Below are 55934 nucleotides of genomic sequence, written 5' to 3' on the forward strand. Positions count from 1 at the left end.
CGCCTCAAGGTGGCGCTGCTCCTGCTCAAACTCCACCAGATGGCGCCACTTGGTCGCCAGATCGCAGTAACCGAGCCGCAAGTCACAGTCGATACCAAAGCGGGCGATGCGATCCTTGACCAGCTGCACCGCCTCGATCCCCATCAGATCGAGCGCCCTAACCCCTTCCGCGCCGAGGTAGCGGGAAAACTGGCGGGTGTCGTGACCGATGCCGCGAATGAGCTGGCCCCCGTTGCGCCCGGATGCCCCCCAGCCGATGCGCCGCCCCTCCAGCAGCACCACGGAGTAACCGAGCTCGGCTAAGTTGATGGCCGTGTTGAGGCCGGTAAACCCACCGCCGACGACACACACGTCGGCGGTTAGCTCCCCTTCCAGCTCGGGCCAGGTGGCGTCATCGTTGCGAGTGGCGGCGTAATAGGAGTGGGTATGCTCGAGGGAGCCTGGCGTCATCATCAGCATCCTGCCTATGAGTGGGTGCTTACCAAGCTAAACGAAAAGGGGGAGGCTGCCCACCTCTGTGGCCGTGATGGCCTTCAAACAAAAACAAAGGGCGCCCCGAAGGGCGCCCTGTTTCACTCGATGAGCTGGATTACAGCACGTCGATGGCGTTCAGGTCGGAGAAAGCCCCTTCCAGACGCTTGATCATGGTCACTTGACCGGCACGCAGCCATACGCGCGGATCGTAGAACTTCTTGTTCGGCTTGTCGGCGCCTTCCGGGTTGCCCAGCTGGCCTTGCAGGTAGGCTTCGTTGGTCTTGTAGAAGTCCAGCACGCCTTCCCAGGTTGCCCACTGGGTGTCGGTGTCGATGTTCATCTTCACCACGCCGTAGGAGATGGATTCGCGGATCTCTTCCAGGGTAGAGCCGGAGCCACCGTGGAACACGAAGTCCAGGCTCTTGGCCGGGATACCGAACTTCTCGGAAACGAACTTCTGGGAAGCATCCAGGATGGACGGGGTCAGCTTGACGTTACCCGGCTTGTAAACACCGTGTACGTTGCCGAAGGAGGCAGCGATGGTGAAACGCGGGCTGATCTTGGACAGACGCTCGTAAGCGTAGGCCACGTCTTCCGGCTGGGTGTACAGGGCGGATTGATCCATGTGGCTGTTGTCCACACCGTCTTCCTCGCCACCGGTGCAACCCAGTTCCAGCTCCAGAGTCATGCCCATCTTGGCCATGCGCTCGAGGTACTTGCAGCAGATGTCGATGTTCTCTTCCAGGGTCTCTTCGGAGAGATCCAGCATGTGGGAGGAGAACAGCGGCTTGCCGGTTTCGGCGAAGTGCTTCTCACCGGCGTCCAGCAGACCGTCGATCCACGGCAGCAGCTTCTTGGCAGCGTGGTCGGTGTGCAGGATCACCGGAACACCGTAGGCTTCAGCCACGGCGTGAACGTGCTTAGCACCCGCGATGGCGCCCAGGACAGCAGCCTGTTGGCCTTCCAGCTTCAGACCCTTACCGGCGAAGAACACGGCGCCGCCGTTGGAGAACTGAACGATGACCGGAGCCTTCACCTTAGCGGCAGCTTCCAGTACGGCGTTGACGGAGTCGGTACCAACGCAGTTGACGGCCGGCAGGGCAAAGCCGTTTTCCTTGGCGACTGCGAATACCTTCTGTACGTCATCACCAGTCAGTACACCGGGTTTAACGAAGTCGAAAATCTTCTTAGACATGTTTCTCGTCCTATTCTCGTATGCCGAAAAAAATGGGGGGTTCATCATGAACCGGCAAGGCGGCCACATGATAAACGAAACGGGAGGCTTTTGCCCCCCGTTTCGGGTCACGAATTACGCTTTAGCACGCTCTTCCAGGATGGCAACAGCCGGCAGCTTCTTGCCTTCTACGAACTCCAGGAAGGCGCCGCCGCCAGTGGAGATGTAGGAGACCTTGTCGGCGATGCCGAACTTGTCGATAGCAGCCAGGGTGTCACCACCGCCAGCGATGGAGAAGGCCGGGGATTCGGCGATCGCACGGGCGATCACTTCGGTACCCTTGGCGAACTGGTCGAACTCGAACACACCGACCGGGCCGTTCCACAGGATGGTCTTGGCGTTCATGATGATGTCAGCCAGCGCCTTGGCAGAATCCGGGCCGATATCGAAGATCATGTCGTCGTCAGCCACGTCAGAAACCGACTTGGTGGTGGCCGGAGTGGACTCGGAGAACTCTTTACCAACCACGACGTCGGTGGTAGCCGGAATGGAGGTCTCGGCAGCCAGCTTCTTGGCGGTATCGAGCAGGTCGTGTTCGCACAGGGACTTACCGACGTTGTGACCGGCAGCAGCGATGAAGGTGTTGGCGATGCCACCACCGACCACCAGCTGGTCAGCAATCTTGGAGAGGGACTCCAGTACGGTCAGCTTGGTGGAAACCTTGGAACCACCAACGATGGCCACCATCGGGCGAGCCGGGTTGTCCATGGCCTTGCCGAGGGCTTCCAGTTCACCAGCCAGCAGAGGACCGGCGCAGGCGATCGGAGCAAACTGGGCCACACCGTAGGTGGAACCTTCGGCGCGGTGAGCGGTACCGAATGCGTCCATTACAAACACGTCGCACAGCGCGGCGTACTTACGGGCCAGCTCTTCGGCGTTCTTCTTCTCGCCCTTGTTGAAGCGGCAGTTTTCCAGTACGACCAGCTCACCGGCGGCGACATCAACGCCATCCAGGTAATCCTTGGCCAGGGTCACCTTGCAGGACAGCGCGTCTTTCAGATAGTTAACAACCGGAGCCAGGGAGAACTCTTCGTTGTACTCGCCTTCGGTCGGACGACCCAGGTGGGAGGTGATCATCAGCTTGGCGCCCTTTTCCAGAGCCAGCTTGATGGTCGGCAGGGTGGCGACAATACGTGCATCGGAAGTGACCTTGCCGTCTTTTACCGGCACGTTCAGGTCAGCACGGATCAGAACGCGTTTGCCCGCCAGATCCAGGTCGGTCATCTTGATAACAGACATATACAGTCCTCTATATTTTCCAGGTAATGTTCAAAACAGTAACCTTGCGCCCGGTGCAGGCTCAGCCTGCGGCCATCATGGCCCGGGTGGTATCCAGCATGCGGTTGGCGAAGCCCCATTCGTTATCACACCACATCAACATCTTGACGAGGTTGGCATCGCTCACCCGGGTCTGGGTACCGTCAATGATGCACGAGTGGGCATCATGATTGAAATCGACGGAGACCAGTGGCTCTTCGGTATAGTCCAGAATGCCCGCTAATGTACCTCTGGATGCCCGCTTGAGGGCTTGATTTACGTCAGAAACCGACACTTTTTTTCGTACCGTGATGCTCAAATCCATCGCGGTGACGTTGATGGTGGGCACCCTTACCGCGATCGCCTCGAACTTGCCCGCGAAGTGGGGCAGGATACGCTCCAACCCCTTGGCCAGCTTGGTATCCACCGGGATGATGGACTGGCTGGCAGCACGGGTACGGCGCAGATCGCTGTGGTAGGCGTCGATCACCTGCTGGTCATGCATGGCCGAATGAATTGTCGTAATAGTACCACAATTTATCTCAAATTCTCGATGCAATGTTTCGATGACAGGCACCACGCAATTGGTGGTACAGGAGGCGTTCGAGACGATCCGTTCCCCTCCGGTCAGGGTGTGATGGTTGACCCCGTAGACCACGGTGGCATCCACGTCCGCATCGGCCGGATGGGAGAACAGCACCTTGCCCGCCCCTGCCGCCAGATGCTTTTCGGCATCGGCGCGCGAGCCGAATACCCCGGTACAATCGAGCACCACATCCACCTTGAGGGCGCGCCAGGGCAGGTTCGCCGGATCTCGCTCGGCAAACAGGGAGATGAGATCCTCCCCCACCAGCATGCTGCTGCCCGCCAGTTGTACCGGATGGTGGAAGCGGCCGTGACTGGTGTCATAGCGGGTCAGGTGCACCATGGCCTCGGGGGCCGCCAGCTCGTTGATGGCGACAATCTTGATGTTCTTGTCGCGCCCGCTCTCGTAGAGCGCGCGCAGCACGTTGCGGCCAATGCGGCCATAGCCATTGATGGCGATGCGGATCATCCGAGCAGGGCCTCCTTGAAAGTACCGCGGGCCAGCAGGGCGGCGCCGAACACACCGGCGCTGTCGCCCAGTGCGGGCCTGATGATGGGGGTAGTGAAACGGGGATTGAACAGGTAGGGAAGCACGCTCTCGCGGCCCGCCGTATAGAGGCTGTCGATATTGCCGACCCCACCGCCGATGACAATGACGTCAGGATCGAGGATGTTAACCACGTTAGCGATGGCCTGACCAAACAGCCGATGCAGGCGATCGAGGGTCTGGCGCGCCGTGTGATCGTGCGCTGCGGCGGCGGCAATCTGGGGCAGGCTGAGCCGGCGTTTGGTCTTGTCTCGGTACCAGGCCTCCAGCGCCGGGCCTGAGATGAAGGTCTCGACACAGCCGCGCTTGCCACAGTAGCACTCGGGGCCATCGGGAGAGAGCACATTGTGGCCCCACTCCCCGGCGATGCCGTGGTGACCCGCCAGAACCCGGCCATCGACGACGATGCCTGACCCCACCCCGGTGCCCATGATGATGCCAAACACCACCCGCGCCTCGGGGTAGCGCGCCCGCACCGCGCCGAGATGGGTCTCGGCCAGAGCGAAGCAGTTGGCATCGTTGGCGATGAGGACGGGAATGCCGAGGCGCGCCTCGAGATCCTCTTTGAGGGGGCGGCCGTTGAGTTCGGTGGTGTTGCAGTTTTTCATCACCCCGGTCTGTGGGTCGCGGGCGCCCGGCGTCCCCATGCCGAGCCGCTCGGGGCGACGGCCCAGCGCGATGGCGCAGCGCTCAACCAGCGCGATGATGGCATCGACAATGCCCTGATAACCGGTGTCACGCGGTGTCAGCTGACGTTCACGCAGCACCACGGTGTCACCGTCCAGCACCACGCACTCCATCTTGGTGCCGCCCAGATCGATCCCCCAATCCCAGCTCATCCTGTCTCCTTGCTACGGCGGAGCGAAGAGCGGCAGTGTAGCACCCCTTGCCCCAAACAAAACAGGGCCCGAAGGCCCTGTCTTAATTAGGAAAACTCGCGCCAATGCTTACTTCTTGGCGGGTTCCTTGGCCTCTTCGGCGGCCGGCTTCTCGATAGAGAGCAGCTCGACGTCGAACACCAGTACGGAGTTGGCCGGAATGGAGCCCGCACCGTGCTCACCGTAGGCCAGTTTGGACGGCAGGAAGAACTTGAACTTGGAGCCGACCGGCATCAGCTGCACGCCTTCGGTCCAACCCGGGATCACCTGGTTGAGCGGGAAGGTGGCCGGCTCGCCACGATCGACGGAGCTGTCGAACTTGGTGCCGTCGAGCAGGGTACCGGTGTAGTGAACCTTGACGATGTCAGTGGCCTTGGGCTTGGCGCCCTCGCCCATCTTCTCGACCTGGTATTGCAGGCCAGATTCGGTGCTCTTCACCCCTTCCTTCTTGGCGTTGTCGGCCAGGAAGGCTTCACCCTTCTTCAGGTTTTCGGCGGAGTCTTTCTCAGCCTTGGCCTTGGAGAGCTCATTGATCTTGGCGTCATAAGCCTGCAAGGACTTCTGGATATCCTCATCGCTCATGTCGGCCTTCTTGGTCAGGCCATCGGTCACGCCCTTGAGGATAACGTCGTTGCTCAGCTGGATCCCCAGCTCCTGCTGACGCTCCAGGGTGTTGGCGATGTAGCGCCCCATGGAGAGGCCGATGGCGTAGCCGGACTGCTCTTCAAAGCTCTTGGCTGCGCCCTTGGTGCCTTCTGCCGGCTTGGCGGCTTCGGTCTTGGTTTCGGCAGCGGCGGCCGGCTTCTCGTCCTTCTGGCATGCGGTCAGACCAACGGATACGGCTGCAGCCAGCAGGGACACCTTCAGAAATTTGTTCATCAGTTTCTCCAAAACGTAAAACCCGCTCTCGATTCCTTCTTGAAATGAGAGGTTTATGTTCACAAACGCCTTATACTAACCCCCGAATTCGGGCGAACAAAAGCATGAGACAGGAAAAATGCGAAAAAGTGCCCTTCCCTTTTTGCTACTGCTCCTGCTGTTATCAGGATGCAGCGAAAATGGCTCGCCAGTTCTGCACTCCGTGCGTCTCTCCGAAGAGGGCACGCTCACCGCCGATATCACGGCAGATGCCTCCACGGCACTGCTCTCCGGTGTGAGTCAGGGGGTGACGGTATGGGATTTGCAAAACAATCGCCAGCGCTATCGCTGGCAACTGGCGCAAAACGAGGATGAGTCCACATTTGTCGGACGCTTTTCGCCATCCGGCGCACAAGCGGTCACCGCCACAGCGACCACCTTCGGCCTCTGGAGCCTGGCCAATGGCCGTTCCCTCGGCTTTTACTCCCTGCCCGAGTCGCGCCTGCGCGACATCGCCGTCAGCGACGGCGCCCGCGCCGTGCTGATCGGCCGCGAGGATGGCAAGGCCGAGTTCGTCGATTTACACAGCGGACGCCGGCTGCAATTTCTCGGCCACACCGAGCAAGTCAATTCGGTGGATCTCTCCGCCAATGGCCGCTATGCGCTGACCGGTGGCAACGACTACAGCGCCTACCTGTGGGACACCCAAACCGGCCAGGTCATCCACCGCTTCAACCACGCTAGCCGGGTCACCATGGTGCGTCTCGATCCGTCCGGGCGTGCCGCCTTCACCGCCAGCAGCATGGGCCAGGCCATCCTCTGGGATCTGACCAGCGGCAAAGAGATAAGCCGCCTGCAAATGGAGCATCGCCAAGAGATCTACAGCGCGGCGCGTTTTGCCAACCAAGGGCAGTGGCTGCTGACCGGCTCTCCCTCGCGCCAGGCGGCGCTGTGGCGGGTCAGCGATGGCGCACAGTTGCAGCAGTGGCGGGTAGCCCCCCGCCCCTCGGCGCGCCCCTCCAGCTCGGTGGTCTATGGCATCGCTTTGCGCGACAATAGCCGGGTTATCACGCTCAGCTCCAGCGGCTACGCCGAAACCTGGAGCATCAAGTAAAGGAAGGTTATGGAAAAGCAGCAGTTGCTCGAACGCATCGAAACCCTGGAAACCCGTCTGGCCTATGCCGAATACACGGTGGAGCAGCTCAACGAGGAGGTGACGCTACAGGGGCGCGAACTGGACAAGGTTCGCCAGCAGATCCTGCTACTGGCCGATAAATTTAAGGCGATGCAACCGACCCAGGTCGCCAGCATGGCCGAAGAGACCCCGCCGCCCCACTACTGAAACGGCCACAAAAAAGCCCGCATGATGCGGGCTTTTTTATGCCATAAGCGGCAATCAGTGGTGGTGGCCCTTGCCACCGCAACCGCCGCCGCCACAGCAACCACCGTTGCCGGCGTCGTCGTCGTGATGGTGATGACCACCGCCACAGCAGCCGCCGTGGTCATGATCGTGGTCGTGATCGTGGTCGTGATGACCACCACAGCCACCGGCACCGTGCACATGGCCATGGGCCAGCTCTTCGGCGGTCGCCGGACGCACGTCCTTGATCTCGACCTTGAAGCCCAGGGTCACCCCCGCCAGCGGATGGTTGCCATCCACCTTGACGGTGCTCTCGGTCACTTCCACCACGGTCACCGGACGGTGGCCGTCGTCAGTCTCGGCCACGAAGGTGTCACCTTCAGCCACTTCCATACCGTCAAACAGCTCACCGGGCACTTCCTGCACCAGCGCCTCGTCGTACTCGCCATAGGCCTGCTGCGGGGCCAGGGTCACCTCGAAGGCATCACCCACGGCGCGCCCTTCCAGTGCAGCCTCCAGACCGGAGACCAGATAACGGGTGCCGTGCATGTAGACCAGCGGCTCTTTGCCGACGGTGCTATCGATCACTTCACCGTGCTCGTCGGTGACGGTGTATTCCAGCGTAACCACGCTCAGGGGAGCAACTTTCATGTCAGGGATCCTGCAGAGTTAAAAAACGGCCCAAGGATAACCCAAATCCCCGGCCACGCCTACGGAATGTCAGGGACGGAAGACGCCGATCACCTGTTCAGCCTCACGGGTTGCCTGGGTCACCTCGTCGGTCGGGCGCACCTGAGTGTCGCCACACTCGATGCAGGTCACCTTCTCGACTCCATGCTCCAGATACAGCATCATGGTGTCCTGCCGGCTACAGGCGGGACACACCGCCCCGGCGATGAAGCGTTTTTTACGTTTCGTTTCCATATCGATTACCTCCCGGCAGCATCATATCAGGGTTTGTCCATGCATTACGCCATCGAATTTCATGCTCATCACGCCGCCGCTCTGCGTTTCGGCAAACGCCAGCGCCTGCCGCAGGGGCGCCTGCTGCAGATCACCCATGGCATGGCACTGCTGCGCCTTGGCAGCCACGAACAACTACTCTCGCCGGGCGCCCTCTTCTGGCTGCCGGCCGACTGCTTGGCCACCTTCATTCCCCTGCGTGACTGTCGCTGGCAGGAGCTCCTGCTCTCTTTGCGCCACCCCCAGCCCAGCCAATCCGGCTGGTTGCATGCAACGCCACTGCTCAAGGCCCTGCTGGATGCGCTGACCGACTGGACGCGCGAGCCCGAATGGCAAGGCGCCTACGGCGACCGGCTGCGGGTGCTGGCCGACGAATTGCAGCAGCATGAGCTGAGCACGCAGCCCCCCTACAGCGCGCTGCAACAGGAGTGGCAAGCGCTGCGACAAGGTGTCGCGCCGCAGGAGGTGAGCGAAGAGCTGGCCGCACTGGCGGCGCAGTGGCGGCTGATCCGCGCCGATCGCCTGCTCAAGGGGGGCAATCCGCTGACGCAGGTGGTGGCCCAGCTCGGCTATGGCGATGAGTCGGCCTGGCAGGACGAACTTAATTTCTGGTGCACCTGCTAACCTCTCTAGCAAATTAAAAAACGGCCGATAATCAAGCGGGTGGTCGGTCGTCAATCTCATCCGGCCATGACTTCTCCCTCTTCCACGACTCAACGGGGTATCGACTATGAAAAGCAAGGCTAACCAGTCGCAAGGGATGCTGCTTTTCCGCCTAACCCAGCAACAGCGGTTTGCCATCGGTACGCTCAAGGTGAAGGAGATTGTGCCCTTCACCCCACTGACCGCCATTCCCCAATCGCACCATACCGTGCTGGGCGCCGTCAGCCTGCGCGGCCAGACCCTGCCGATCATCGACATGGCGCGGGCCATCGGCTACCGCCCCATCACTCCCGATGAGTATTCACGCTGCTTCATCATCATCACCGACTGCCGCCGCACCTTGGTGGGCTTTCTGGTGCGCGGCATCGATCGCATCTGCGAGTGCAACTGGCGCGACATCGTCTCGCCGCCCCCCAGCCTCGGTCACAACATCTTCGTGACCGGCGTCACCCGCATTGGCGAACAGCTGGTCCAGCTGCTCGATGTTGAGCTGATCCTCTCGCGCGTCTTCCCCGACGATCCCGAGCACCTCTACCCCCTGCTGACCGATGTGCAGCGCGAGATTTTGAAACCCATGCAGATCCTGCTGGTCGATGACTCGGCGGTGGCCCGCAAGCAGCTAACGGCGGCGTTGGATTACATCAACATCCCCTATCAGGTGTGCAGCAACGGCAATGACGCGTTTGAGCGCATGAAGCAGGCCGCCGAACGAGGCAACCCCATCGATATTCTGGTCAGCGACATCGAGATGCCGGGGCTCGACGGCTACGAGCTGGCCTTTGAGGTACAAAGCGACGCCAAGCTGGCCGGCGCCTACATCATCTTGCACACCTCCCTTTCGAGCGAGATCAGCGTCGAGCGTGCCCACCAGGTCGGAGCCCACGAGGCGCTCACCAAGTTTGCCGCCAACGAGCTGGTGCAGGCGATGCTGCGCGGTGCTGAGCACCACAAGAATCTGCGGGGAACCCCGTGATCATCGAGAGCGATTTCCGGGCCCCATGGTGGGCCCGCAACGCCCACTTGCAGACCATATTGCCGAAGTGGCTGCGACGCGCACCGGCCTGCTTTGAGGCTGAGCGTCTCGAGCTACCGGATGGGGATTTTATCGATCTGGCCTGGAACCGCCGACCCAGCGAGGGGGGCATGACTCCGCTGGTCGTCCTGTTTCACGGGCTGGAGGGAAACGTCCACTCCCACTACGCCAAGGGGATGCTGGCGCATCTGGCCCGCCAAGATCAGGATGCCGTGCTGATGCACTTTCGCGGCTGTAGCGGTGAACCCAACCGCCAGTTGCAGGCCTACCACTCGGGCGCCACTGAAGACGCCGTCTTCTTGCTGCGCACCCTGCATCAGCGCTACCCCGCCCGCCCCTTGCTGGCCATCGGCTGGTCCCTCGGCGGTAACATGCTGATCAATGTGCTGGCCCGCCACCCCGATTTACCGCTGCGCGGCGCCATGGTGATCTCTGCCCCGCTGCAACTGGCGGCTTGCAGTGAACGGGTGGGCCGCGGTTTCTCACGGGTCTATCAGGAGTACCTGCTACGCAGCCTGCGCGGCAACCTGCTGGCCAAACGCGAGGCCCTTGCCCATGCCCGCGACCACTGGAGCCGCGAACAGATCCGCGCTATCTGCACCTTGCGGGAATTCGACGAGCAGGTCACGGCCCCCCTGCACGGCTTTCGCAATGCCGACGACTACTACCGCCGCTGCTCCGGGCTGCCACTGCTGCGCCACATCGCCGTCCCAACCCTGCTGATCCATGCTGCCGACGACCCCTTTATGGATCAGAGCGTCATCCCGCAGCCGGGGGAGCTCTCCCCACGGGTTCGCCTCGAACTGAGCCGCCACGGGGGCCACGTCGGTTTTCTACATGGCGCCCCGTGGCGGCCTCGCTACTGGCTGGAAGAGCGGGTCACTCGCTGGTTGGCAGAGCGGCCAGCCGATAGCCATCGCGCCCCGTTGCCTTGATGGCATAGAGGGCCTCATCGGCCCGCTGCAAAAACGTATCCACCTCCTCGCCGAGCTGGTACTCGGCGACCCCCTGGCTCAGGGTCACCACGGGGGCCACCAGTGAGCCCACGTGCTCAAGCGCCAGGCAAGCCAATCCTTCGCGGATCCGGCGGGCAATCTCGCACGCCTCACGGCCAGACATGCCCGGCAACAGGATGACAAACTCCTCCCCACCGTAGCGGGCCACCAGATCCTCACCCTTGCGCACCGAATCGAGCAACTGTTGCGCCACCTCCTTGAGACAGGCATCACCCGCCTGGTGGCCATAGTGGTCGTTGTAGCGCTTGAAGTAATCCACATCGCTCAAAATGACGCTTAGCGGCACGTGCTGATGCCGGCTATGGACGATCGCCTTGCTCAATTCATGATTGAAGTGGCGGCGATTGGCGACCCGGGTCAACTCATCCATGTTCGCCAGCGTCTCAAGACGTCGGGCTAGGCGCAGATTTTCGACCTCGTTGCGTACCGCCAGCCGAAACCAGTTGTGCAGCAAGCGGCGCCCGGCCTCGAGCACGATCAGCACTAAACCGACCGCCAGCAGATGCAGCCAGACGAAATCGAAGGAGTGAAACAGGTGCTCGCTGAGCAAAAACAACAGCAGGGGGGTGACAAAGGCATAGAAGAGACGGCTATCGGGATAGAAAGCGATGAGCGCCATCACCAAAATGACATTGATATAGCTGTTGGTGAGGCTGGCGCCACCACGCAGCTCAAGCACACCGATGGAGTAGCCAATCCCGACCCACCCCAGACTCCACAGCACGCTCAGCAGCAATATGCAGACTCGCCAGCGCCGGTGGGTCAGGCCCAGCATCACAAACCAGCCGATGGGCATGGCGAGTTGCAACAGCAGGGTCAGGCCCAGTTGCCGGGGAAAAGACCACGGCAAGCGCTCGGTCAGCATCATTCCGGCCTCTAAATAGGCCTGGTAACGGCAAGCCAGAAACAAGATGGCCAGCAGGCTGATGCACCACAACCAGATAAGACCGCGGTTCAGCGCCTGACGCTGCGCCTGTTCAAGATGATAAGAAAAGTACAATGGGGCGCGTCGTTTCTCGGGAGAGAGCATGAACTAAAGCCTTGATATGGAGAAAAACAGGTTGCACTTCATTGACTAACACCAACAATAGCCAACGCATTATCAGCTCACCACGATAGGAGCCCCCATGATAGTCCCCTGGCAGTCACTTGATCCACAGACGCTGAACAATCTCATCGAAGCGTTTGTCCTGCGCGAAGGCACCGACTATGGCGAGCAGGAGATCAGCCTGGACGAAAAGGTGGCGGCCGTGCGCAACCAGTTGCAAAGCGGTAGCGCCGTGATTGTCTACAGCGAATTGCATGAGACGGTCGACATAGTGCCGAGCGATCGCTTTCCCAGGGAAGCTTGACCATTTTCCGGCCGACCCCGTATAACGGTGGGGTCAAGGAAGAGGATCCCCCATGTCGGCCAAACATCCCATCATTGCCGTGACCGGTTCCTCCGGCGCAGGCACCAGCACCACGACCACCGCCTTTCGCTCCATGTTCCACCAGCTCGGTTATCAGGCCGCCGTGGTGGAAGGGGACAGCTTTCACCGCTACACCCGTCCCGAGATGGACGTGGCCATTCGCAAGGCGCGCGAGCAGGGGCGCCACATCAGTTACTTCGGCCCCGAGGCCAACGACTTCGCGCTGCTCGAGCAGTTTTTCCAGGAGTACGGCCAAAGTGGCAGCGGCCAGTATCGCCGCTACCTGCACAGCTTCGATGAGGCGGTGCCGTTCAACCAGATGCCGGGCACCTTCACCCCCTGGCAGAGCCTGCCTGAGCCGACCGATCTGCTGTTTTATGAAGGGCTGCATGGCGCCGTCGTCACCGAGGAGCACAACGTGGCGCGCCACGTGGACTTTCTTATCGGCGTGGTGCCCATCGTCAACCTGGAGTGGATCCAAAAGCTCATCCGCGACACCTCGGAGCGCGGCCACTCGCGTGAGGCGGTGACCGACTCCATCGTCCGCTCCATGGATGACTACATCAACTTCATCACCCCCCAGTTCTCGCGCACCCACATCAACTTCCAGCGCGTGCCGACGGTCGACACCTCCAACCCGTTTAGCGCCAAGGTGATCCCGAGCCTCGACGAGAGCATGCTGGTGATCCGCTTTCGTGGCATCAAGAACGTCGACTTCCCCTATCTGCTGTCGATGATTGACGGCAGCTTCATGTCGCGCCTCAATACCATAGTGGTGCCGGGCGGCAAGATGGGCTTTGCGATGGAGCTGATCCTGCGCCCGCTGATCCAGCAACTACTTGAAACAGGCAAGATCACCTGATCCAGGAGCCCCCATGCGCCGCTTCGCCCTGTTGTTATTTCCCCTGCCGCTCACGGCGTGCAGCAGCCCTGCGCTCCCTCCCCCCACCAGCGGCAGCATGGTGGTCAGGCCGGCGCCGTCATGGCCCTATGCCACTCCCGTGCGCTATGCCATGGCCGAGCAGTTCCAATACGCCGGCCCCCGCACCGAGGGGTGGCTGCTGCCTGTGCAGCAGGCGGTCGAGCAGAGTTTGCAAGGCAAGGGGTGGCAAGCGACCCCCATCGCCGAGGCGGATCTCTGGGTGGCCATCGGCGTGGCCGATGCCACTGAGGTACAAAACGGGGAACTCTTTCGGCGCCTCGGCATGGCGCCCGGTCTTGCGGCGCCGGCCGGGCACAAGATGGGCTCATTGGCCGTCGTGCTGCTCGACAGGCAATCGGGCGCCGCGGTATGGAGCGCCTCGCTCCAGCTCGAAACCGCCCGCGCCGTCCCTGAAGATGAGCGCGGCGCCCTCAGCCAGCGCTGGATCGCATCGCTGCTGCAAAGCCTGCCACGCTAACAACACAACGGCCCGCATTGGCGGGCCGTTGTGTCTGGAGCATCGAGTCTATGTGCTCTTGCCGGAGTGACAGGTGAGCAGGGTGGTGTTGTTATTGGCCACGATCGTCTGATCGCCATGTTGCCAGAAGCTGGTCAGGCCGAAGGCGTACTTGCGCCCCTCTTTCGACTCCACTCTCAGCAGCTTGTACCAGATACCGTCTAGCTCAAATTGCACCGTATCGGCCTGGGAGTCCTCGGTCACACTGAGCTCCCTGTCACCACACTGATACAGGCTATGCGTGTATTGGGTCGGCTGGGGGCCGCTACAGGCGGCCAGCCCCACCACGGATAACACCACCATCACCTTGTTCATCATGCACTCCCTTCGCTCGGTTATCTCTGCGCTGACGCAGCCAATCAGGCCGCGATGACCCGATAACCGTGGCTGATCTCCACCGCTTTTTCCAGCATCAGCGAGACCGAGCAGTACTTCTCCATGGAGAGGTCAACCGCCCGAGCCACCTGCTTCTCGGCAAGGTTGTCGCCGGTGACGATAAACTCCAGATGAATCTTCTTAAACACTCGGGGGGCGGTCTCGGCACGTTCTGTGGTCAGCTCGACCCGGCAGCCGGTCACCGCCTGGCGCCCCTTCTCGAGGATGGAGACCACGTCGATGGAGCTGCAACCGCCGATGGCCATCAGCACCATCTCCATCGGGCTCGGGCCTTCGCCCGGATTGGCGCCATCGAGCACAATTTTATGCCCAGAGTCGCTCTGCCCAACGAATTTCATGCCGTCAACCCAGGTCACTTCCGCTTTCATGCACTTCTCCACTCATTGCGTATCAATCGGGGGCATAGCATACCACTCATGCTCTTCCGAGCCTCTTTCCGAAAGGGATTAGATCAAAATCAACATGCATTCAGGAACAACAGGTTAGAATGGTGCCCGCGTATTCGCCCCGCCCGACCGTCCGCGACAGGGGCGAGCCTTGTCAGCACAGGGAAAGGCTCTTATCCTACTGCGACTGACACACAGGGAATGGCAGGCGGGAAGCTTGCCGGGACCAGGATGTACAAAACATCAACAGAGGAAGATTCATGGCTATTGGCAAACCGCAAAGCGACCCGACTCTCGAATGGTTCCTGTCGCATTGCCATATTCACAAGTACCCGGCCAAGAGTACCCTGATCCATGCAGGCGAGAAGGCGGAGACCCTTTACTACATCGTCAAGGGCACAGTGGCCGTGCTGATCAAGGACGACGAAGGCAAGGAGATGATCCTCTCCTATCTCAACCAGGGGGACTTCATCGGCGAGATGGGTCTTTTCGAGGAGAACGAGAGCCCGGAGCGTACCGCTTGGGTCCGTGCCAAGGGTGCATGTGAAGTCGCCGAGATCTCCTACAAAAAGTTCCGTCAGCTGATCCAGGTTAACCCCGATATCCTGCTGCGCCTCTCCGGCCAGATGGCCAAGCGTCTGCAACATACCAGCCAGAAGGTCGGCAACTTGGCCTTCCTCGACGTGACCGGCCGTATTGCCCAGACCCTGCTCAACCTGGCTCACCAGCCGGATGCCATGACCCACCCGGATGGCATGCAGATCAAGATCACCCGCCAGGAGATCGGCCAGATCGTCGGCTGCTCCCGCGAGACCGTCGGTCGCATCCTGAAGATGCTGGAAGAGCAGGAGCTCATCTCCGCTCACGGCAAGACCATCGTCGTTTTCGGTACCCGCTGACCGTCACTGATTGCTCAAGGCTGCCCACAGGCAGCCTTTTTTGTCGGAATTCCCATGCAACTGCAATGCCCCCTATGCCGCGCTCCGCTGCACCGTCATGCCGCCTCTGGCGGTGCCTATTGCGATAACAAGCACCACTTCGACAAGGCCCCCGAGGGCTACCTCGATCTCATCCCCGGCAAGCACTCGCCGAAGGAGGGAGAGAGCCGAGCCCTGATGCGCGCCCGTCGCCACTGGCTCGAAAGCGGCGCGCTTGCACCGCTGACCGAGGCCATTGCCGATCAGTTGCCCGCCGGTGGCGGTGAACTGATCCTGCTGGGGTGTGGCGAGGGCTACCTCAGCCGCGCCCTGGCGGGCCGCCGTCCCGACTGGACCACCATCGGCATCGAGCGCGCCAAGAACGCCGTGTTTGCCGCCGCCAAGGCGCAGCCTGGTGCCGAGTTTGTGCTGGCCGATCCGGGCAAGCCGCCCCTGCTGCCCGGCAGCGCAACCGCCCTGCTGCTCGAGGCCACCCCCAAGACTCGGCTCAACGCACTGCCGCCCCTGCTGGCACCGGGTGGCTGGCTGCTGCTCTTTAGCCAAGGGCCACGTCATCACTGGCAGCTGCGCAGCCATATCAACCCTGATGCCAGGGAGCATCCCGCCGCCTGGCCCTGCGTGCCCGGCCTGCGTGAAGCGGCCCGCAGCCGTTGCCACTTTGAGGTGGGCATGGATCAGGAGAGCCGGGCGCTGATGCTGGCCACCAGCCCCCTGGCCTGGCGCACCAACAATGCCCAGCGCCATGACTATCAGCAGCACGGCGGTGACCATCTGGAGCACGACTACCTGCTGACTCTGTGGCAGGCACCCTGAACGAAAAACGCCTCCCGAGGGAGGCGTTTTTTATCATGAGAGGACGGCATCAATCGTTGCGGCCGATGAAGAGATCGGTCACGTGGCAGCTCTCCCGCGAGGCCAGCGCATCGAGCATATAGGCGGCCGCATCGTCCGGCGTCATGAAGCGGCTCGGATCGACATGGTTACTGCTGTCCCAAAATTCGCTGCGGATGCCGCTCGGATAGAGGTTGACCAGCCGTAGCGGGCTCCCCTTAAGCTCGGCACGCAAGGATTCGAGAAAGCCGCGCATCCCCCACTTGGAGGCGCAATAGAGGCTCTCGTTGGCCTTGCCGACCTGCGCCGCCGAAGAGAGCACGCTGGCCAGCACGCCCCCCTTCTGCCCCAGCAGGCGCACCGTCTGCTGGGCCACCAGTATGGTCGAGACCAGGTTGTTCTCCACCACGGAGCGGATCTGCTCGGCGGTATAGACCCCGACCGGGCCAAACTCACCGACCCCGGCGCAGTGGATCACCAGCTCAGGCACCCCGCCCCACTCGACGGCGGCCGAGAAGGCCATCTCCACCTCCTCGAGGTGGGAGAGATCGGCCGCGATGCCGATCACCTGCTCCCCGAAGCGCAGCTCTTGCTCCTGCAACTTCTCGTGACGGCGCCCCATCATGGCCACCCGATGCCCACGGGCCACCAGACCTGCGGTCAGTGCCCGTCCGAGCCCGGAGCCGGCCCCCGTTACTACGGTGCTCGCCATCGCGGCCCTGCCTCTGCTTAGAAGGAGAACTCGGCGCCGACGAACCAGCCGTCCACACCCTGATCGACCTTCTTCACGTCGACCTGGGCATCACGCCAGCCGGCGCGAACCTTAACTGGCACGGAGGAGAACTGATAGGCGCCCCCGAGGCGGTAATCGTAGTGATCACTGTCGTGTACGCGGGCATCACCGAACAGGGAGGCACCAGTTCCCGGCAGGCGCACTTCGGTGCCGGCATAGGCCATCAGCACTTCGTCGCTGTAGGAGCTGTGGGTAGTGTTGAAATCCCCGTCGTAACGGCGGCCGGTCAGACCGAGATCGATCTGGAACAGCGGGTTGTTAAACAGGCGGTAGTAGAGGCTCAGATCGTAGGCGGTCAGCTCGTTGTCGAAGGCGCCGCCCGAGGTGCTGAGATCGGTCACTTCAAACTTGGCATTCGGCAGCAGGATGATGCCGTGCTCCAGTTGCAGGTAACCGCTCCAGTTGTAGTTGTGGTCATAGTCGGCACTCTGGCGCTGGACATGACCATCCCCTTGGGCGCGCCAGAGATCGGCACCGGCGGCAAAGCGCCAAGTATCGGCCATGGCCGAGGTGCTGCAAAGGGCCAGGACACAGCCCGCAATCAGCGTCTTTTTCATTATTATGTTCACTCCACGTGGACTGGAAAGGCCTCTATTCTACTCACCTTACCGGCAATACCCAGCAGGAAAAACCAAACAGACGACGATTAATGTCCGCGTGACGGAGCGCTGTGCCCCATCACCTCCCGCACGGGTAAAGAGAGGCGCAAAGAGTGGCCGTCATCGAAGGTCAGGGTCAGTGGAACGCGGGCATCAGCGCTCAGCGGCGTCACGTCAAACAGCATCACATGCAGCCCTCCCGGTTGCAGCTGTACATGGCCGCCTGCCGGCACCTCGATATGGGCGACCTGGCGCATCCGCATGACCCCGTTGTCGTTGAGATGGGTATGCAGCTCGACGCGCGCCGCCGCCGAAGAGGCGGCCGCCACCAGCCGCACCGGCTTGTCCGCCTCATTGTTGAGGGTCATGAAGGCCGCCGTGTTCGGCGTGCCCGGCGGCAGCAGGCGTACATACCCCTGCTCAACCGACACCTTGGCCTGCGCCGGCAAGGCGAGCAGCAATGCGAGCAGAATGTAAAACAATTGTTTGAACATAGTTGACGACCTTTTATGATGGTGTGATTTCAACCAGCCAAGCTTACCCCTGCTGGAATCTTGAATCAGCCCCCTACAACAAGGAGTGAGAGATGGAGCAAGCAATCCGCCAGCAGTGCCAGGATGGCGTACTGACCCTGACCCTGGATCGCGCAGCCAAGCGCAACGCCCTCAACAGCGCCATGTATCAGACGCTGGCCGAGGCTCTGGCGGCCGCGGCCCATGATGACGCGGTGCGGGTCGTCCTGCTGCAAGGGAGCGAGGAGTGCTTCACCGCCGGCAACGATCTGGGGGATTTCATCGGCAAGCAGAGCCTGAGCGAGGATGACCCCGTCCTGCGCTTCCTGCACACCCTGGCGGGCTTTCCCAAGCCGGTGGTGGCCGCCGCCGCGGGGGCGGCCGTCGGCATCGGCACCACCCTGCTGCTGCACTGCGATCTGGTCTGTCTGGCCGACAACACCCGCCTCTGCCTGCCCTTCATCGATCTGGGCCTGGTGCCTGAATTTGCCTCCAGCCTGTTGCTGCCACGGGCAGTGGGGCACCTGCGAGCCAGCGAGCTGCTGCTGCTCGGCGAGCCCTTCGATGCCCAACAGGCGCTGGCGATGGGGCTGGCCAACCGGGTCGTGCCGGCCCAAGCCCTGCTCCAGGAGGCCGCCACCCTCGCCGCCAAGCTCGCCGCCAAGCCGCCGCGCGCCCTGCAACAGAGCAAGGCGCTGCTCAAGCAGGAGCTGCGCCAGGCGGTACACTTCACCATCGACACCGAGGCCAGGGCCTTTGCCATCTCGCTGCAAGGGGACGAGGCGCAGACCCGCATCGCCGCCAAGCTGGGACGCCGCTAGTTCAGCCGGAAGCGGCCGATCAGCTCGCAGCCCTGCACCCGATCCTGGGTCTGGATGAGGCGGGCAATCTCGGGATTGGGGTGGCGTTTGAGAAAGGCGAGCAGGGCGGCGCGGCAGCAGCCCAGCTCGTCGATCAGCGCCTCGCACTGTGGGTTCGGACACTGGGGCACCAGCGCGGTGACCAGCTCGGAGGCCAGCTTGAGGTAGCGCAGCTCAAAGGCGGGCTCTGCCATCTCACGCCAAAAGCCCGCCAGGCGGTGACAGGTGGCCACCTGCATGGTGGCCTGCTCCGCCAGCTCGAGCCGCTCATCGGGCTCAAGCGCCACCTCAAGGGCGCGCTGATACAGGCTCACTGCCGTGCCGAACGCCCCCTTTTCATAAGCTGACTGGGCCTCCAGCATGTACTCCTGCCAGTGCAGATGGTTCATGGTCGTCTCTCCCTGGATAATGGCGTTATTGATCCCTAAATGAGAACAGATATCAACAACACCATTTGCACGGGAATTACAATGTGATCGCCTGCCGCCTTTGCTCGCCGCTCCCTTGGGCGCTGGGCTTTTCCCGCGCGCAAGCGGTGCGCTATCATGCCAGCCGACCCCATTTCCCCGACCCGAAAGGCTGACTCCATGAAAGGATGGCTCCCCCTCTTGCTGCTCTGCACCCTGCCCCTGGCCAAGGCGGCTGACGTGCCCGCCGGCACCCCACTCGCGGCCCAGCAGGAGGTAGTGCGCCACCTCAAGGACGAGCCAGCCACCCTGGATCCGCTCAAGCTGGTCGGGCTGCCCGAGATCCAGGTGGTGCGCGATCTGTTCGAGGGGCTCGTGACCCAAAATGCCGCCGGGGAGCCCGAGCCCGCCGTGGCGCTGCGCTGGCAGCAGGACGATCCGCTGCACTACACCTTCTTCCTGCGCCCCGAGGCGCGCTGGTCGACGGGGGAGCCGGTCACCGCCCAGGATTTCGTCTATGCTTGGCGCCGCTTGGTCGACCCCAAGGAAGCGGCCACCTTCGCCTGGTTTGCTAAGCTGGCGGCCTTCGCCAACGCCGACGCCATCCTGGCCGGGGAGCTGCCACCCGAGCAGCTCGGCGTCAGCGCCGTGAATGAACACACCCTGCGCCTCACCCTGGCGCGCCCGGTGCCCTATCTGCTCAACCTGCTCACCCACCCCAGCCTGTTTCCGCTGCACCGCGCCAGCATCACGCGCCATGGCAATCAGTGGACCCAGCCCGGCAAGCTGGTCGGCAACGGCGCCTTCGTGCTGAGCAATCGGGTGGTCAACGAGCGCATCGAGCTCAGCGCCAATCCTCATTATTGGGATCGGGCCCATACGGTGCTGACGAAGGTCAGCTTCGTGCCCATCAACCAAGAGAGCGCCGCCACCGCCCGCTACCTGGCCGGCGATCTGCACATCACCGAGTCGTTTCCCAAAGAGCAGTACGGCAAGCTGCTGCGCCAGCTGCCGGGTGAGGTGTTCACTCCGCCCCAGCTGGGCACCTACTACTACGCCTTCAACACCAAGCGGGCCCCGCTCAATGATGTTCGGGTGCGCCGTGCCCTCTCCTATGCCATCGATCGCCAGCTGATCGCCGACAAAGTGCTCGGCAGTGGCGAGCGCCCTGCCTATCGCTTTACCCCCGACGTGACCCGTGGCTTCGTGCCGGCCGGCAACCACCTGAGCGAGACGGCGCAGGCCAGCCTGGATGCCGAGGCCAAGGCGCTGCTCAAAGAGGCCGGTTACGGCCCGGAGCGACCGCTCACCCTGTCGCTGCTCTACAACACCGCCGAGGTTCACAAGAAGATGGCGCTGGCGGTGGCCAGCATGTGGAAGCAAAAACTCGGGGTGAAGGTTCAGCTCACCAATCAGGAGTGGAAGAGCTACCTCGACAGCCGCAGCAGCGGTGACTTCGAGGTGATCCGCTCCTCCTGGGTGGCGGACTATAACGACCCTTCCGCCTTCCTCGGCCTGTGGCAGAGCGGCCACAGTGGCAACATGACCGGCTTCTCCGATGCCGCCTACGACGCCCTGCTGGCCCGGGCCGAGCAGAGCCACGGCGCCGCCCGCTCGGCCCTGTTTAACCAGGCCGAGGAGCAGCTGAGCGAACAGATGCCGATCGCCCCCATCTACCAGTACACCAATGCGCGCCTCATCAAACCCTGGCTGCGCGGCTATCCCATCGACAATCCGGAAGATGTCGCCTACAGCCGCCAGCTCTATCTGGTCGCCCACTGATGAGGGGGGTCTCCATACTGGTCGCGCCCTGGCTGCTGTGGTCGGTGAACGCCCAGGCCGACGCGCCAAGTGAGCAGCAGTGCCAGCAACAGTTTGCCGCCTGGACGCTGGAGCGGCAGCAACAGTTCAGCAACCGGGCGCTCAACAAGATAGAGCGTCGCCGGGCCGAGCGGGCCATCGACCTTGCCCGAGAGCAACTCGAACAGGGCGAAGGATTCTGCGCGCTGGTCGCCCAGCTCGCCACGCTCGATGACAGCGATCCCCGCTTTAATGCTCGCAAGGGCGAGATCCACGACTTCAGCGACAGCGACGCCCCCTGAAAACAAACGGCGCGCCCGAAGGCGCGCCGCTCATGCTCACTCCACCGCCTCACGCGGCTGCCAGTGCTCCGGCACCTTGGCCATGGCATCGAGCAACACCTGAATGCCGGCCCCCGGCTTGGTGGCATTCTCGCTCAGGTGGCGGCGCCAGCCGCGCGCCCCCGGCAGATTCTGGAACAACCCCAGCATGTGACGGGTGACGTGGGAGAGGTAGTTCCCCTTGGCCAGCTCCTGCTCTATGTAGGGCAGCATGCGCCGGACTATCTCGTGACGGCTCAGTGGCGCGGCCTCTTCACCAAAGATGAGGCTATCGACCTGGCTCAGGATGTAGGGATTCTGGTAGGCCTCGCGCCCCACCATGACCCCATCCACCTCGGCAAGATGTGCCTGGGCCTGCTCTAGCGAGGTGATCCCCCCGTTGATGGCGATGGTGAGCGCCGGGTAGTCGCGCTTGAGGCGATAGACGCGCGGATAATCGAGCGGTGGCACCTCGCGGTTCTCTTTCGGACTCAGGCCGCTCAGCCATGCCTTACGGGCATGCACGATGAAGGTATCGCAACCGGCGTCACGCACCTGCTCGATGAAGGCTTGCAGGAATTCGTAGGAGTCGTGATCGTCGATGCCGATACGGGTCTTCACCGTCACCGGAATGCTCACCACATCGCGCATAGCCTTGACGCAGTCGGCCACCAGCGCCGGCTCGCCCATCAGGCAGGCCCCGAAGCGACCGTTCTGCACCCGATCCGAGGGGCAACCCACGTTGAGATTCACCTCATCGTAGCCGCGCTCTTGGGCCAACTTGGCGCAGCGGGCCAGATCGGTCGGGTTGCTGCCACCGAGTTGCAGCGCCAGCGGATGCTCTTCGTCGTTGTAGCCGAGGTAGTCCCCCTTGCCGTGGATGATGGCCCCCGTGGTCACCATCTCGGTATAGAGCAGGATGTTTTTGCTCATCAGGCGGTGAAAATAGCGGCAATGGCGATCAGTCCAATCCAGCATGGGGGCAATCGAGAATGTCTGGCGGTGGGCAGGCTGGCCAGAGATGGCCTCAGCGCCTGATTTCACGGGGTTTTCACTGATTTGTTTCTGCGTCATTTGCGGGTGTTTCCAGACATTTGTTGATTGAACCTGCCCCATACAGCCCCACCATCTCATGGAGCAGGAGTCCTCCACGAGGTATCGATGGCCGGCGACACAATAGAAAAACGTAAGGCCAGCAAAGGCGAGTTACGCTATCGCTGTACCATCAGGGAACATAAAGGCGAGGCGGTAGTATACCGAGAATCCCACACCTTGGGCAGGCAGTCCGATGCCAAGGGTTGGGGGATGCCGATGGTAGCGATGAGCGAGCGAGAGGGGTTGCCCAACCCGCCCTCACCATCCACGAACTCATCGCGCGCTACCGTGCCCATCCTGCCATCAGCCCAACCCTAGGCAGAACCAAGGCTGAGTGCCTCGACCTAAATGGCCGATTGCGACACCGCCAAGGTCAATGCAGGGGATCGCATCTCCCCCAGCGAGTGCTATCTAAGTTGCCGTGATGTGGGAAATAACGCCGAGCAATAGACTAAACAGCCTTAGCCATTTAGCCGTCCATCATTTTTAAATAAAATAGGCATTGCTTTTCATTAGACAACCACGTACCTTAGCCAGACCCTTCAGCCATGAAGGTAATTAGTAACAAGTTGCAGTCCCTCCCTGAACTCACGCATCCCAGTGAGTCCTTCTGAGCATCTCCCACCTGTTATTTTTAGCTGCATCAGCAGCGCTCCCCCTATTATTCAAGGTTTTTATATGTCTAAGATTACTGGCTCTGTTAAATGGTTTAATGCCGATAAAGGCTATGGCTTCATTACTCCCGATCAGGGAGGCAAAGATCTGTTTGTCCATTTCAGCGCACTTCAAGGCGACGGACACCGCAGCCTCTATGATGGCCAACGTGTAAGCTTCTCCATCGAGAACACCCAAAAGGGTGAGAACGCCGTCAGCGTCAGCGCCATTGATTAATGATAAATAGGGTAAGCATCACGTCTTACCCTCTTTCCACATTTTACTCCCCCCTCGTCCACCATTACCCTTCATATTATTTCCATATAGGTACAATGCATGCTTTTTAATATCGACCCCGAACTCTGTGTATCCAAACATACCACGCCCAATAGCGATAAGTGGATTTGCTATTCCACTGCCCCTAACACCGAGAACCATAAACGTACCACCTGGAAAAATGTCACCGGTCTTTTGAGCACCGAAGGCATGTATCAGTGGCTATTGAGCAATTACACCCTAAATAATGCTGCCTCCAATTTCTCCGATCTCTCCCTGCGGACTCATCACTAATACGCATTTCACCGCACAACATGACGTTCGTCTTCGATAACGCACTCATCACCCCACTGACCACCATATAACCCGTATAGCCATGCTTGCCTGCTGCATCAACATAGGCATCCATCAGGCTCGATGCATCCCTGATCCAGATCTCCCTCCCCTTGAACACGCCTTCTGACTTTCCAACCTCGCGGTAACCTAGCCATCCTGCACCGAGGCTCGCTTGTTCCGGATAGAGACAGTCCGGCAGAGCCGCCTCATTGGTAAAAAGAGGGCTCGGCGTCACCGCTGCCATCCCCGACGTCTTGCCCCCATCTCTGGCTTGCGGTAGTTGCGCTGCTCGGCCAAGATACCTCCCCACACTATGGGGAGGAGACGATGAACTATCCACGGGTGGGTGTCGGAGTGATACTCGAAAACGCCAGCGGGGAGATCCTGGTGGGCAAACGCAAAGGGAGTCATGCTCCCTACTGGTCAATCGCCGGCGGGCACCTGGAGCTTGGCGAAACCTTCGAGAGTGCGGCCATCCGCGAAGTGGAGGAAGAGACCGGCCTTTGCATCAACAGGCCGAGGGTCGTGGCCATCACCAACAACCTAGAGACGTGGCAAGAGAGTGGATTGCACTATGTTTCAGTCATTCTGCATGCGCGCGTCACTGGTGAGCCCCGCTTATGCGAACCGGAAAAGTGTGAGGGGTGGTACTGGGTCAGCCCACATGCTCTTCCTGAGCCCCATTTCGATGCCAGCCGTCAAGGCATTGCCGCCTGGCTCGCCGGAGCATGTTACCTCCCTTCATCATGAGAAGTATCCCTCTAACGGATATACCACCGAGTGACATCACTTATTTTATTTAATGACTGACCGGGATATTTCCTACAGCGCGACCTGGATCAACACTATGTTTTTTATGATGGTGAACATAACAGAAGGGAAATATCCTACAAACCCAATCACGACGTTACAATATGTAAATAAAATGTGCTCCTTTTCCCTCAAGATTATCGTGCAATGGACGATAAGACTTATGCATTACAACAAAAACGGAGCCCTACATCATGTTAACTATGCTGCTGCTCGGCGCCACGTTGCAGGCCATGCCTGCCACCCCGATTCCCGCGACAGCCACTGTACGTTTTGTTGGCAGAGTACCACTACCCAGCTGCAAACCGGATAGCTATACCGCCAAGCAGCTTGCCCAGGCCAAGACACTCCATTGCCCAGATCAGCAGACCATTGATATTCAGCGTCACCCCATTACCACCCCATCAGGCCAGCAGTTGACTGCGTTGGTGCTCACCTATGACAACGCCAAGTCATAAGTGGCGCCCCCTGTTGTTGCTGGGATACCTGAGTATGCCGGCCGTGGCGCTGGAGCCTATCGCAGGCTCGCACCCCGTGGCGGATGCAGAGGGCAACCTTTATCTGTGGCTGGGGAATGAAACCAGCAACACAGCCAGGATCGAGGCCTGGCTCAGCGCCAGCAGCGGTGAGATGGTGCCACTGAGGCTGCCAACGACCCAGCTACGCGGCAAAGAGCGTCTGCTCCTTACGATCCCCAAGGCGCAGCGTCAAGGCGCCGAGCGGCTGAACCTGTTATCACTACAGGCCAATCACGATAACCGCCTGCTGGTGCTTCCCCTGCCCGCTCTCACTCCCCCCACCAACCGCTAGGGTGGCCGTTAAAAAAAATCCCCGTCCAATGGACGGGGATTTTTTTACTTTTCCCTGACTTACTCTTCCCTGGCATAAATATCGATGCCATTGATCGCCGTGTTGGTGTGGTTGGAGTAGGCATTGAACGACATGATCTTCAAGGTTCTACCACTTCCTGCCGCTATTGATTCTTTTACTTCATAAAAATTTTTACAGTCTTTTGATTTACCAGAGACATAATATTCACCGTTCTTTTTTAAGATCTCGATCCTATTGATCACCGTGGATGGATTATTATTGGTAATATCCCACCACCAATGTAACTCACAAGAGCTCACCACAATCGATCTAATATTGTCGAGCAGCACATACCCTTTCTTATAAGAACTCCAGAAAGATTCTCCCCCACCGAGACGCTCAGCTTCAGACACGCCGATAGTCTCAATAAACGTCGGGGTTGGTGCATCTTCATTTATCCCATTATGACTACCTAGCGTCCCCCCCGTCATATAGATCTTGTCAGACGGTTTAAAATACTGCTTACGCAGCGGGACACTCGAATAGTTGTAGGTTTTAACCCCATTTATCAAAGAGAGTTCATGATAGATATCAAGATATTGCACTATCTCAAAACCATACAGCTCAGATGTTGTCTCCGTCAGGGTGATCCTGATGCTCCCTTCTCCAGCCTTAGCACCCGCTTTAAGCATAAAGCGACCATTGGCAGGCGAATCAGAGCTGGTGACATATGCCGCCAGATCGCCATTCACCACCACAGAGGCAACACTCCCTGTGTAGGCTTCGCTGGGGCGGCTGCTCTCCCAGTCACGCCAGCGATACTTGATATCGAAATAGAAGGAGCCATCGACCGGCTGCTCGCTAAGCCAGTTAATCTCGTAGATCAGATCTTCTGCCGTGCGGCCCGCTTCCTTGAGGCAGGTGACATAGTAGTGGCCATTCTCAACTTCAGTGGAAGACAACGTGTTTACCCCCCCCGTACTCCAATCGTACTGGGATACCCCTTCAGTACCGGAGAAGGGAGTCTTGGGCGCCGTCAGGTAGCCATAGCGCTGTGGCCACGAGCCATAATCTACCGACCCTCTGTTGATAAACAGAGTCGTAAACTCATCAATCGAGGGCAACCGCCCGCCACGGGCATGGCAGAGCCGTTCGGCCTGGGCATAGTTGAATCGGGCGACGCAATAGTCATTGCCATCCTTGCCCTCATAGGCACCGCCATCCTTGTCGCAATCCTGATAGAGAAACCCGCTCTCCTCGACCTGTTTCACCGTCAGTGGCGGCAGGAAGGTGAGTCCTCGCTCCCCCAGCGTCAGCGAAAGGGTATCGTAGTAGTTGCTGACCTTGACCCGGATCACGGCCGAAGAAAACCCGTAATGGTGATCGGTGACGGTATAGGCGATGTCATACTCCCCTGGCGCCGCTGCCGAGAAGCTCAGTTGGGTATGGCTGAGACCATCCTCAGCCGGCACGACCGAGACCTTGCCCTGATTGCTGTTGACGTTGACATCATGCAGATGCACCCCATCCAACCATTGCACAGGGTTCCCGCCCATCACATTGATCACCACAGTCTCACCCGGATAGATGGACGATTTTTTCTCACCTTGCTCGTCATGGGCATACTCGTTGCCCAGGAAGTTGCGTGCCCCCAGGCTCGAGAGCATAGATTCACCGGAAATGGCGATATTGACCGAGCCCAATTTAACCTTGGTTGCGCAGGCGTTAGTCTCGTCCGGTTCGCATCCTGCCTCGGGTTGCTGCACCGCCTGATAGAGAACCTGAGCGACTCCGATGACGCCTCCTTTGTAGTGGATTTTGCCATCCGCCACATGGGCAAGCCCCGATCCCAACACCACCAGCAAGTCATCGAGTTCATAACCATCGGGCAGTGCAGGGGCGATCTCAATACTCTCCCCCTTTGTCACAGAGACGGTGATCGGCGCTAGCTGGTAGCTCTCCATATCCGCCTCCCCTTTGAGCACCACGCGGGCCACCGCCGACTCGCGGGTACCGTCACGGGCCTGCACCGTGTATTGGTAGACGCAGCTTCCCGCCTGGCTCTCGTCGCTCAACAGGATCTCGAGCCCGGCAAAGGAGCTCGACCCGCAACCCGGCTGATCGGCCAGCCCCTGCAAGGCCACCAGGCGCAGCGCCGAGCCATCGCTGGCCTGCACCGCATCGGCCAGCGAGATGCTCACGGCCTGACCGGCCAGCGCCGCATGCTGGGCCTCGGTGGCATGGATGGCCACCTTGTGCGCGGGAGGTGTGTCATCCGAACCTCCATCACCGCCCCCCCCGCAGGAGGCCATGAACATGGCCGACACCAGGATCCAAGCCAGATGAATCTTCTGCATGTGTAACTCCTTAAACTTGCGCTGCGGGCGCCACCTCGGTTAGCTGGCGGCCGCCAAGACCATGCATGGCGGGTCTTACTCAAAGGGAAATAAAACAAGGTGCCCTGTAAGACGGCGCAGCACGCTGCACCGTCCTGTATCGGGATTAGGGTTCAAAGGTACGGGTGATGATCTCGACGCCATTCAGGTAGTCGTTGCCATCGTTACTGAAGCCGCGGATGCCGATCAGCTCTTTGCCTCTCAAATCAACCGATCTTTGGCTAACGCTCATGATACGGTGATCCTCCGAGCCATGGAGACAGAAATAGACATAGCCTTGACCGGAAGGGCGACTCCCCTCTTTCCAGCAGGTGTCAAAATCCTCATTCCCCACAGGATACGATTTTTGATGGCAGCCATCGGCGACCGGGATAGGAGCACGATCCATATAGTTAAAGGTCATGTTGTAGATAACCCGGTTGGGATCCCCACCCCACGGGCTATCAGTGCGTCCATAATCAGTAAATGTGCAGCTGTTGATCTCGATGGAAGAGAGCTTTGCAATATCGGTGATCACCCGCGATGCACCGCCACCAGATTTGGAGTCACCACCGATACGCTCCTCCCTAGAGACACCGAGTGAGTCGACGATGGAGCCGTGATAGAGCATGATCTGCTGGCTATCTTCAATCGAGAAATACTGCTGGCGGATTTCCTGGTTCCACTTGTCCTTGTTGGTGCCAAAGATGCGGCTCTTATCGATGCGATAGACACTGAGCGGCCGATACACCTGCATGCCATCGAGATCCCCCCCTTCGAAATAGAGGTACATGGTGCCATGACCCGGGGTGTTGCCCGCATTCAGGGTAAAACCGCCCGCCCCCTTATCAACACTGGCCGCGATGCCGCCCAGCGGCGTGGCAATGATGGTGCCGTCGTACACCTGCTTGGTGCTCGAGTCACCGGTGACCCAGTAAGTCACCTTGAAAGGAAACGTCTCACCGGTCTCCATGCTCTCTTTCCACTGGATCTCCAGCTCGTAATCGGGCTGAGGAGCCAACGGTTTGTCGACACAGGCCGAATAAAGCGACTCCTGCAATGCCTTTTCGGTACGCAGAGCGATTGCACCACTACGGAGATCTATGCTGCCGCCCGCCTGAACGCCGGGCTTGGTCACGTCGCTGAAAAAATACTCGTGTTGTACCGGCCACTTGCCACGCTTTTGCACCACATCGCTCTCGGTGCTGTTAATCAACGCCTGCATCTCGGCCAAGCTGGCCACTCGACCACCGCGCAGTGCACAGACCGAGGCTGAGGTGGGGTAATCGAGCAATGCCGCCTGATAGGTGATGCGGCCATACGACTCTGCGTCACTGGCCTTCCCCTTCACACCAGCCTGCTCGGCCTGCGCCCAAGTTAGGGGCGGCAAGAAGGTAAGAGGCGCATCGCTACCACTGTTCAAGGTGATAGGGCCGTAATAGTGACCCACCTTGACGGTAATCACCCCCTGGGCGTAGCCATAGTCGTCATTGAGGACAACATAGGTGATGTAGTGCAACCCAGGCCGAGCCGCATGGAAGGCGATCTTGTTGTCACTTTCCTTGACAGGGATGGCCTCATCGCTGCTGTAACTCTCCCCTGAGGCCTTATCGATCAGGCCATCGAAGCTATAGAAATAGAGGTTGCCTTGGGTCAGCGGCATCGAACAACGGCCGTCAGCCTCAGGTTGCACCGCACACAGGGCCTCATCGAGATTAATGACGATGGGCTGCCCCGGCAGACAGCTACTCTGGCTCTGTTCCTTCCCCCCGACCTTCACCTGGCAAGCGGTCTCACCCACCACAAAAGAGCGGGCATAAGGAGCTTGCGTAGCCGGGCTGGACACGGTGACATCAATCACGCCGATCCGCAGATCCTGCGTTTCCATCTCATCGACCGTCTCTTCTTTAACCATCTCATAGAAGAGGCGGGTGATACCGGGGTCGCCGTAACCGGAGACAGTGATGCAGTTCGGTCTGGCCGCCAGCGCTGCGTTAGCGCTCCCCAATGCCATCACACTATTGAGCGTATACCCCTCCGTTTCCGGCAGAAGCAAGAGGCGATCCGGAGCTGGCTCAGCCACATCGCCCTCCTGCGCCGCAATACAGATCAACGCGCTCGCATCGGGAGCCGCCATGAGCGCGACCCCTTGCGGCGGCAGGCTGGGACTGTCCAGCGTCAACTGCTCAGCCGGAACCACCCAGCTCAGCGCAGAGGCGCTCTCCCCGTCACCGCTGCGCGCCGTATAGCGATAAAGGCAGCTGGTTCCCGCCTGTAATCCTTCAACGGAGAAGCCGAGGTCATTGACACGGATATTGGCGCAGCTGGCGGCAGTGCTCAGCGGCTCGACCCGGCTCAGGGTCAGGGCCGCGCCGTCAGTAGCGTGCACCGCCGATGAGAGATCCAGGGTCAACGACGCCTCCAGCGTCCGATGCAGGGTATCGCTGGCCGAGACCACGGTTTTACGCGCCGGGGGGGTGTACTCCTCATCGCTGCCGCCATCACCGCCGCCGCCGCAAGCCACATTGAATAACGCCAGCATGGCGACCAGAGCTAATTTGTTATGGTGCATACGCTGCTCCTTGTTACTGCCTGTCAAAGTGCTGGCTCAAAAATTAAAACTACGTGATCCTGATATTCCCCTTCGGGAAGGGTATCGCTGGGACCATCAATCTTGATCTCTTGATAAGATGAGAGCAGAGAGAACTTTAATTCAGGCCACTTGCTACCACTGGCCGGCACCACCCGCACCCCCCCACTCTTTGTCTTTTTGCTAAATTTTTTCTTTAAGTCGCCATCTTGGACTAACAGGGCACCATCGTCAGCACAATCAGTGCCCTCTCCACAGATGAGCTTGATGGAGTAAGGAATGGAATAGGTAGGGCTATCAACATGGTGTAAGTGAAATTTATGTTTTTCGTCTTGGAAACGCATGATCATTCCACCATCAAATCCCTTGGCGATAACACGATGAATGGTCTTGCCACTAATCTCCCTCTTAGCCCTGTCAATTTTCATCGGCATCAAGGACTGCCCATACAAGATAACGGAGGTGACCTGGTTTTTCTTATAGGTCAGGCGAACCATCAAAGAGCGAGATATATTCTGGTAGGTATATACCCCGGTATCACTCAGATAGGCATAGCGGATCTGAAACGGCAACACCCCTTGATAAACACCTTCCGGTTTTCCTGAGAATTTCTCAAGCAGTTCTTTCTCCCACGAAATAATCGGACGCACAAACCGAAATGGCGTCTGACGAGACGATAATGTAAATTTTCCGGGATAAAAGCACGGCTTATACTTATCATTATTATCCAGCACCAACCGAACAATATCACCTGTGCGTTGATGGGAGCCGCATTCAGCCAGTCCCCCCACATCCTGATAACTCGCCACATTATCGGTTTGGTACTCCAGACCTACCACCTTGATCGGCACAATTACAGAGGTGTTACTGACGGTAGCATGAGTCAGCATAACCGCAGATGCTGAGTTATCTCCGAGTCCCGGTGTCCACTCGGTCGTCGCGACGGCGCCATGCACCGCACCCCAGGTGGAGATCAACGCTTGGTTACTGCCAATATTGGCGGCATTACTCCAGCGAACGCCGGTTCGCTCCCCCACCAGACCATTGGCTGTAAATGCCGCCGCAGGAAGGCTGGTCAGCATGAACAGACTGCACGCGAGAATAATGCCTCTAGTCATGACTTGAACTCCGGGGTTAACAACAGCTCGCGCTTATAGGAGCCATCGTGGTTGTAGATTTTGGCTTTCACCGTCTTGTCGGCATATTTTTCAGGCAGTTTGATGCTGCGCAGGCGGCCATTGATCACATGCTCCTGCATACGGCACTGCACCTTGTCGGTCTCGCTGCATTCATCGATAACCAGACTCAGCATGGTATTTCCCTGGTTAAAGACCTCCAGCATATTTTTATTTCTGGAGATACGATAAGCCATCTTCCCTTGCTTGGTTGGAATGACATAAACGACCGAGTAACCGTAATTAATTTGTACTGCCTGTTCATCTTTTTGCTCCCCTTTCTTCAGATAAGGGGAGGGGGCAAAGGTGACCGAAAACACCATGTCATGGTCACTCTCGCATTGGGTGCGATTACACATGGAACGCACCCCGACCTCTTTTTCGCGGCCCGGTTCAAGAATCAGCTTGGGGTGGGTGGTCATAATACGCCACTGACTCAAATTATCCTTGGTATACGCAGTTCTGATGAGTCCACCCTTGGCATCGGTTTTTATCTCATCAATGCTGGTCTTGATAAAACTGGGTTTATCCAGATCGTTGGTCAATGTAACGATGCCGTTACCATTTTTATCCGCCACAAGAAATATCGTGTCTACGGTCAGGCCATAAGCAAGACCACTAAACAATGCGGCTGCGGCAAACAATGAGTTTCTAACCATGTTGATCATCCCTTACTGCTTTACGATGGGCTGCGAAATCTTCTGCAAGACTTCCATTTCCTTGGCATACAGGCCAATATTTTGCAGCAGAGCCTCATCCTGTCTGGATAAAGTCGTACCCTCTTGAATCTCAAGATACAGGGCCAGATATCGACCAATGCTGCGTTGATGAACCACGCCAATACCCTTTATTTTATTAACCAGTTCATGGACTGAGGCTGAACCATCAAAAGTCCCCAGATAATAAAGCGAGGTGAGCGTTTTATTATCGGGATGAGCCACCTTCACGAAGGTTTTTGGCTTCGCTTGAGGCAGGCAATAGTTTTGGCCAAAGTTCAGTTGCTCCGCCTCTTCATAGTCACGAGGCACCAAGCAACGGGCTTGACCTGCAAACAAGGAGAAGTCGCTGCCCTCGATCAACGAGACGCGGAACACGCCGTCCACCACCTTGGCCACATCGATGCACCCAATCCCCTGGCACTCCAGTTCATCGACCGGTTGATCGAACAGATCGGAGAAGGCGCTGACAAAGGTAACCACAGGCCGCAGTGATGGCTTGAGTTGGATCACCGAGCCCGGATAGGCGAAGGCGTCCACCCCGTGATCCCCGGTGTTGAACATGGAGACACTCTCGCTATCGATGGCGACGCTGTACTCATCAAACGGGCGCAGGGCGATGATCTCCTTGGCGCCATACATGTAGCGCTTCCCCTCAAGCCGCTTGTTACGGCGAGTGGAGATAAAACCGAGCGGATTATCCTCACCGGGCTGGATCTGCTGATCCTGGATATCCGCATTCACGACCGCATAGCTGTCAGCCTTCTGACCGACCCACTCCACCCCGGATCCCGTCACCAGTTGTGAAGAAGAGAGCGATGCCGAGAGGCCGCGCGAGCCGTTGCTGTTGGCATGGGTATTCAACGAGCCCTGATAGGCTGGCTGATTGGTCGAAAGACCGGCATAGACTTCGCCTTCGGTGATCCGCTCGTAGGTGCGCACGCCACCTGCGTCGATGAAGCCGTTGGTGCTCTGATCCTCACTGGTGAAATCACGCATCACACTGGCCCGGATCTCCTTGCCCTGCTGATTGTGCCGTCCCCAGGAGTACCTGGCGCTCCACGCCCCACCCAGCGGGATCTGCCAGGTGAGGAAGATGCTGCGATCCCGGCTGTCCAGATCCTGGTCATAACTGACATCGAGCCGTGAGGCCCCCGGCAGTGGCATGCCGAGCCCGACCGAGAGCAGTTCGTAGTCGTAGTTGCCCCGCTCGAAACGCTCCTCATATTGGCCACGGGAGTAGTTGCCAAACAGGGTGATGCCATAGGGCAGGGAGTGATAAAGATTCACGTAGCGGCGCGTGTAATCCCGATAGCCCATCAGGTAACCAAGCAGGGTGTCATGCCTGTTGCTATCGCCATGCTTGATCTGCTCGTAGCCCAGCGAAAAACCCGGGCCGGAAAATGACGTATCCGAGGCCTTGCCACCATGTTGGTAGTAATCGATATGACCGGACAGCTCGCTGCTAAACGGCAGTTGCAGCGCCCCTCCCAGGGTCACCATGCTCTCGTCGCGGCTGGCCAATGCCCCGGCCGCCAGCAGCGCACCGCCACTGATCCGATAGCTGGCCAACGCACTGGCAAAGCCACTGTCGTTGTAACGGGAGTGAAGTGGCCGAAATTCCCCTTCATCTTCCCACTCCAACGTCAGCGATCCACGCGGCGCCTCAAACACCCCGGCGGAGAGCGCCAGATCCATCTCCCCCACGTCAGGGAAGTCATGGCGTTGGTTGTAGATGGTACGCAACTCGGAAGAGACCACCTGGCCACCGACCAGCAGCTCCAGTGTCACGTCGTAACGGCCGCTCGGCAGATCGGCATAGGTGATGTAACCCTGCCCTTCTGTCACGCTGAAGTTCTTGATGATGCGCCCATCCCGAACCACCCGCAGCTCACCGCGCGCCGGCGAGAAGAAATAGAGTCGCTCCGTACTACCGGCTTGTCCCAGCCGCAGTGCCCGCGATGTGGCGAGGTTGACTGAGCTCTGCTCGACATAACGGGTCGGGTTGAGCAAGTCCGTCGAGTTGAGCTTTACCCCCTGGTTGAAGCGCCCCATGTAGGCACGATAACGGTTCCAGGCCACGTCATAGGAGAGTTCATAGAGGGATTCGTTACCGTTATCGGTCACGGAGAAATCACCGGTCAGGTGACCATAGGGCAACCCCACGATGGCCGTGTCGTTCCAGGTCAGGCTACTGTTGCCGCCGTCGTAGTGGTTGGTATAGAGATCGGCGTGGTTGATGAGACCGTTGTGGCGATCATGGCCGGAGGCATACTCCACCTCGGTGCTGGGACGGTCCAGATAGGCGCCATTGATGAACAGGTGCAACAGGGCGCTGTCGTAGTCGTAATAAAAGGCGTACTCCTCGGGCAGCACGACGCACTCATCGACCCGCCCCTTGCACTGATCGGTGTTGCTGACCCCACTCCCCAGCTCGGCCAGGATTTTTTGCGCCAACGGCTCACTCACTTGGTTGCGCTGGAAATACTGTGCCAACACCGCCTTCGACTCCTCACTGTGAGCCGGCAGGCGTACGCTGTCATAGTTGACCTCAAGACGAACTGAGACCTTATCCTGACCATTGAGATCGCGCAGGGACACCACGCGATCCTTGTAATCGAACAGTTCGAGAAAATCGTCCGGAACATCGCTAGCCTGTGCGCTCAAGCAGGGAAGCGCACAGGCAAACAAGATCACTTTGTGATAACAGCGGGGTCTTTTCATATCGCAAGCTCTAATCTGACGGAGATGTAACCGGAGCACTTGGCATAGGCCCCAACTTTGGTCGGAAAATGCAATCTGACGGGATAATCCCCCGCCATATTTTTCTTTTCATCTACCCGGTTAAACTCCCCAAGAGAATGGGCAGTTTCTATTTCAAGTTGTGCACCAGAATCATTGATGTAGATCTCGGGATGCAGTTTATCGCTCTCGTCAGCCCCATCGATCCACCCGATATCATCACTGGATACGGAAACATCTTTCGAACAGCGTCCACTGTTTTTTGTCAGAAAAAGGTTAAGCGAATTATCTTTGTATTTGGCTTCAGGAATAGAGCTCTCAACCAGCAAACGGGTATGAGCATCCTGAAATGTTTGATTGCTTGAGTTGTAATTCAGCAGTAGTTGATCAGGGGAGAAACGAACAGAGGTAATAGCGCCATCGATATCATCAAGACGGATAATGGTCGCCAAGTGTAAGACTCTCGATACCGTATTAGCCCAAGCTGTTGCAGTCAACCCTCCTAATATGATTACCAGCAAACAACGCTGTAACATAATGACTCCAAAGTAAATATATGTAGGGGGAGAAAGCCCCCCCCCCCTGAACATACTTAATAATTAAATCACGGTCGCTACGACGGTGACCTGTGCCTGGACGGCAGTACCAGGGGTTACACCAACAACAGCAGCCTTGTTACGGATCTGCACATCGACAACAGGGCGAACCGTATAAGTAGAGATAGGGTCACGATTGACCATATCAGTACCGTCAAAGGAGACGACGACATTGCTTTCAATATCCTCATCGCTCAGGGTACCCACGCCACTATAGAGCACCTGAATGCCATCGACAGTCCAAGACGCATTAGTAACCAGGTCTCCAACGCCGTCTACAGCATCATAATCACGAGCCTCAAGGCGTACCGGGGTAGAGGTAAAACTACCGTCTTCCAGCACCAGCAGAGTACCATCCAGAATTTGGCCTCCATCACGACCGGTGATAGTAATCGCGGAGTCAGTGACGACCCCTGGTACAAAGCCGGTCCATACGGCACTGGCAGAAGCTTTGTCGTCGGCAGCCATTACGGTAGCGGCGGTGGCGGCCAGGGCCATGGCGAGCATAGTTTTCTTCAGCATATGAATCTCCTTATTTAATTGATAGCAGCCAATCTCTGTTGACTGTTTCTCGCTGCAGTTTTACTATGCCCGAGCCCGCCTCGGACGCGCTATAAGCAGTGAATGACTCTCCTGTGTGAATATTCCTATTGCGACCCAAGCCATATCAGAAATCACCTGATCGACTTCCTGCATAAATTAAACCATGAGCAATATCTCAAATACATAAAAAACATGACTGAAATTTCCCGCTTTAATACCAGGACATTTCAACCGCTCACGTCAGCGGCGCCTCATCAATTAATCATCCCGCATAGTGCCAATGTTATCGATCAGCGCATCGAGCCGACTAATGCTCGCCTGCGTCAAGGGGTCGGTCTCCTCCATCTCTTCACACAGCTCGGCTAACGCCGTCACCCCCAGCATCCGCGCCGCTCCCTTGATGCGGTGGATAGTGGATCTGACCACCGCCTTATCCCCTTGTTGGAAAGCCTCCCACAGCAAGGCCATATCTTCGGCATTGCTGCTGTGGTATTCACTCCAGATCTCCTGGCGCCAATCCGGTTCCGTCACCTCATCAGGCTCCGGCAGACACGCCTGTGGGCAATGAGCCGACATGGAAGCCATCAGTTGCTCAATCTTGATCGGCTTGAACAGACAATCATCCATGCCGGCCGCTTTGGCTCCCTGCACATCCGCCGCCACTCCGCTGGCCGTCAGCCCCATGATAACCAGGGAGCGACCGTTGGCCTGTTGTAATTCACGCAGACGTTGGGTCAGCTCGAAGCCATGCATGCCGGGCATCTGGCAATCGGTGATCACCAGCACATGCTGCTTGCGCTCATACAGATCCAGCGCCTCTGCCCCACCGTGAGCAATATCCACATCGATACCCAACTCCAGGAATTGGCGCTGCATCAGCATGGTGTTGACCTTGTGATCATCGACGATCAGGATCCGGCCGCTGATCCTCTGCAAAGTATCCGCTTCCCACTGCTCGTCACTCTTATCCAGCGCCTTGGCCTGGCAGGGGGCGACTACCCGTTCGAGGGGCAGATCGATGCGTACCGACATCGACCTCACTGTGCAAGGTGATCTCCCCCCCCATCAGCTCGCACAGCTTCTTGACAATGGTCAGGCCCAGGCCACTGCCCACCGTGCCTTCACTCTGATTGTCTTGCGCCTGGCAAAACGGCTCGAAGATGTGCGGCAGCTTCTCTGCTGGGATGCCGATACCGTCATCACTCACCTCAATGCTCACGACATCGTGAGTCAGGCTCACGCGAATGGTGACTGTGCCATAGCGGGTGAACTTGATGGCATTGCCCGCTAGGTTGTAGATGATCTGCTTGAGCCGAACCGGATCGACCCGAATGGCATATTCGTCATCCACTTGAGTGACATAGACCACCTGGTTATGGTGCTTGGCGGAGATCCCCTCCAGCAGCTTAACCAGCGGTCTGAGCAGGGCGTTGAGCGACACGACCTCCTCGTGCAGCTCAATCTTGGCGTTCTCGGCACCGGTCAGATCCAGCACGTTGTTAATCAGCTCCAACAGGCTGTCAGCCGCGGTCGAGGCCTGCACCAGAGCATCGAGCTCCACCTCTCCCTTACGCGCCTTGCCCATGGCAACGTCGATAAATCCAAGAATGATGTGCAGCGGCGTTCTTAGTTCATGGCTCACCATGGCCATGAAGCTGCTCTTGGTCTTGCTGGCAGCCTCGGCACGGCACTTCTCCGCATCCAACAACGCCAGCAGACGCTCCCGCTCCTTGAGCTTGTTTTCGAGATAGTAGGTGTTCAGCACATGCAGCAGCAGCAGACCGAGCGAGATGCACAGGAGCACCGCTAGCGTTGTACCATAGCGTTCCCATATGGTGAGCTGTGGTAGCGGATTGGTGCGCCACTGATAACCAATACGTGCCAGCTCGTTGGAAGGAATACTCAGGAGCGCCTGATTCAGGGTGTCACGCAGCGCCAGATTCTCTTCAGCCACACCAAATGCAATCTCAAGCGGCTGCTCGCTGACGCGCTTTAGCACGGTGTAACGTTCGGCATCCGGCCGATTGAACAGGTCAAACTTGACCTGAAACAGGGAGGTGACAGCCCCATCCACTTCGCCGGCGAAGAGGGCGGCTAACGCCTCACTGCTGTTTTTCTTGAGCACAAAATGGCGGTTCGGGAAGCGCGCTTTCACCTCTTTAGCCATGCCGTACTCTTCACTGACGGCAATCTTGTGGCCAACGAAACGCTGCTGCTCATCGATGCTGTTTCGCCCTGCGGTCAGGACAAAAATATCGTCGCGGTTGTAATCGAAGGTGGTAACCAACCCCTCTTTCACATGCCCACGCACCACCTTGGCGAGGACATCGGCCTCGCGCTTTAACACGGCGTCCTGTGCCTCCTCGTAAGAGGCATATTCCAGCACTTCCAGCCGCTGCCGGGAGTGTTTGGTCAGCTCACGCAACACATCGGCGGCAATACCGACAAACTTGCCCTCGTGACCGATAAAGGAGTAGGGCACCGCATTCACATTGACGGCGACGCGCAATACCTCATGGCGCCGAACCTGATCAAATAAGTGCGCGTCACGCGTCGAAATAATCTCGCTGAGCGCCCCCTGCCAGCGATTCAAGATGGGTCCCCGCCCATAATCTTTCAGGCTGTCGATCACCTTGTTGACGATCCCCTGCAACTCCGGCTTCTTGTCGGTGACATGAAAACCGAATTCACTGAAGAGGCTGTGGGCATTGCCGAGAAAGACAATCTCGCCAAAGCGCTCGCCGGCCAGGTAATGCACCGAATAGATATCGCTCAGCAGCAGCTCAGCCTCACCAAAATAGACCGCATCCATGGCGGAGAGCGGGGAGGCATAGGCCATGAACTGGAGATTGGGGTAGAGCTTATGCAGCTTGTCAAAGTCCACCACATTCTTTGACACCGCCACCTTCATGGGCTGTGAAAGATCGCGGTAACGCTCCACATTCTTCGACAAGGTCGAAAAGACCATTTTGCTGCGCAAAAAAGCGTGACTGCTTTTCGCCTGATGCGTCATTCCCTCTGCATGGATACTGCTGCCCATGTTGATGAGATCGAGCCGTCCCTGCTCCAGGGCCAGCCAGGCATCATGTTCATTTTCAAACGCCTGGACTCGGATTTTGAGCCCGGTCTCCTGCGCTATGATCCGCAGGACATCAGCCGAGATGCCCTCCAGGGTGCCACCCGATGAGATCACCTCGAAAGGTTCATAGGCTGGCAGGATCACCCCGACACTGAGCGCTCGTTCATGAGCAATCCATGCCCGCTCTTCGGCAGAGAACAGCACCTTGTCTTTCAACGGCAGTGCTCTTCCCACCAAAGAGAGCTCACCGGCCATGATAATGGCCGGCGACAGCAGCAGCAGGATGGAAAAAATAAATCTCATGACTGTTTCATGCTCTGTGCAATTTCGATCAGCTCAGCAATATTTGATACCCCCAGCTTGGTAAATATCCTGGTCTTATAGGTACTTATGGTTTTATTGCTGAGAAACAACTCATTGGCGATTTCAAGATTAGAGCGTCCTTTCACAAGACCATTAAAAACAGTCATTTCACGATCGCTCAACGTCTTGGTAACCCACTCATGTTCATCATCCATTGCTTGTGGGTCGACCTGGCCATTCGCCATGGTTGGGAAATATGAAAATCCTTTCATGATGTTACCGACAATAACCGGCAACCCTTCAATTTCCTCACTCTTCTCCATAAATCCATTGGCGCCAGCCATATAGCAACGCAATATATAAAAATCCGTCACCATGGCCGATAGCATCAGAATTTTGGTCTTCAGATTCTGCGCCCTGATCTTCTTGGTAATAGCCAGGCCATCCACCATCGGCAGATCGATATCAAGGATCACCAAATCGTAGTGTTTCTGCCTAATTTTGAGCAGTGCATCCTGGCCATTACTGGCTTGATCGATGTTCTTATACCCTTGCTTAGCAAGGATAATTCTTATCGCCATACGAACTGCAGGATGGTCATCAACCACAAGAATATTAGTTTCGCCTTCCATGTTTCTATTCATAATTACCCCCACCTATTTAAAACTATATATAAATGTGTCATACACACACCGGTGCGTATGCCAGAAAGCGGCTGCATATTCGTAAGAAACATCCTGCAATCAAATGTAATTCTGACGATGTATGCTTAACCCAAATTGAATAAAAACATATAAACATAATACTTTTAAAAACATACACTTAGATTGTCGCAAAAAAAGAATATCCGCATGAAATGGTTTTCAATGATTTACTTGAGTCCTGGCATAAAAATAAAATAATAAAAGAAAGCGTTTTCTCGCGTTCTAAATATCACAAAACAAATTCTCTAGCCTCAGTGGATGTAATAAACAAGAAAACATAAATAAGTAAAAACATGAAAATGTTGTACTGCGTTTGTCATGTGGTATCGCTATCATGGGCCGCATCGTCACCCGCACAGGAGCAAACATGCCCCTCATCTTCTTTCGCTTTCTCTGGCTGGGCTGCCTCGGTTTTGGTGGCCCGGCAGCGCACATCGGGCTGTTTCGCCAGACCTTCGTCGAGCGCCTTGGCTGGTTGAGCCAGGAGCAGTTTGCCCACCAGCTGGCCCTGTGCCAGTTTCTGCCCGGTCCCGCCTCAAGCCAGCTCGGTTTTGCCATCGGCCGACAGCGGGCTGGCCTGCCCGGAGCCCTGGCCGCCTTCATCGGCTTCACCCTCCCCTCTTTTATCTTGATGGTGAGCCTCGCCCTGCTGGGCGGTGCGCTGCTGGAGCAGGCCTGGTTTCCACTGCTGGTACATGGCCTCAAGCTGCTGGCCTTAGTGGTGGTCATGGATGCGGTGCTCGCCATGGGACGCCAGTTCTGCACCACCCTTTTGCATCAGGGCTGCATGGTGATGACCGCCGCCCTGCTCTGGCTGCTGCCCGGTCTTGTGACCCAGTTCGCTATGTTGCTGCTCTGTGCCCTCGTGGGAGGGTGGCGGGCCAGCGCCGAACCCGCCCCCCACACTCCGGGTGCACCGGCCTGGGGCTGGCTGGCCGCCTTCTTCTTACTGCTTCTGCTGCCGCCCCTGCTGGGCCAGCAGCTGTTTGCCGACTTCTATCTCACCGGCTCACTGGTCTTCGGCGGCGGCCACGTGGTGCTGCCCCTGCTACAGCAGACGGTGGGGAGCCAGTTGGGAGAAGCCCAGTTTCTCAGTGGCTATGCCTTGGCCCAACTGGTGCCGGGCCCCATGTTCACCCTGGCCAGCTACCTCGGCGCCCTGGCCAACCCCGCCCACCCCTGGCTTGGCGCCCTGCTCGCCACCCTCGGCGTCTTCCTGCCCGGCTTTTTGTTGCTGCTGGCACTGACGCCACTTTGGCACGGACTATTGTCCCGACCACGCTGGCGCGCTGCCAGCGCCGCACTGAACGCCTCGGTCGTCGGATTACTGCTGGCCGCCCTCTACCAGCCGGTCTTCACCAGCGCGGTGCGCGCAGCCCCAGATCTGGCTCTCGCCGCTCTGGGATGGTTTGCCCTGCGGGCGATGAAGGTGCCACTGCTGCCATTGGCCGCCGGGCTGGTCACGCTCTCCGCCCTGCTACACGGATAAACAAAGCCCGGCTCATGCCGGGCTTTGTTGAGCGCTCGAGTCGCTTACTCGCAGCCGGTTGTGCTCGCGCTATGGATAAAGCTCACCTCGCCAGCCGGCTCATAGTCAGCGGCGTGGAGGCGCTTTCTGGCCATCAGGTAATCTTTCAGCACGCCGGCATCAACCAGCCCGGCATTGAGGGTGCTGATGACCGGATAGCCGTCGCCCCCTGCGGCGCTAAAGCTTGGGATGGAGAAGCTGTAGCGGGCACCGGCATCAAAGGGCTTGCCACCGATGGCGTGGATGGTCACGCGCTTGGCCTGGCAGTCGACCTGCATCTCGATGCCGCCAAACTGCGGATAGCCTCCGTCCTTGCCCGTCGCCGCTCGCGTCGCGATCTTGGCCAGGTAGCGCTCCAGCTTGCTCCCTGGCATGGTCGCCTTGTTGACCGTATTGCCAAACGGGTGCACGGTCAGCACGTCGCGGTAGCGGATGTCGCCGGCCGCGATCGAGGCGCGCACCCCACCCGAGTTGACGATGCCAAAATCGGCCCCGAGTTTCTCGGCGCTGGCGGTGGTGATGAGGCGCCCTAGGTTGGTCTGGCGGCTGCGCACGTCGCTACGCTCCCCCACCAGCACCCCGTCGCTGGCCGCGATCACCACTCCCAGCTCCTCCTCCCCCTTGGCCTGATAGGCTTCGAGGGTGCTATAGAGCGCCGGGTCCTTGACGATCTCCTCTTGCACGAACTGGGCCTTGCCCTCCCCATCCTTGATGACCGCGTTCGTGGCGTCCCGCTTGACCAAGTTGACCGGGATCAGCTCATAGCGGGTGAGGGTGAGCTTGCCGTTTTGATAATTAAACTGGGCGCGCCCCACGAACTTGCCCCACTCGTGGGCCTGCATAATCCAGGTGCCGTTCTGCTGATCCGGCAGGCAGTCGTCACCCGGCTGGAAGTCGGCATACCGGTTCGCCAGAGTGGGCTCCATGCACACCGGGTTCTGGGAGTGGCCACCTATGATGGCGTCCAGATAATCGGCCGGCAGGGCGCGGGCCATCTCCACGTCGCCCGGCGCATTGCTGCCATGCTGGCCGTCGGCATAGTGGCCCATGTGGGTGATGGCCAGCACCAGATCGGCCTGCTTACCGGCGCGGATCTGCCGGATCTGGGCCGCCGCCTCGGAGGTGGGGTCGCGAAACACCAGGGTCTTGACGTTGTCCGGGTCGACCAGCTGGGCGGTGTCTTCCGTGGTCAACCCGACCACGGCAACCCTGAGGCCATCTTGCAGGGTGAAGATCTTGTAGGGATCGAAGTAGTGCTTGCCGCTGGCCTTGTCGTAGATGTTGGCCGACAACATGGGGAACTGGGCCCATTTGCGCTGTTTTTCCAGCACCGCGAGCGGGTTGTCGAACTCGTGGTTGCCCACCGCCATGGCGTCGTAGCGGATGCTGTTCATCGCCACGAAATCGGGCTCGGCATCTTGCAGGTCGGACTCGGGCACCCCGGTGTTGACGTCACCGCCCGAGAGCAGCAGCACGCTGCTGCCAGCGGCCCTGGCCTCGGCCCGCAGCCGCTCCACCAGCGTCTTTTGCGCCGCCATGCCATATTCGCCGTCACTGTTGTGCCAAAAGCGCCCATGGGTATCGTTGGTATGCAGCACGGTGAGCTTGCACACCTGCTCACGGCACGCTGTGGCGCTCTCGTTTCTCGATGCATGACAGCCGCTAAGTAGCATCAATAGCGCCAGGGCCAGCGCCCCTTTCCGTCGTTGTTTCATCTTCCTCTGCACCTTTTGTTATTGTCCGAGCCGTCCAGACTCAGCTGACCCACTATAACAGCCCCCGGTCGCCATCTGATGCCAGCACGCCCTTGAACGGGATAGTTGTGATCTGGCTCACGCATCACAACTAATTGTTTTATATGACAATAAGCTAAAAGAGCAGCATATCTGGCCTTTTGCTGCGGATTTTCGCACAATTTCCTCCCCATCGATGGAGCCCGATATGGCCAACTACCAAAAACCTTCCCCCGAGAGCCAGCAGGAGGCGCAGCGCCTCGCCCGCGCCAACCAGAAGCCGGGCCAGACCAAGGAGCAGACCCAACTGATCGCCCAGGGGATTCAGAAGGGAATAGAAGAGTTCAAAAAGCAGCAGAAGGCCAAGGCGCGCGAGCTCTCCCGCCACAAGAAACAGCAGGCCAGAGCCAAGGCCAGCAGTGCCCAGAACGGCCCCCATGAAGAGGCGCCAACGGGCGAGCTATTGATCGAAACGCGCCAGCATCCGCTCCCCTGGCTGCTGCTGGCCGCCAGCTGGGGCGCCTTCCTGCTGTGGTACTGGCTCGGTTAGGCATCTGCCCCTGATGCCGGCGCTTCCCTGCGCTGACCCAGGCAGAAGCCCCACCATCCCTTTGGAGATCGCACATGTCCACCCCCTCCCTCTTCCTGCTGGCCCCGCTCGGCCTGTTTCTGGTCGCCATGTTGCTGTGGCGGATCGCGCCGCTGCGGGCCATGGCCGCCGGCGGTGCCCGCTGGTGCGTGCTGCCGGCCTTCACCCTGTTTATTCTGCTTATCGTGGCCAACAACACCCTCGATCCGCTGTTGCGCAACCCGGCGCTGCACTGGCTGATGCCGGGGCTGGGCTTTGCCCTCTGTCTGTTCCCCGCCCTGCCCAAGGCGCTGGTGCCGCGTCTGGCCATCAAGGAGGGGGGCTTTGCCGCCCTCGGCCTGATGTTGATGAGCCTCGCGCTGGTGATGTGAGCCGCTTGCCAACGGGAGCGATGACAAGGCATCTTGGAGTGAGGCACCTCGCCCACTCCGGAGCCTTCAATGAACGGCACATCCGACTTCATGGCCTGCTGGGACTATGACCAGCCCGCCGCCAGCGCCGAGCGTTTCCTAGCCCTGTTGCCTCATCTGGAGGCCAGCGGCGATCGGCAGGCGCTGCTCGAACTCAAGACCCAGCTCGCGCGCACCCACACACTGCGCCACCAGTTCAGTCAGGCTCACGCCCTGCTCGATGAGGTGGAGCAACAGCTCACCGAGGCCACCCCACGCGCCCGCCTGCGCTATCTGCTCGAGCGGGGCCGCAACTTCAACTCCGCCGGTCGCCGCGCCGAGGCGCAGCCCTGCTTCGAGCAGGCGTGGCAAGAGGGGCTGCGCCAACACGAAGAGCCGCTTGCCATCGATGCGGCCCACATGCTGGCTATCACCCTCCCCAGCGCCGATGCGCTGCGCTGGCACCAGCGTGCCATCGCCTTGGCCGAGCGTAGTCAGCGTGAAGAGGCCCAGCGCTGGCTACCCAGCCTGTGGAGCCACCTGGCCTGGAGCCTGTTTGACTTGGGGCGCCTCGACGAGGCGCTGGCTCTGCAACGCAAGAGCCTCGACTGGTACGAGGCGCACGGTCGGCAGCGACAGGCCTTTCGCGCGCGCTGGAGCGTGGGACGCATCCTGCGTGAGCAAGGCGCCATCGAGCCGGCATGGGCCATGCAGCTGGCCCTCAAGGAGGCGATGGAGCAGGCCGGCGAGGCGGCCGATGGTTATCTGTTTGAGGAGCTAGGCGAGCTGGCACGGCTGCGCCAAGATCCGGAGCAGGGAGCCGAGGAGTTTTTTGCCAGGGCCTGGTTTTTACTCTCGCGCAGCGAGGCGCTGGCCAGTGACGAGCCAGAGCGGCTGGCTCGCCTCAAACACCTCGCCAAGTTGTGAGGGGCTGACGGGGGGCGAGTTAGGTGCGCCCAGACTCCTCCCACGCCAGCTTCTTGCGGTAGATGGTCGACGGGCTGATCTCGAGTAGGGCCGCCGCCTTAGGAATGTTGCCATCGCACTCGTCGATGGCGTGTTCGATGGCCTCTTTCTCGACGATCCAGAGCGGGCGCACCGGGCGAGGTTCAGCACTCACCGGCGGAGCGGAGGGCGCCTCGCTAAGCGGCGCCACGGCGCGGGGGGCACCACTTAAAGGGGGCGGCAGCATCGACGGCTCGACCCGCTCGCCGTCGTTGAGCACCACTGTATTGCGGATGACGTTTTGCAGCTCGCGCACATTGCCGGGCCAGGGATAATCGAGCAGCACCCGGGCAGTCTCCGGGGTAAAGTCGACAAACCGGCGCCCCTCCTCCTTGACGTAACGCTGTAGCAGCTCGCGCGCCAGCAGCAGGATGTCTTCCCCGCGTTCGCGCAGGGGCGGCAGGGTCAGCGGGATCACGTGCAGGCGGTAGTAGAGATCCTCGCGAAAACGCCCGGCTTTCACCTCGACCAGCGGATCACGGTTGGTGGCGCAGACAAAGCGCACGTCCACCGTCTCGGTCTTGCCGCTCCCCACCTTCTGGAAACTGCCGGTTTGAATGAAGCGCAGCAGCTTGCTTTGCAGCTCGAGATCCATCTCGCAGATCTCATCGAGAAACAGGGTTCCGCCGTCGGCCAGACTGGCCGCCCCCTTGCGATCGCTCACCGCCCCAGTGAAGGCCCCCTTCATGTGACCGAAGATCTCGCTCTCCATCAGATCGTGGGGAATCGCAGCGCAGTTGAGGGCCACAAAAGGCCCCTCGCGGCGCGGGCTGCTCTGGTGGATGGCCTCGGCGCACACCTCCTTGCCGGTGCCGCTCTCCCCTGTGATGAAGACGGTCGCCTTGCTCGGCGCCGCGCTCTCGATGATGCGATAAACCGCCTGCATCGGCATCGAGGCACCGATAAAACCGGCAAAGCTCTGGCGCTCGAAGTTCTCGCGATAGTGGGCCACCAGCGAGCTCAGCTGCTGATGCTGCAAGGCATTGTGGGCGGTGGCGCACAGCCGCTTGCCGTCGAACGGCTTGGTCAGGAAGTCAAAGGCCCCCAGCCGCATCGCCTCAACCGCCGTGTCGGCCGAGCCGTGGGCGGTGATCACCACCACGGCGCAGGGGAGCTGCTGCTCGGTCACCAGCTTGAGGATCTCCATGCCGTCCATATCCGGCAATTCCAGATCGAGCAGGATCAGGTGAATGGGCTGGCTCTCCAGCACGGCCAGCGCATCCTGACCGCAGTGCGCCATGGTCACCTCATAGCCGGCTTGCAGCAGATACTGGCGATAGACCACGGCCAGACTCAGGGTATCTTCGACCAGCAGGATGCGGGGATTGGCTTGCGACACGGTGGGAATCCTTGAAGTTGGCATGAGGACAATTCTGCGCTGCCAACGCGCCCGGCTCAATCCCATTTCTCTTATCTATGTGCAAAATGCAAAAAAAGCGTCGATGCAGAGGCCATATCGCGGCATCGAGCGGGCCAGCCGCGTCGCGGTGAAGAAAGAGCGGTGCCGGCATGGACGAAGCAAGGCCCCCTCGTCTTGGCCATCTGCAAGATAGGGGGAAAAGTGATGGCATCCCGCTTCGGGCGAGGCCACCGACATGGCCAGACTCAGGGCCGGCCTCCATCTGCGCCGAAGTTCAATGCGCCGATGCACGATTGACAAATGATCATGCTGGCTCTGTTTTATTGATGCCCCGGCATGGGTCGCTACCACATTTTATTCCCGACCGATAGAGGGCATCACAGATGGGAAATACATAGATATGCACTCATTCATGCATGCCCAACCCGTTTTCTTTATTTGTTAACCATTGGTTTACAGCAATGAGATTCCCTTTGCAGGGCAAAGGGCTGACTCCCCTGGCTTAGCACAAAAAAAGATGATTACTGCGTTAACTATCGCTACTCCCCGCTGCATCGAACGGCAATATGACAATATTTCCGGGCGTTGAACCCGCTCATAGAAATGCGATCCCGGTTTGCCGCCACTTGCCGGGCACAGATAGAATCCTCTGGTCTGAAATCAACGACCCTGTTATCTCGCTTATCCGTTTGTCCGCTTCGGTAATGTCAACACAGGGAGCAATACTGTGCTGACGATGCTCCCCGCCATTATATTGATGGCATGGGACCTGCGGCCAATATAAAAATAAGGCAGCGGATAGGTGAAGAGAGAGGGTTGACCCGTACCCCAACATATAAAGAGAAAGGAGTATCGCCATGAGTGATACCATCATCAAATCCGCCAGAAATACCACCAAGGCAGCGCAAGATATTGGCCCTTATAGCCAGAGCGTGGCCTTCTCCCATTACAATAATATCTCAGCTCAATTACCGATTGTTCCTGATAGCGGCACTCTGATCGGCGGCGATATTAAGGCGCAGGCCAGACAGTGCCTGCACAATATAAAAGGGATCGTGGAGAGCATCGGGCATACCATGGACGATCTGGTCAAGGTGACCCTGTTTTTGCAAGACATCGGGGATCTCGATGCGGTCAACAGCGTTTATCGCGACTTCTTCCCCCATGTCATGCCGACCCGTACCGTGCTCGCCGTGGCCGCCCTGCCGCTGGGGGCCAGGGTGCAGATGGATGCCCTGCTCTCCAATGGGGAAGGCACCTTCCCACAGGCCCCCTGCCCGCTGGTTAAACTCTCGCGCAGCAGCGAGCGCGCACCGCACGATCCGCTCTCGACCCAGAGCGTCGCCTTCTCCCACTACAACAACATCGGTGCCCAGCTGCCCCTCGACCCCGCCTCCGGTGCCCTGGTGGCCGGCGGTATCCGCGAGCAGGCCGCCCAGTGCCTTAGCAACATCAAGGCGGTGCTGGAGCACATCGACGTGCCGTTTGACGACATCGTCAAGGTGACCATCTACCTGACCCAGCTCGCGGATCTGGAGGCGGTCGACGAGATCTACCGCACCTTCTTCCCCGATTCGGCCATCGCCCGCGCCGTGGCCTATCTGCCGGCCCGCTCTGTGATCAGCGCAGCCGCCCTGCCGCTCGGCGCCCGGGTGCAGATGGATGCGGTCATCTCCCACGGTGACGGCACCCCGCCACAACGGGTGGAAGACAGGCACAATCTGGTGATCCGCGCCCGCAATACCGATAAGGCGCCCCGCACTGCCCTTTCAACCCAGAGCGTCGCCTTCTCTCACTACAACCATATCGCCGGGCAACTCCCCATCGACATGACCACCGGCAAGGTGCTGACCGGTTGCGTCAAGGAGCAGACCGCCCAGTGCCTCGGCCATATCAAGACTATTGTGGAGAGCATCGGCCACGTGATGGACGATATCGTCAAGGTCAATATCCAGCTCGCCAATATTGAGGATCTGGCGGAGGTGGATGCCGTCTATACCCGCTATTTCCCGGACTATCTGCCGGCCCGCACCGTGCTCGGCATCAGCGAACTGCCTGCCGGCGCTCGAATCCAGATGGATGCGGTGATGTCCAATGCGGAAAGTACCCCACCCCAGGTATAAGTTACTGTATTTAAAACAAAAAACACCGGCCTGTTGCCGGTGTTTTTCTTACTGGATAATGAACCATTTTAGACATTCTGACGGTTATTCAATTCTACCGCCCGTGCATGTCTAGCTTCGATCTCAGCTTGACGATCTTTTGAACTAAAAACATCAACACTTATTCTATCGCGACTTAATTTAATGCCTCGTCCAATCTGTTCTCGGATTTTCTTTATTTCATTAGCGATGTTATGAAGATCATCTCCACCAAGCTCACTAATCCCTTCAAACTGGGCGAAGTCAATTACAAAAACATTACTATAAGGAGTACCCTCTACATCTTCGAAATAGATAGCCATATGTAAATACTGTTTAAATACAGCGCCTTCAACTTCACCACCAAGATCAATAAAGCTAAATAAATAGCTAGAAATTTCTTGTCCTATTCCCATGGATTGCAAGCCTTGGTTAAAAAGTGCGACCCTCTTAAATTTATCAACGATAGGGTCTCGCTCTTCCTTTATCTCATTCCCAACTCTGTCATAAAACCGAAAGGATATATTTCTAGCTATACCTTTCCCAAGATTATAAATCTTTACATTTACAAAGTTCATTCCAACATGGCTACCCTCTAATTGAACCCCAACATTAGGCCTGATGTTTTCTCGCCTAACATCCTCCAATTGTTTTATTTGGGCCTCTCTCAGATACCAAGTTTCTTTAGCTAAAATAAAAGTCAGTATCGCAATAGCCACGGTAGCAATTGCTGAGATCCAAGAGGAAATTGAATCAGCTGTTAGTGATGAATTACCTTGTAGATGATTCCCTACAACAAGCCCAAGAATAAACAGAAGTGGCGCGACAACAACCATACTAGTTACAAATAGTGGAATAAGACTCCTTTCATTCGAAGCTTCGCTCGACATTATCTTACCTTCTATCTATATCAACAATGAGAAAATAATACTATCGAATACAGATGGATAAGAGAAGATTGCTTTCCACGTTATTTTTACACCACGTTGTAAACCAATGCCCGTCAATCATTTTAACCTTGGATAAAACGGCATATCTTTTATGCGATTTTCATTCCAATAAAAAACGCCCCCCATCTTGCGATGGAGGGCGTTTTATTTTCCGGCTATTGGGCCAGAGTGGCCCAATGGTCAGCGATTACAGGGGCTGTTACAGGGACTCGGCAGTCGCCACCACGTTTTCCACGGTAAAGCCGAATTCCTTGAACAAGAGCTCGGCCGGGGCGGACTCACCGAAGGTGGTCATGCCGATGATCTTGCCGCCAAAGCCCACGTACTTGTACCAGTAGTCGGCGATGCCGGCTTCGATGGCCACACGCTTGGTGACGGAAGACGGCAGGACCGACTCCTTGTACTCGGCAGACTGGGCGTCGAACACGTCGGTGGCCGGCAGGGAGACCACGCGCACGGCGCGGCCCTTGGCGCTCAGCTGCTCATAGGCGGCCACGGCCAGCTCGACTTCGGAGCCGGTGGCGATCAGCAGCAGCTCCGGGGTACCGGCGCAATCCTTGAGCACATAGCCACCCTTGGCTACGTTGGCCAGCTGCTCGGGGGTCCGCTCCATCTGGGCCAGGTTCTGGCGGGAGAAGATGAGGCTGGTCGGGCCGTCGGCGCGCTCGATGGCGTGCTTCCATGCCACGGCGGACTCCACCTGGTCACAGGGGCGCCAGGTGCTCATGTTCGGGGTCAGACGCAGGGAGGCGATCTGCTCGACCGGCTGGTGAGTCGGGCCATCTTCACCCAGACCGATGGAGTCGTGGGTATAGACGAAGATGGAGCGCTGCTTCATCAGGGCAGCCATGCGCAGGGCGTTGCGGGCGTACTCCATGAACATCAGGAAGGTGGCGCCATAGGGGATGAACCCACCGTGCAGGGCGATGCCGTTCATGATGGCGGACATGCCGAACTCACGCACCCCGTAGTGGATGTAGTTACCGGCGGCGTCATCGTTGGTCAGCGACTTGGAGCCGGACCACATGGTCAGGTTGGACGGCGCGAGATCCGCAGAGCCACCCATGAACTCCGGCAGCAACTTACCGAAGGCTTCCAGGGCATTCTGGGAGGCCTTACGGGTGGCAATCTTGGCCGGGTTGGCTTGCAGGGCTTCGATGATCTTGGTCGACTCCGCAGCCCAGTTGGCCGGCAGATCGCCCGCGACACGGCGCTTGAACTCGGCAGCCAGCTCGGGGTGGGCAGCGGCGTAAGCGGCGAACTTGGCATCCCAATCGGATTCCAGCTTGCCACCCTTCTCCTTGCCATCCCATTCGGCGTAGATCTCGCTCGGGATCACGAACGGATCGTGGTGCCAGCCGAGGAACTCGCGGGCGGCCTTGATCTCGTCGTTACCCAGCGGGGAGCCGTGGCAGTCGTGGGAGCCGGACTTGTTCGGCGAGCCGTAACCGATGATGGTGCGGCAGCAGATGAGGGTCGGCTTGTCGCTCTCGGCCTTGGCGGCCTCGATGGCGGCGTTGATCGCCTCCGGGTTGTGGCCGTCGACGGCCGGGATGACGTGCCAGCCATAGGCTTCGAAGCGCTTGGCGGTGTCGTCGGTGAACCAGCCTTCGACGTGACCGTCGATGGAGATGCCGTTGTCATCCCAGAAGGCGATGAGCTTGCCCAGACCCAGGGTACCGGCCAGGGAGCAGGCTTCGTGGGAGATGCCTTCCATCAGGCAGCCGTCGCCCATGAAGACATAGGTGTGGTGATCGACCACGTCATGGCCTGGACGGTTGAACTGGTCGGCCAGCGCCTTCTCGGCAATCGCCATGCCCACCGCGTTGGTGATGCCCTGACCCAGCGGACCCGTGGTGGTCTCTACGCCCGGCGCATAACCATACTCCGGGTGGCCCGGGGTGCGCGAATGCAGCTGGCGGAAATTCTTCAGATCGTCGATGGAGAGGTCGTAGCCGGCGAGGTGCAGCAGGGAGTACAGCAGCATGGAGCCGTGACCGTTGGAGAGGATGAAGCGGTCACGTTCGGCCCAGGTCGGGTTGCTCGGGTTGTGCTTCAGGTGGCTGCGCCACAGCACCTCGGCGATGTCTGCCATGCCCATGGGGGCCCCCGGGTGACCGGAATTGGCCTTTTGAACAGCATCCATACTCAATGCACGGATGGCATTGGCAAGCTCTTTACGAGAAGGCATCTCTATCTCCTGCGATTGCTTCACTTGATTGCCCAAGACGGCGAGGCCGATATTCTCCCAGCAGGGGCCGCCGGGTGCAAACACTATCTGGCCGGCGATCTCGGCTTTGGGAGGCCAATCGCTTTTCTCGCTGCCGCAAACGATTGATTTTTAGCCGGGCGAGCCTTGGTTCGGCATAGCGGCACCACGGCCAAAGGATCACCGTCGTTTCCTGCTAAACGGGAAAAATAGTACTGGCATTCGCTCAGGGGCATAACTAAAATAGACGTCCAGATGTAGATACCTCTACAATTTATCCAGTTTTATCGGGGAGGTCGCCATGGGCGGCGTCCCCTCAACCACAGGCAAAGGCAATCATGGCAAAGCTGTTTACCTCCGAATCCGTTTCCGAAGGCCATCCCGACAAGATCGCGGATCAGATCTCCGACGCGGTACTCGACGCCATCCTGAAGCAGGACACCATGGCACGCGTGGCGTGCGAAACCCTGGTCAAGACCGGCATGGTCATGGTGGCCGGTGAGGTAACTACCTCTGCCTGGGTCGACATCGAACAACTGGTGCGCGACACCGTACGCGAGATTGGCTACACCCACTCCGACATGGGCTTCGACGCCGACTCCTGCGCCGTGCTCAACGCCATCGGCAAGCAGTCCCCCGACATCAACCAGGGTGTCGACCGCAGCGATCCTTACGAGCAGGGCGCCGGCGACCAAGGATTGATGTTCGGCTACGCCACCAATGAAACCGACGTGCTGATGCCGGCCCCGATCACCTACTCCCACCTGCTGGTGAAGCGCCAGGCCGAGGTACGCAAGAACGGCACCCTGCCGTGGCTGCGTCCGGATGCCAAGAGCCAGCTCACCTTCGCCTATGACGACGCAGGCAAGATCCTCGGCATCGACGCCGTGGTGCTCTCCACCCAGCACGCCGAGCACATCAATCACAAGGATCTGGTGGAAGCGGTGCGCGAGGAGATCATCAAGCCGGTGCTGCCGGCCGAGTGGGTCACCAAGGAGACCAAGTACTTCATCAACCCGACCGGCCGCTTCGTCATCGGCGGCCCCATGGGTGACTGCGGTCTGACCGGTCGTAAGATCATCGTCGACACCTACGGCGGCATGGCCCGTCACGGTGGTGGCGCCTTCTCCGGCAAAGACCCCTCCAAGGTGGATCGCTCCGCCGCTTACGCCGCCCGCTACGTGGCCAAGAACATCGTCGCTGCCGGTCTGGCTGATCGCTGTGAAGTGCAGGTCTCCTACGCCATCGGCGTGGCCGAGCCCACCTCCATCAGCGTCGAAACTTTCGGTACCGCCAAGGTGGCCGAGGAGCTGCTGGTCAAGCTGGTGCGCGAGCACTTCGAGCTGCGCCCCTACGGCCTCATCGAGATGCTGGATCTCAAGCGCCCCATCTACCAGGCCACCGCCGCCTATGGCCACTTCGGTCGTCCCGAGTTCCCCTGGGAGCAGACCGACAAGGCCGAGCTGCTGCGCAGCGCCGCCGGTCTGTAAGGCTTGAGAAGCAAAGAGGGGAGCCACGGCTCCCCTTTTTCATTATGCCGATGCACACCACCATGCACGCCGCCCTGAGCGAGCGGGTCGACGCCTGTTTTGCCCTGGCCGAAGCCCGCCTCGGACGCCCCTTCCCCCGTCCGCAGATCCGCTGCGACCTGCGCGGTCGCGCCGCCGGCAGCGCCCGCCTGCAAACCTGGGAGCTGCGCTTTAACCCGGCCCTCTACCAGGCCAACCAGGCCGCCTTTCACGCCGAGGTGGTGCCGCACGAGGTGGCGCACCTGCTGGTCTATGCCCTGTGGGGAACCGGTCGCGGCAAGGGCCGGGTGCTGCCCCACGGCCGCCAGTGGCAGTCGCTGATGCAGGAGATCTTCGGTCTCGAGCCGCGCGTCACCCACAGCTTCGACCTCGCGCCACTGGCCGAGCGCACCTTTGCCTATCGCTGCGCCTGCCAGCAGCACCAGCTTTCGGTGCGCCGCCACAACAAGGTGCGCCGTGGCGAGGCGCGCTATCACTGCCGCCACTGCCGCGCCGAGCTGCTCCCCGCCTAGCGGCAGAGGATGTCACCGGCTTGTGGTATGGTAGGCGCCCTTCGTTGTTTACCCCCAAATCAAGGAATGCTCATGTCCCGTCTGATGTTGTTCGTGCTCGGTGCCCTGACCTTTGCCAGTGCCCAGGCCCAGACCTTCCGTGAAGCCAAGCAGGATCTGGTCAAGCTCTACCAGAGCCACCCCGTCACCTTCTATTGCGGTTGCAACATCAAGTTCAACGGCAAGCAGATGGCCCCCGACTGGGAGAGCTGCGGCTACCAGCCGCGCAAACAGGCCGCTCGCGCCTCGCGCATCGAGTGGGAGCATGTGGTGCCGGCCTGGGAGTTCGGTCACCAGTTGCAGTGCTGGCAAGAGGGCGGGCGTAAGAACTGCGGCAAGAGCAGTGAGTTCAACACCATGGAAGGGGACATGCATAACCTCTTCCCGGCCATCGGCGAAGTCAACGGGGATCGCGCCAACTACGGCTTCTCCGACTGGAACGGCAAACCGAACCAGTATGGCCACTGCCAGATGCTGGTCGACTTCAAGAGCCGTCAGGTGCAGCCGCCCAAGGGGCCGGTGCGTGGCCAGATAGCCCGCGCCTACCTCTATATGAGCCAGCAGTACGGGCTGCGTCTGGCGGGCCAACAGCGTAAACTGTTCGAAGCCTGGGACCGGCAGTACCCGGTCGACGCCTGGGAGTGCGAGCGCAACCAGCGCATCAGCAAGCTGCAAGGCAACAGCAACCCCTTCATCGACAGACAGTGCCAATAAGCATGCGAATTCCACGAATCTATGAAGCGGCCCGGCTCGCCCCGGGCCTGACCCTCCCCCTCGGCGAGGAGGCGGCCAACCACGTCGGGCGGGTGCTGCGCATGCAGCCCGGCCACGAACTGGTGTTGTTCAACGGCGGCGATCAGGAGTATCCCGCCGTCATTCGTACCGTGACCAAGAAAGGGGTCGAGGTGGAGGTGACCGGGGCGCGCGACAACCCGGTGGAGTCGCCGCTCGCCATCCACCTCGGTCAGGTGATCAGCCGTGGTGACAAGATGGATTTCACCATTCAAAAAGCCGTGGAGCTCGGCGTCACCGCCATCACCCCGCTCTTCTCCGAGCGCTGCGGCGTCAAGCTGCCGGCCGACCGGCTTGAGAAAAAGCGCGAGCAGTGGCAGAAGATCGTCATCAGCGCCTGCGAGCAGTGTGGCCGCAGCCGGGTGCCCGAGGTGCGCATGCCGATGGAGCTGGCCGACTGGATGCGTGAAGAGACGCCGGATCTCAAGCTCAACCTCCATCCGCGCGCCGAATACAGCATCAACACCCTGCCCGCCCCCGAGCACGGGGTGCGCCTGCTGATCGGTCCCGAGGGGGGGCTGTCGGAGCAAGAGATTGCTGCTACCGTAGAGCACGGTTTCAAGGAGATGCTGCTCGGCCCGCGCGTGCTGCGCACCGAGACAGCGGCACTGACCGTCATCACCGCCTTGCAGTGCCGCTTCGGCGATCTGGCCTGATATCCGGAGCCTGCCCTGACGGGCTCCCTCACAGAAGGAATTTCCGATGACCATCAAACTCGGCATCGTGATGGACCCCATCTCGGCCATCAACATCAAGAAAGACTCCAGCTTCGCCATGCTCGAAGAGGCGCAAA

General features: G+C 59.2%; 57 protein-coding genes (2 of these 57 cut by a window edge). 27 read left to right on the forward strand and 30 right to left on the reverse strand.

The window, feature by feature from the left end:
- The 6 genes from BN1134_RS07865 to fkpA form a co-directional block, all read right to left on the reverse strand.
- Positions 1 to 450: the start of an NAD(P)/FAD-dependent oxidoreductase gene (locus tag BN1134_RS07865; RefSeq protein ID WP_042046413.1), read on the reverse strand. The gene continues 843 nt to the left of window position 1, outside the view; only the first 450 of its 1293 coding nucleotides appear in the window; it begins with the start codon at positions 448 to 450; its stop codon lies off the left edge, out of view.
- 139 nt (positions 451 to 589) lie between these two features.
- Positions 590 to 1669, reverse strand: a complete 1080-nt coding sequence (gene fbaA / locus BN1134_RS07870) for a class II fructose-bisphosphate aldolase (RefSeq protein ID WP_042046414.1) — start codon at positions 1667 to 1669, stop codon at positions 590 to 592.
- Positions 1670 to 1783: 114 nt separating this feature from the next.
- The gene (locus BN1134_RS07875; RefSeq protein WP_042046415.1) at positions 1784 to 2947 is read right to left on the reverse strand and encodes a phosphoglycerate kinase; all 1164 of its coding nucleotides are present in this window, start codon (positions 2945 to 2947) and stop codon (positions 1784 to 1786) included.
- Positions 2948 to 3008: 61 nt separating this feature from the next.
- Positions 3009 to 4019 carry an erythrose-4-phosphate dehydrogenase gene (gene epd / locus BN1134_RS07880; protein WP_042046416.1) on the reverse strand — a complete coding sequence of 337 codons (1011 nt, stop codon included), beginning with the start codon at positions 4017 to 4019 and terminating at the stop codon, positions 3009 to 3011.
- Positions 4016 to 4936, reverse strand: coding sequence for an ROK family protein (locus tag BN1134_RS07885; protein WP_042046417.1), 921 nt, complete (start codon positions 4934 to 4936; stop codon positions 4016 to 4018). Before BN1134_RS07885 ends, epd begins: the two co-directional genes overlap by 4 nt.
- 108 nt (positions 4937 to 5044) lie before the next feature.
- Positions 5045 to 5854 carry an FKBP-type peptidyl-prolyl cis-trans isomerase gene (gene fkpA / locus BN1134_RS07890; protein ID WP_042046418.1) on the reverse strand — a complete coding sequence of 270 codons (810 nt, stop codon included), beginning with the start codon at positions 5852 to 5854 and terminating at the stop codon, positions 5045 to 5047.
- A gap of 118 nt (positions 5855 to 5972) precedes the next feature.
- Between fkpA and BN1134_RS07895 the strand changes: the two genes are divergently transcribed.
- Together BN1134_RS07895 and BN1134_RS07900 are read left to right on the forward strand one after the other, a co-directional pair.
- Entirely contained in the window at positions 5973 to 6947 is a 975-nt protein-coding gene (locus BN1134_RS07895; RefSeq protein WP_042046420.1) for a WD40 repeat domain-containing protein, read from the forward strand.
- A gap of 9 nt (positions 6948 to 6956) precedes the next feature.
- Entirely contained in the window at positions 6957 to 7175 is a 219-nt protein-coding gene (locus BN1134_RS07900; RefSeq protein WP_042046422.1) for a SlyX family protein, read from the forward strand.
- A gap of 54 nt (positions 7176 to 7229) precedes the next feature.
- Here BN1134_RS07900 and slyD read toward each other — a convergent pair whose 3' ends face one another.
- Positions 7230 to 7844 (reverse strand): peptidylprolyl isomerase, encoded by a 615-nt coding sequence (gene slyD, locus BN1134_RS07905; protein WP_042046424.1) that lies wholly within the window; start codon positions 7842 to 7844, stop codon positions 7230 to 7232.
- A gap of 69 nt (positions 7845 to 7913) precedes the next feature.
- Complete coding sequence (locus tag BN1134_RS07910; protein ID WP_042046425.1) at positions 7914 to 8117, reverse strand: YheV family putative zinc ribbon protein; 204 nt, start codon at positions 8115 to 8117, stop codon at positions 7914 to 7916.
- Positions 8118 to 8156: 39 nt separating this feature from the next.
- On the opposite strand from BN1134_RS07910, the gene BN1134_RS07915 reads away from it, so the two are divergent.
- From BN1134_RS07915 to BN1134_RS07925, 3 genes are all read left to right on the forward strand, one after another.
- Positions 8157 to 8780, forward strand: a complete 624-nt coding sequence (locus BN1134_RS07915; protein WP_042046426.1) for an AraC family ligand binding domain-containing protein — start codon at positions 8157 to 8159, stop codon at positions 8778 to 8780.
- Between the two features lie 106 nt (positions 8781 to 8886).
- On the forward strand, positions 8887 to 9792 hold the full coding sequence (locus tag BN1134_RS07920; protein WP_042046427.1) for a chemotaxis protein: 906 nt from the start codon (positions 8887 to 8889) through the stop codon (positions 9790 to 9792).
- Positions 9789 to 10787, forward strand: coding sequence for a hydrolase (locus tag BN1134_RS07925; protein ID WP_042046428.1), 999 nt, complete (start codon positions 9789 to 9791; stop codon positions 10785 to 10787). The genes BN1134_RS07920 and BN1134_RS07925 overlap by 4 nt, the downstream gene beginning before the upstream one ends.
- Here BN1134_RS07925 and BN1134_RS07930 read toward each other — a convergent pair.
- Positions 10732 to 11868, reverse strand: coding sequence for a GGDEF domain-containing protein (locus BN1134_RS07930; protein ID WP_052449444.1), 1137 nt, complete (start codon positions 11866 to 11868; stop codon positions 10732 to 10734). The genes BN1134_RS07925 and BN1134_RS07930 overlap by 56 nt on opposite strands.
- Before the next feature lie 127 nt (positions 11869 to 11995).
- On the opposite strand from BN1134_RS07930, the gene BN1134_RS07935 reads away from it, so the two are divergent.
- Genes BN1134_RS07935 through BN1134_RS07945 form a run of 3 tightly spaced genes read left to right on the forward strand, consistent with a single transcriptional unit; the run spans position 11996 to position 13680 of the window.
- A complete protein-coding gene (locus tag BN1134_RS07935; protein WP_042046430.1) occupies positions 11996 to 12220 on the forward strand; it encodes a YheU family protein in 225 nt (74 codons plus the stop codon).
- Between the two features lie 52 nt (positions 12221 to 12272).
- Entirely contained in the window at positions 12273 to 13142 is an 870-nt protein-coding gene (locus tag BN1134_RS07940; RefSeq protein ID WP_042046431.1) for a phosphoribulokinase, read from the forward strand.
- A gap of 13 nt (positions 13143 to 13155) precedes the next feature.
- Positions 13156 to 13680 carry a DUF4136 domain-containing protein gene (locus BN1134_RS07945; RefSeq protein ID WP_042046432.1) on the forward strand — a complete coding sequence of 175 codons (525 nt, stop codon included), beginning with the start codon at positions 13156 to 13158 and terminating at the stop codon, positions 13678 to 13680.
- 48 nt (positions 13681 to 13728) lie between these two features.
- On the opposite strand, the gene BN1134_RS07950 is transcribed toward BN1134_RS07945, so the two are convergent.
- Positions 13729 to 14034: an MliC family protein gene (locus BN1134_RS07950; RefSeq protein ID WP_042046433.1), complete on the reverse strand. Its 306-nt coding sequence runs from the start codon at positions 14032 to 14034 to the stop codon at positions 13729 to 13731.
- Positions 14035 to 14078: 44 nt separating this feature from the next.
- The gene (locus BN1134_RS07955) at positions 14079 to 14483 is read right to left on the reverse strand and encodes an OsmC family protein (protein ID WP_042046434.1); all 405 of its coding nucleotides are present in this window, start codon (positions 14481 to 14483) and stop codon (positions 14079 to 14081) included.
- A 278-nt stretch (positions 14484 to 14761) separates the two neighbouring features.
- Here BN1134_RS07955 and crp point away from each other — a divergent pair, with 278 nt between their 5' ends.
- Together crp and BN1134_RS07965 are read left to right on the forward strand one after the other, a co-directional pair.
- Positions 14762 to 15400: a cAMP-activated global transcriptional regulator CRP gene (crp, locus tag BN1134_RS07960; RefSeq protein ID WP_042046435.1), complete on the forward strand. Its 639-nt coding sequence runs from the start codon at positions 14762 to 14764 to the stop codon at positions 15398 to 15400.
- Between the two features lie 54 nt (positions 15401 to 15454).
- Entirely contained in the window at positions 15455 to 16252 is a 798-nt protein-coding gene (locus BN1134_RS07965; protein WP_042046436.1) for a putative RNA methyltransferase, read from the forward strand.
- Between the two features lie 49 nt (positions 16253 to 16301).
- Here the strand turns inward: BN1134_RS07965 and BN1134_RS07970 are convergent, their stop codons facing one another.
- The 3 genes from BN1134_RS07970 to BN1134_RS07980 all read right to left on the reverse strand — a co-directional run bounded on the left by BN1134_RS07970 (position 16302) and on the right by BN1134_RS07980 (position 18156).
- Positions 16302 to 16982: an SDR family NAD(P)-dependent oxidoreductase gene (locus BN1134_RS07970; RefSeq protein ID WP_042046438.1), complete on the reverse strand. Its 681-nt coding sequence runs from the start codon at positions 16980 to 16982 to the stop codon at positions 16302 to 16304.
- Between the two features lie 17 nt (positions 16983 to 16999).
- Positions 17000 to 17620 carry a TIGR04219 family outer membrane beta-barrel protein gene (locus BN1134_RS07975; protein ID WP_042046439.1) on the reverse strand — a complete coding sequence of 207 codons (621 nt, stop codon included), beginning with the start codon at positions 17618 to 17620 and terminating at the stop codon, positions 17000 to 17002.
- Positions 17621 to 17709: 89 nt separating this feature from the next.
- Positions 17710 to 18156 carry a copper chaperone PCu(A)C gene (locus BN1134_RS07980; RefSeq protein WP_042046441.1) on the reverse strand — a complete coding sequence of 149 codons (447 nt, stop codon included), beginning with the start codon at positions 18154 to 18156 and terminating at the stop codon, positions 17710 to 17712.
- 92 nt (positions 18157 to 18248) lie between these two features.
- On the opposite strand from BN1134_RS07980, the gene BN1134_RS07985 reads away from it, so the two are divergent.
- Positions 18249 to 18995: an enoyl-CoA hydratase-related protein gene (locus BN1134_RS07985; protein ID WP_042046443.1), complete on the forward strand. Its 747-nt coding sequence runs from the start codon at positions 18249 to 18251 to the stop codon at positions 18993 to 18995.
- Here BN1134_RS07985 and BN1134_RS07990 read toward each other — a convergent pair.
- The gene (locus tag BN1134_RS07990; protein WP_042046445.1) at positions 18992 to 19423 is read right to left on the reverse strand and encodes a DUF2753 family protein; all 432 of its coding nucleotides are present in this window, start codon (positions 19421 to 19423) and stop codon (positions 18992 to 18994) included. The genes BN1134_RS07985 and BN1134_RS07990 overlap by 4 nt on opposite strands.
- Before the next feature lie 198 nt (positions 19424 to 19621).
- Between BN1134_RS07990 and BN1134_RS07995 the strand changes: the two genes are divergently transcribed.
- Entirely contained in the window at positions 19622 to 21223 is a 1602-nt protein-coding gene (locus tag BN1134_RS07995; protein WP_042046446.1) for a peptide ABC transporter substrate-binding protein, read from the forward strand.
- A complete protein-coding gene (locus BN1134_RS08000) occupies positions 21223 to 21543 on the forward strand; it encodes a hypothetical protein (RefSeq protein ID WP_042046447.1) in 321 nt (106 codons plus the stop codon). The genes BN1134_RS07995 and BN1134_RS08000 overlap by 1 nt, the downstream gene beginning before the upstream one ends.
- A 36-nt stretch (positions 21544 to 21579) precedes the next feature.
- Here BN1134_RS08000 and dusA read toward each other — a convergent pair whose 3' ends face one another.
- Positions 21580 to 22635 carry a tRNA dihydrouridine(20/20a) synthase DusA gene (gene dusA, locus BN1134_RS08005; protein WP_084214753.1) on the reverse strand — a complete coding sequence of 352 codons (1056 nt, stop codon included), beginning with the start codon at positions 22633 to 22635 and terminating at the stop codon, positions 21580 to 21582.
- 699 nt (positions 22636 to 23334) lie between these two features.
- Between dusA and BN1134_RS08010 the strand changes: the two genes are divergently transcribed.
- The 4 genes from BN1134_RS08010 (at position 23335) to BN1134_RS08025 (ending at position 25542) form a co-directional block, all read left to right on the forward strand.
- Complete coding sequence (locus tag BN1134_RS08010; protein ID WP_042046449.1) at positions 23335 to 23547, forward strand: cold-shock protein; 213 nt, start codon at positions 23335 to 23337, stop codon at positions 23545 to 23547.
- 702 nt (positions 23548 to 24249) lie between these two features.
- Positions 24250 to 24672 carry a nucleotide triphosphate diphosphatase NUDT15 gene (locus BN1134_RS08015; protein WP_042046450.1) on the forward strand — a complete coding sequence of 141 codons (423 nt, stop codon included), beginning with the start codon at positions 24250 to 24252 and terminating at the stop codon, positions 24670 to 24672.
- Positions 24673 to 24926: 254 nt separating this feature from the next.
- The gene (locus tag BN1134_RS08020; protein ID WP_042046451.1) at positions 24927 to 25190 is read left to right on the forward strand and encodes a hypothetical protein; all 264 of its coding nucleotides are present in this window, start codon (positions 24927 to 24929) and stop codon (positions 25188 to 25190) included.
- Complete coding sequence (locus BN1134_RS08025; protein WP_156991706.1) at positions 25171 to 25542, forward strand: hypothetical protein; 372 nt, start codon at positions 25171 to 25173, stop codon at positions 25540 to 25542. Before BN1134_RS08020 ends, BN1134_RS08025 begins: the two co-directional genes overlap by 20 nt.
- Before the next feature lie 59 nt (positions 25543 to 25601).
- Here BN1134_RS08025 and BN1134_RS08030 read toward each other — a convergent pair whose 3' ends face one another.
- The 10 genes from BN1134_RS08030 to BN1134_RS08075 form a co-directional block, all read right to left on the reverse strand.
- Positions 25602 to 27899 carry a hypothetical protein gene (locus tag BN1134_RS08030; RefSeq protein ID WP_042046454.1) on the reverse strand — a complete coding sequence of 766 codons (2298 nt, stop codon included), beginning with the start codon at positions 27897 to 27899 and terminating at the stop codon, positions 25602 to 25604.
- Between the two features lie 145 nt (positions 27900 to 28044).
- Positions 28045 to 30489: a hypothetical protein gene (locus BN1134_RS08035; RefSeq protein ID WP_042046456.1), complete on the reverse strand. Its 2445-nt coding sequence runs from the start codon at positions 30487 to 30489 to the stop codon at positions 28045 to 28047.
- Between the two features lie 23 nt (positions 30490 to 30512).
- Positions 30513 to 31625, reverse strand: a complete 1113-nt coding sequence (locus tag BN1134_RS08040) for a hypothetical protein (protein ID WP_042046457.1) — start codon at positions 31623 to 31625, stop codon at positions 30513 to 30515.
- Positions 31622 to 32350: a fimbrial biogenesis chaperone gene (locus tag BN1134_RS08045; protein WP_156991707.1), complete on the reverse strand. Its 729-nt coding sequence runs from the start codon at positions 32348 to 32350 to the stop codon at positions 31622 to 31624. Before BN1134_RS08045 ends, BN1134_RS08040 begins: the two co-directional genes overlap by 4 nt.
- A gap of 3 nt (positions 32351 to 32353) precedes the next feature.
- Positions 32354 to 35122 carry a TcfC E-set like domain-containing protein gene (locus BN1134_RS08050; protein ID WP_042046459.1) on the reverse strand — a complete coding sequence of 923 codons (2769 nt, stop codon included), beginning with the start codon at positions 35120 to 35122 and terminating at the stop codon, positions 32354 to 32356.
- Positions 35119 to 35592: a hypothetical protein gene (locus tag BN1134_RS19645; RefSeq protein ID WP_156991708.1), complete on the reverse strand. Its 474-nt coding sequence runs from the start codon at positions 35590 to 35592 to the stop codon at positions 35119 to 35121. Before BN1134_RS19645 ends, BN1134_RS08050 begins: the two co-directional genes overlap by 4 nt.
- Before the next feature lie 147 nt (positions 35593 to 35739).
- Positions 35740 to 36258 carry a hypothetical protein gene (locus tag BN1134_RS18865; RefSeq protein ID WP_052449445.1) on the reverse strand — a complete coding sequence of 173 codons (519 nt, stop codon included), beginning with the start codon at positions 36256 to 36258 and terminating at the stop codon, positions 35740 to 35742.
- Positions 36259 to 36537: 279 nt separating this feature from the next.
- Positions 36538 to 37311, reverse strand: a complete 774-nt coding sequence (locus tag BN1134_RS08065) for a response regulator (RefSeq protein ID WP_042046461.1) — start codon at positions 37309 to 37311, stop codon at positions 36538 to 36540.
- Complete coding sequence (locus BN1134_RS08070; RefSeq protein WP_042046463.1) at positions 37244 to 39661, reverse strand: ATP-binding protein; 2418 nt, start codon at positions 39659 to 39661, stop codon at positions 37244 to 37246. The genes BN1134_RS08065 and BN1134_RS08070 overlap by 68 nt, the downstream gene beginning before the upstream one ends.
- Positions 39658 to 40293: a response regulator transcription factor gene (locus BN1134_RS08075; RefSeq protein ID WP_042046465.1), complete on the reverse strand. Its 636-nt coding sequence runs from the start codon at positions 40291 to 40293 to the stop codon at positions 39658 to 39660. The genes BN1134_RS08070 and BN1134_RS08075 overlap by 4 nt, the downstream gene beginning before the upstream one ends.
- Positions 40294 to 40732: 439 nt before the next feature.
- Between BN1134_RS08075 and chrA the strand changes: the two genes are divergently transcribed.
- Complete coding sequence (gene chrA / locus BN1134_RS08080) at positions 40733 to 41854, forward strand: chromate efflux transporter (RefSeq protein ID WP_042046467.1); 1122 nt, start codon at positions 40733 to 40735, stop codon at positions 41852 to 41854.
- Positions 41855 to 41898: 44 nt separating this feature from the next.
- Here chrA and ushA read toward each other — a convergent pair whose 3' ends face one another.
- Complete coding sequence (gene ushA, locus BN1134_RS08085; protein WP_042046468.1) at positions 41899 to 43608, reverse strand: bifunctional UDP-sugar hydrolase/5'-nucleotidase UshA; 1710 nt, start codon at positions 43606 to 43608, stop codon at positions 41899 to 41901.
- 226 nt (positions 43609 to 43834) lie between these two features.
- On the opposite strand from ushA, the gene BN1134_RS08090 reads away from it, so the two are divergent.
- The 3 genes from BN1134_RS08090 to BN1134_RS08100 all read left to right on the forward strand — a co-directional run bounded on the left by BN1134_RS08090 (position 43835) and on the right by BN1134_RS08100 (position 45531).
- On the forward strand, positions 43835 to 44176 hold the full coding sequence (locus BN1134_RS08090; RefSeq protein WP_042046469.1) for a DUF2956 domain-containing protein: 342 nt from the start codon (positions 43835 to 43837) through the stop codon (positions 44174 to 44176).
- 74 nt (positions 44177 to 44250) lie between these two features.
- Positions 44251 to 44586 (forward strand): hypothetical protein, encoded by a 336-nt coding sequence (locus tag BN1134_RS08095; RefSeq protein WP_042046470.1) that lies wholly within the window; start codon positions 44251 to 44253, stop codon positions 44584 to 44586.
- A 69-nt stretch (positions 44587 to 44655) separates the two neighbouring features.
- On the forward strand, positions 44656 to 45531 hold the full coding sequence (locus tag BN1134_RS08100; RefSeq protein WP_042046471.1) for a tetratricopeptide repeat protein: 876 nt from the start codon (positions 44656 to 44658) through the stop codon (positions 45529 to 45531).
- A gap of 19 nt (positions 45532 to 45550) precedes the next feature.
- Here BN1134_RS08100 and BN1134_RS08105 read toward each other — a convergent pair whose 3' ends face one another.
- Entirely contained in the window at positions 45551 to 46948 is a 1398-nt protein-coding gene (locus tag BN1134_RS08105) for a sigma-54-dependent transcriptional regulator (RefSeq protein WP_042046473.1), read from the reverse strand.
- An 878-nt stretch (positions 46949 to 47826) separates the two neighbouring features.
- On the opposite strand from BN1134_RS08105, the gene BN1134_RS08110 reads away from it, so the two are divergent.
- The gene (locus BN1134_RS08110) at positions 47827 to 49092 is read left to right on the forward strand and encodes a RidA family protein (protein WP_042046474.1); all 1266 of its coding nucleotides are present in this window, start codon (positions 47827 to 47829) and stop codon (positions 49090 to 49092) included.
- Positions 49093 to 49160: 68 nt separating this feature from the next.
- Here BN1134_RS08110 and BN1134_RS08115 read toward each other — a convergent pair whose 3' ends face one another.
- The gene (locus BN1134_RS08115) at positions 49161 to 50000 is read right to left on the reverse strand and encodes a hypothetical protein (protein WP_156991709.1); all 840 of its coding nucleotides are present in this window, start codon (positions 49998 to 50000) and stop codon (positions 49161 to 49163) included.
- A 259-nt stretch (positions 50001 to 50259) separates the two neighbouring features.
- Positions 50260 to 52251, reverse strand: a complete 1992-nt coding sequence (gene tkt, locus BN1134_RS08120) for a transketolase (protein ID WP_042046476.1) — start codon at positions 52249 to 52251, stop codon at positions 50260 to 50262.
- A gap of 356 nt (positions 52252 to 52607) precedes the next feature.
- Between tkt and metK the strand changes: the two genes are divergently transcribed.
- The 5 genes from metK to gshB all read left to right on the forward strand — a co-directional run.
- Positions 52608 to 53759 carry a methionine adenosyltransferase gene (metK, locus tag BN1134_RS08125; protein ID WP_042046477.1) on the forward strand — a complete coding sequence of 384 codons (1152 nt, stop codon included), beginning with the start codon at positions 52608 to 52610 and terminating at the stop codon, positions 53757 to 53759.
- Positions 53760 to 53821: 62 nt separating this feature from the next.
- Positions 53822 to 54310 (forward strand): SprT family zinc-dependent metalloprotease, encoded by a 489-nt coding sequence (locus BN1134_RS08130; protein WP_198133155.1) that lies wholly within the window; start codon positions 53822 to 53824, stop codon positions 54308 to 54310.
- A 72-nt stretch (positions 54311 to 54382) separates the two neighbouring features.
- Complete coding sequence (locus BN1134_RS08135) at positions 54383 to 55063, forward strand: endonuclease (RefSeq protein WP_042046479.1); 681 nt, start codon at positions 54383 to 54385, stop codon at positions 55061 to 55063.
- Positions 55064 to 55065: 2 nt separating this feature from the next.
- Positions 55066 to 55797 (forward strand): 16S rRNA (uracil(1498)-N(3))-methyltransferase, encoded by a 732-nt coding sequence (gene rsmE / locus BN1134_RS08140; RefSeq protein ID WP_042046480.1) that lies wholly within the window; start codon positions 55066 to 55068, stop codon positions 55795 to 55797.
- A 46-nt stretch (positions 55798 to 55843) separates the two neighbouring features.
- Positions 55844 to 55934 carry the beginning of a glutathione synthase gene (gshB, locus tag BN1134_RS08145; RefSeq protein WP_042046482.1) on the forward strand. Its footprint extends 863 nt past the window's final position, so only the first 91 of its 954 coding nucleotides appear in the window; it begins with the start codon at positions 55844 to 55846; the stop codon falls past the right edge of the window.

This window comes from Aeromonas simiae, assembly GCF_000820125.1.
GTDB lineage: Bacteria > Pseudomonadota > Gammaproteobacteria > Enterobacterales > Aeromonadaceae > Aeromonas > Aeromonas simiae.

Bases quoted from the DNA above. Each gene is read 5' to 3' on its own strand.
- fbaA (WP_042046414.1), bottom strand. From the start codon at position 1,669: ATGTCTAAGAAGATTTTCGACTTCGTTAAACCCGGTGTACTGACTGGT.
- BN1134_RS07875 (WP_042046415.1), bottom strand. From the start codon at position 2,947: ATGTCTGTTATCAAGATGACCGACCTGGATCTGGCGGGCAAACGCGTT.
- epd (WP_042046416.1), bottom strand. From the start codon at position 4,019: ATGATCCGCATCGCCATCAATGGCTATGGCCGCATTGGCCGCAACGTG.
- BN1134_RS07885 (WP_042046417.1), bottom strand. From the start codon at position 4,936: ATGAGCTGGGATTGGGGGATCGATCTGGGCGGCACCAAGATGGAGTGC.
- fkpA (WP_042046418.1), bottom strand. From the start codon at position 5,854: ATGAACAAATTTCTGAAGGTGTCCCTGCTGGCTGCAGCCGTATCCGTT.
- BN1134_RS07895 (WP_042046420.1), top strand. From the start codon at position 5,973: ATGCGAAAAAGTGCCCTTCCCTTTTTGCTACTGCTCCTGCTGTTATCA.
- BN1134_RS07900 (WP_042046422.1), top strand. From the start codon at position 6,957: ATGGAAAAGCAGCAGTTGCTCGAACGCATCGAAACCCTGGAAACCCGT.
- slyD (WP_042046424.1), bottom strand. From the start codon at position 7,844: ATGAAAGTTGCTCCCCTGAGCGTGGTTACGCTGGAATACACCGTCACC.
- BN1134_RS07910 (WP_042046425.1), bottom strand. From the start codon at position 8,117: ATGGAAACGAAACGTAAAAAACGCTTCATCGCCGGGGCGGTGTGTCCC.
- BN1134_RS07915 (WP_042046426.1), top strand. From the start codon at position 8,157: ATGCATTACGCCATCGAATTTCATGCTCATCACGCCGCCGCTCTGCGT.
- BN1134_RS07920 (WP_042046427.1), top strand. From the start codon at position 8,887: ATGAAAAGCAAGGCTAACCAGTCGCAAGGGATGCTGCTTTTCCGCCTA.
- BN1134_RS07935 (WP_042046430.1), top strand. From the start codon at position 11,996: ATGATAGTCCCCTGGCAGTCACTTGATCCACAGACGCTGAACAATCTC.
- BN1134_RS07940 (WP_042046431.1), top strand. From the start codon at position 12,273: ATGTCGGCCAAACATCCCATCATTGCCGTGACCGGTTCCTCCGGCGCA.
- BN1134_RS07945 (WP_042046432.1), top strand. From the start codon at position 13,156: ATGCGCCGCTTCGCCCTGTTGTTATTTCCCCTGCCGCTCACGGCGTGC.
- BN1134_RS07950 (WP_042046433.1), bottom strand. From the start codon at position 14,034: ATGAACAAGGTGATGGTGGTGTTATCCGTGGTGGGGCTGGCCGCCTGT.
- BN1134_RS07955 (WP_042046434.1), bottom strand. From the start codon at position 14,483: ATGAAAGCGGAAGTGACCTGGGTTGACGGCATGAAATTCGTTGGGCAG.
- crp (WP_042046435.1), top strand. From the start codon at position 14,762: ATGGCTATTGGCAAACCGCAAAGCGACCCGACTCTCGAATGGTTCCTG.
- BN1134_RS07965 (WP_042046436.1), top strand. From the start codon at position 15,455: ATGCAACTGCAATGCCCCCTATGCCGCGCTCCGCTGCACCGTCATGCC.
- BN1134_RS07970 (WP_042046438.1), bottom strand. From the start codon at position 16,982: ATGGCGAGCACCGTAGTAACGGGGGCCGGCTCCGGGCTCGGACGGGCA.
- BN1134_RS07975 (WP_042046439.1), bottom strand. From the start codon at position 17,620: ATGAAAAAGACGCTGATTGCGGGCTGTGTCCTGGCCCTTTGCAGCACC.
- BN1134_RS07980 (WP_042046441.1), bottom strand. From the start codon at position 18,156: ATGTTCAAACAATTGTTTTACATTCTGCTCGCATTGCTGCTCGCCTTG.
- BN1134_RS07985 (WP_042046443.1), top strand. From the start codon at position 18,249: ATGGAGCAAGCAATCCGCCAGCAGTGCCAGGATGGCGTACTGACCCTG.
- BN1134_RS07990 (WP_042046445.1), bottom strand. From the start codon at position 19,423: ATGAACCATCTGCACTGGCAGGAGTACATGCTGGAGGCCCAGTCAGCT.
- BN1134_RS07995 (WP_042046446.1), top strand. From the start codon at position 19,622: ATGAAAGGATGGCTCCCCCTCTTGCTGCTCTGCACCCTGCCCCTGGCC.
- BN1134_RS08000 (WP_042046447.1), top strand. From the start codon at position 21,223: ATGAGGGGGGTCTCCATACTGGTCGCGCCCTGGCTGCTGTGGTCGGTG.
- dusA (WP_084214753.1), bottom strand. From the start codon at position 22,635: ATGACGCAGAAACAAATCAGTGAAAACCCCGTGAAATCAGGCGCTGAG.
- BN1134_RS08010 (WP_042046449.1), top strand. From the start codon at position 23,335: ATGTCTAAGATTACTGGCTCTGTTAAATGGTTTAATGCCGATAAAGGC.
- BN1134_RS08015 (WP_042046450.1), top strand. From the start codon at position 24,250: ATGAACTATCCACGGGTGGGTGTCGGAGTGATACTCGAAAACGCCAGC.
- BN1134_RS08020 (WP_042046451.1), top strand. From the start codon at position 24,927: ATGTTAACTATGCTGCTGCTCGGCGCCACGTTGCAGGCCATGCCTGCC.
- BN1134_RS08025 (WP_156991706.1), top strand. From the start codon at position 25,171: ATGACAACGCCAAGTCATAAGTGGCGCCCCCTGTTGTTGCTGGGATAC.
- BN1134_RS08030 (WP_042046454.1), bottom strand. From the start codon at position 27,899: ATGCAGAAGATTCATCTGGCTTGGATCCTGGTGTCGGCCATGTTCATG.
- BN1134_RS08035 (WP_042046456.1), bottom strand. From the start codon at position 30,489: ATGCACCATAACAAATTAGCTCTGGTCGCCATGCTGGCGTTATTCAAT.
- BN1134_RS08040 (WP_042046457.1), bottom strand. From the start codon at position 31,625: ATGACTAGAGGCATTATTCTCGCGTGCAGTCTGTTCATGCTGACCAGC.
- BN1134_RS08045 (WP_156991707.1), bottom strand. From the start codon at position 32,350: ATGATCAACATGGTTAGAAACTCATTGTTTGCCGCAGCCGCATTGTTT.
- BN1134_RS08050 (WP_042046459.1), bottom strand. From the start codon at position 35,122: ATGAAAAGACCCCGCTGTTATCACAAAGTGATCTTGTTTGCCTGTGCG.
- BN1134_RS18865 (WP_052449445.1), bottom strand. From the start codon at position 36,258: ATGCTGAAGAAAACTATGCTCGCCATGGCCCTGGCCGCCACCGCCGCT.
- BN1134_RS08065 (WP_042046461.1), bottom strand. From the start codon at position 37,311: ATGTCGGTACGCATCGATCTGCCCCTCGAACGGGTAGTCGCCCCCTGC.
- BN1134_RS08070 (WP_042046463.1), bottom strand. From the start codon at position 39,661: ATGAGATTTATTTTTTCCATCCTGCTGCTGCTGTCGCCGGCCATTATC.
- BN1134_RS08075 (WP_042046465.1), bottom strand. From the start codon at position 40,293: ATGGAAGGCGAAACTAATATTCTTGTGGTTGATGACCATCCTGCAGTT.
- chrA (WP_042046467.1), top strand. From the start codon at position 40,733: ATGCCCCTCATCTTCTTTCGCTTTCTCTGGCTGGGCTGCCTCGGTTTT.
- ushA (WP_042046468.1), bottom strand. From the start codon at position 43,608: ATGAAACAACGACGGAAAGGGGCGCTGGCCCTGGCGCTATTGATGCTA.
- BN1134_RS08090 (WP_042046469.1), top strand. From the start codon at position 43,835: ATGGCCAACTACCAAAAACCTTCCCCCGAGAGCCAGCAGGAGGCGCAG.
- BN1134_RS08095 (WP_042046470.1), top strand. From the start codon at position 44,251: ATGTCCACCCCCTCCCTCTTCCTGCTGGCCCCGCTCGGCCTGTTTCTG.
- BN1134_RS08100 (WP_042046471.1), top strand. From the start codon at position 44,656: ATGAACGGCACATCCGACTTCATGGCCTGCTGGGACTATGACCAGCCC.
- BN1134_RS08110 (WP_042046474.1), top strand. From the start codon at position 47,827: ATGAGTGATACCATCATCAAATCCGCCAGAAATACCACCAAGGCAGCG.
- BN1134_RS08115 (WP_156991709.1), bottom strand. From the start codon at position 50,000: ATGTCGAGCGAAGCTTCGAATGAAAGGAGTCTTATTCCACTATTTGTA.
- tkt (WP_042046476.1), bottom strand. From the start codon at position 52,251: ATGCCTTCTCGTAAAGAGCTTGCCAATGCCATCCGTGCATTGAGTATG.
- metK (WP_042046477.1), top strand. From the start codon at position 52,608: ATGGCAAAGCTGTTTACCTCCGAATCCGTTTCCGAAGGCCATCCCGAC.
- BN1134_RS08130 (WP_198133155.1), top strand. From the start codon at position 53,822: ATGCACGCCGCCCTGAGCGAGCGGGTCGACGCCTGTTTTGCCCTGGCC.
- BN1134_RS08135 (WP_042046479.1), top strand. From the start codon at position 54,383: ATGTCCCGTCTGATGTTGTTCGTGCTCGGTGCCCTGACCTTTGCCAGT.
- rsmE (WP_042046480.1), top strand. From the start codon at position 55,066: ATGCGAATTCCACGAATCTATGAAGCGGCCCGGCTCGCCCCGGGCCTG.